The sequence below is a fragment of the Sphingomonas sanguinis NBRC 13937 genome (genome assembly GCF_001591005.1).
GTDB lineage: Bacteria > Pseudomonadota > Alphaproteobacteria > Sphingomonadales > Sphingomonadaceae > Sphingomonas > Sphingomonas sanguinis.
In genome coordinates, this window is sequence record NZ_BCTY01000025.1 from 1 (window position 1) to 52,787 (window position 52,787).

Annotated in this window: 53 protein-coding genes; 32 read left to right on the plus strand and 21 right to left on the minus strand. The window is 63.7% G+C overall.

Annotation, left to right across the window (positions count from 1 at the left end; all coding sequences use genetic code 11):
- Positions 1 to 1,876: 1,876 nt before the first annotated feature.
- The 4 genes from SSA01S_RS20080 to SSA01S_RS11280 are packed head-to-tail and all read right to left on the minus strand — an operon-like array spanning position 1,877 to position 5,265.
- The gene (locus SSA01S_RS20080) at positions 1,877 to 3,670 is read right to left on the minus strand and encodes a DEAD/DEAH box helicase (RefSeq protein WP_232479914.1); all 1,794 of its coding nucleotides are present in this window, start codon (positions 3,668 to 3,670) and stop codon (positions 1,877 to 1,879) included.
- A 4-nt stretch (positions 3,671 to 3,674) separates the two neighbouring features.
- Positions 3,675 to 4,628 (minus strand): hypothetical protein, encoded by a 954-nt coding sequence (locus SSA01S_RS11270; protein WP_043061473.1) that lies wholly within the window; start codon positions 4,626 to 4,628, stop codon positions 3,675 to 3,677.
- An 8-nt stretch (positions 4,629 to 4,636) separates the two neighbouring features.
- Entirely contained in the window at positions 4,637 to 5,026 is a 390-nt protein-coding gene (locus tag SSA01S_RS11275; protein ID WP_043061472.1) for a type II toxin-antitoxin system VapC family toxin, read from the minus strand.
- Entirely contained in the window at positions 5,023 to 5,265 is a 243-nt protein-coding gene (locus tag SSA01S_RS11280; protein WP_043061471.1) for an AbrB/MazE/SpoVT family DNA-binding domain-containing protein, read from the minus strand. Before SSA01S_RS11280 ends, SSA01S_RS11275 begins: the two co-directional genes overlap by 4 nt.
- A gap of 179 nt (positions 5,266 to 5,444) precedes the next feature.
- Between SSA01S_RS11280 and SSA01S_RS11285 the strand changes: the two genes are divergently transcribed.
- From SSA01S_RS11285 to SSA01S_RS11295, 3 genes are all read left to right on the plus strand, one after another.
- Complete coding sequence (locus tag SSA01S_RS11285; RefSeq protein ID WP_133178092.1) at positions 5,445 to 6,695, plus strand: hypothetical protein; 1,251 nt, start codon at positions 5,445 to 5,447, stop codon at positions 6,693 to 6,695.
- Entirely contained in the window at positions 6,692 to 7,738 is a 1,047-nt protein-coding gene (locus SSA01S_RS11290; RefSeq protein ID WP_043061468.1) for a site-specific integrase, read from the plus strand. Before SSA01S_RS11285 ends, SSA01S_RS11290 begins: the two co-directional genes overlap by 4 nt.
- 70 nt (positions 7,739 to 7,808) lie before the next feature.
- Positions 7,809 to 9,824, plus strand: coding sequence for an ATP-binding protein (locus SSA01S_RS11295; RefSeq protein WP_043061467.1), 2,016 nt, complete (start codon positions 7,809 to 7,811; stop codon positions 9,822 to 9,824).
- Between the two features lie 49 nt (positions 9,825 to 9,873).
- Here the strand turns inward: SSA01S_RS11295 and SSA01S_RS11300 are convergent, their stop codons facing one another.
- The 4 genes from SSA01S_RS11300 to SSA01S_RS11315 form a co-directional block, all read right to left on the minus strand.
- Positions 9,874 to 10,374, minus strand: coding sequence for a hypothetical protein (locus SSA01S_RS11300; RefSeq protein WP_061780449.1), 501 nt, complete (start codon positions 10,372 to 10,374; stop codon positions 9,874 to 9,876).
- Positions 10,367 to 11,185 (minus strand): hypothetical protein, encoded by an 819-nt coding sequence (locus SSA01S_RS11305; protein WP_156477764.1) that lies wholly within the window; start codon positions 11,183 to 11,185, stop codon positions 10,367 to 10,369. Before SSA01S_RS11305 ends, SSA01S_RS11300 begins: the two co-directional genes overlap by 8 nt.
- Positions 11,186 to 11,188: 3 nt before the next feature.
- A complete protein-coding gene (locus SSA01S_RS11310; RefSeq protein WP_043061464.1) occupies positions 11,189 to 11,368 on the minus strand; it encodes a hypothetical protein in 180 nt (59 codons plus the stop codon).
- A gap of 79 nt (positions 11,369 to 11,447) precedes the next feature.
- A complete protein-coding gene (locus SSA01S_RS11315; protein WP_043061463.1) occupies positions 11,448 to 11,840 on the minus strand; it encodes a MerR family transcriptional regulator in 393 nt (130 codons plus the stop codon).
- Between the two features lie 71 nt (positions 11,841 to 11,911).
- On the opposite strand from SSA01S_RS11315, the gene SSA01S_RS11320 reads away from it, so the two are divergent.
- The 18 genes from SSA01S_RS11320 to SSA01S_RS11405 all read left to right on the plus strand — a co-directional run bounded on the left by SSA01S_RS11320 (position 11,912) and on the right by SSA01S_RS11405 (position 30,654).
- Positions 11,912 to 12,580: a cation efflux transmembrane domain-containing protein gene (locus SSA01S_RS11320; protein WP_043061493.1), complete on the plus strand. Its 669-nt coding sequence runs from the start codon at positions 11,912 to 11,914 to the stop codon at positions 12,578 to 12,580.
- Positions 12,581 to 12,612: 32 nt separating this feature from the next.
- Positions 12,613 to 12,948 (plus strand): hypothetical protein, encoded by a 336-nt coding sequence (locus SSA01S_RS11325; protein WP_061780451.1) that lies wholly within the window; start codon positions 12,613 to 12,615, stop codon positions 12,946 to 12,948.
- Between the two features lie 57 nt (positions 12,949 to 13,005).
- Positions 13,006 to 14,283: a TolC family protein gene (locus SSA01S_RS11330; protein WP_043061461.1), complete on the plus strand. Its 1,278-nt coding sequence runs from the start codon at positions 13,006 to 13,008 to the stop codon at positions 14,281 to 14,283.
- Positions 14,283 to 15,446, plus strand: a complete 1,164-nt coding sequence (locus tag SSA01S_RS11335; protein ID WP_043061460.1) for an efflux RND transporter periplasmic adaptor subunit — start codon at positions 14,283 to 14,285, stop codon at positions 15,444 to 15,446. The genes SSA01S_RS11330 and SSA01S_RS11335 overlap by 1 nt, the downstream gene beginning before the upstream one ends.
- Positions 15,447 to 15,450: 4 nt before the next feature.
- Entirely contained in the window at positions 15,451 to 18,696 is a 3,246-nt protein-coding gene (locus SSA01S_RS11340; protein ID WP_043061459.1) for an efflux RND transporter permease subunit, read from the plus strand.
- A gap of 57 nt (positions 18,697 to 18,753) precedes the next feature.
- Positions 18,754 to 19,242, plus strand: coding sequence for an SRPBCC family protein (locus SSA01S_RS11345; protein ID WP_043061492.1), 489 nt, complete (start codon positions 18,754 to 18,756; stop codon positions 19,240 to 19,242).
- Positions 19,239 to 19,607 carry a hypothetical protein gene (locus SSA01S_RS11350; RefSeq protein WP_043061458.1) on the plus strand — a complete coding sequence of 123 codons (369 nt, stop codon included), beginning with the start codon at positions 19,239 to 19,241 and terminating at the stop codon, positions 19,605 to 19,607. The genes SSA01S_RS11345 and SSA01S_RS11350 overlap by 4 nt, the downstream gene beginning before the upstream one ends.
- 67 nt (positions 19,608 to 19,674) lie before the next feature.
- Complete coding sequence (fliE, locus tag SSA01S_RS11355) at positions 19,675 to 20,016, plus strand: flagellar hook-basal body complex protein FliE (RefSeq protein ID WP_043061491.1); 342 nt, start codon at positions 19,675 to 19,677, stop codon at positions 20,014 to 20,016.
- Positions 20,017 to 20,046: 30 nt separating this feature from the next.
- Entirely contained in the window at positions 20,047 to 20,934 is an 888-nt protein-coding gene (locus tag SSA01S_RS11360) for a bestrophin family protein (protein ID WP_043061457.1), read from the plus strand.
- Positions 20,935 to 21,149: 215 nt separating this feature from the next.
- Entirely contained in the window at positions 21,150 to 21,320 is a 171-nt protein-coding gene (locus SSA01S_RS11365; protein WP_244885667.1) for a hypothetical protein, read from the plus strand.
- Positions 21,321 to 21,520: 200 nt separating this feature from the next.
- A complete protein-coding gene (locus tag SSA01S_RS11370) occupies positions 21,521 to 24,019 on the plus strand; it encodes a heavy metal translocating P-type ATPase (RefSeq protein ID WP_061780452.1) in 2,499 nt (832 codons plus the stop codon).
- A gap of 117 nt (positions 24,020 to 24,136) precedes the next feature.
- Positions 24,137 to 24,757: a DedA family protein gene (locus tag SSA01S_RS11375; protein ID WP_043061455.1), complete on the plus strand. Its 621-nt coding sequence runs from the start codon at positions 24,137 to 24,139 to the stop codon at positions 24,755 to 24,757.
- 565 nt (positions 24,758 to 25,322) lie between these two features.
- On the plus strand, positions 25,323 to 26,009 hold the full coding sequence (locus SSA01S_RS11385) for a ZIP family metal transporter (RefSeq protein ID WP_043061453.1): 687 nt from the start codon (positions 25,323 to 25,325) through the stop codon (positions 26,007 to 26,009).
- Between the two features lie 55 nt (positions 26,010 to 26,064).
- A complete protein-coding gene (gene copM, locus SSA01S_RS11390; RefSeq protein WP_052814285.1) occupies positions 26,065 to 26,448 on the plus strand; it encodes a CopM family metallochaperone in 384 nt (127 codons plus the stop codon).
- Entirely contained in the window at positions 26,445 to 27,404 is a 960-nt protein-coding gene (locus SSA01S_RS11395; protein ID WP_043061452.1) for a cation diffusion facilitator family transporter, read from the plus strand. The genes copM and SSA01S_RS11395 overlap by 4 nt, the downstream gene beginning before the upstream one ends.
- Before the next feature lie 71 nt (positions 27,405 to 27,475).
- Positions 27,476 to 27,751 carry a TFIIB-type zinc ribbon-containing protein gene (locus SSA01S_RS20225; RefSeq protein ID WP_367890210.1) on the plus strand — a complete coding sequence of 92 codons (276 nt, stop codon included), beginning with the start codon at positions 27,476 to 27,478 and terminating at the stop codon, positions 27,749 to 27,751.
- Between the two features lie 198 nt (positions 27,752 to 27,949).
- Complete coding sequence (locus SSA01S_RS11400) at positions 27,950 to 29,041, plus strand: inositol-3-phosphate synthase (protein ID WP_043061451.1); 1,092 nt, start codon at positions 27,950 to 27,952, stop codon at positions 29,039 to 29,041.
- 41 nt (positions 29,042 to 29,082) lie between these two features.
- Complete coding sequence (locus tag SSA01S_RS11405) at positions 29,083 to 30,654, plus strand: mechanosensitive ion channel family protein (protein WP_052814284.1); 1,572 nt, start codon at positions 29,083 to 29,085, stop codon at positions 30,652 to 30,654.
- Between the two features lie 282 nt (positions 30,655 to 30,936).
- Here the strand turns inward: SSA01S_RS11405 and SSA01S_RS11410 are convergent, their stop codons facing one another.
- Together SSA01S_RS11410 and SSA01S_RS11415 are read right to left on the minus strand one after the other, a co-directional pair.
- Positions 30,937 to 31,668 (minus strand): hypothetical protein, encoded by a 732-nt coding sequence (locus SSA01S_RS11410; RefSeq protein ID WP_043061449.1) that lies wholly within the window; start codon positions 31,666 to 31,668, stop codon positions 30,937 to 30,939.
- 2 nt (positions 31,669 to 31,670) lie between these two features.
- Complete coding sequence (locus tag SSA01S_RS11415) at positions 31,671 to 32,117, minus strand: disulfide bond formation protein B (protein WP_156477765.1); 447 nt, start codon at positions 32,115 to 32,117, stop codon at positions 31,671 to 31,673.
- A gap of 1,245 nt (positions 32,118 to 33,362) precedes the next feature.
- Between SSA01S_RS11415 and SSA01S_RS19160 the strand changes: the two genes are divergently transcribed.
- The 4 genes from SSA01S_RS19160 to SSA01S_RS11430 all read left to right on the plus strand — a co-directional run bounded on the left by SSA01S_RS19160 (position 33,363) and on the right by SSA01S_RS11430 (position 37,815).
- The gene (locus SSA01S_RS19160; protein ID WP_022676113.1) at positions 33,363 to 33,608 is read left to right on the plus strand and encodes an AbrB/MazE/SpoVT family DNA-binding domain-containing protein; all 246 of its coding nucleotides are present in this window, start codon (positions 33,363 to 33,365) and stop codon (positions 33,606 to 33,608) included.
- Positions 33,605 to 33,991, plus strand: coding sequence for a type II toxin-antitoxin system VapC family toxin (locus SSA01S_RS11420; protein WP_043061448.1), 387 nt, complete (start codon positions 33,605 to 33,607; stop codon positions 33,989 to 33,991). Before SSA01S_RS19160 ends, SSA01S_RS11420 begins: the two co-directional genes overlap by 4 nt.
- A gap of 78 nt (positions 33,992 to 34,069) precedes the next feature.
- On the plus strand, positions 34,070 to 35,185 hold the full coding sequence (locus SSA01S_RS11425) for a metallophosphoesterase family protein (protein ID WP_043061447.1): 1,116 nt from the start codon (positions 34,070 to 34,072) through the stop codon (positions 35,183 to 35,185).
- Positions 35,182 to 37,815 (plus strand): AAA family ATPase, encoded by a 2,634-nt coding sequence (locus SSA01S_RS11430; RefSeq protein WP_061780453.1) that lies wholly within the window; start codon positions 35,182 to 35,184, stop codon positions 37,813 to 37,815. Before SSA01S_RS11425 ends, SSA01S_RS11430 begins: the two co-directional genes overlap by 4 nt.
- A 332-nt stretch (positions 37,816 to 38,147) precedes the next feature.
- On the opposite strand, the gene SSA01S_RS11435 is transcribed toward SSA01S_RS11430, so the two are convergent.
- Genes SSA01S_RS11435 through SSA01S_RS11445 form a run of 3 tightly spaced genes read right to left on the minus strand, consistent with a single transcriptional unit; the run spans position 38,148 to position 40,679 of the window.
- A complete protein-coding gene (locus SSA01S_RS11435; RefSeq protein WP_061780454.1) occupies positions 38,148 to 38,939 on the minus strand; it encodes an SDR family NAD(P)-dependent oxidoreductase in 792 nt (263 codons plus the stop codon).
- A gap of 48 nt (positions 38,940 to 38,987) precedes the next feature.
- Complete coding sequence (locus SSA01S_RS11440; protein WP_043061431.1) at positions 38,988 to 39,842, minus strand: SDR family oxidoreductase; 855 nt, start codon at positions 39,840 to 39,842, stop codon at positions 38,988 to 38,990.
- Between the two features lie 36 nt (positions 39,843 to 39,878).
- The gene (locus SSA01S_RS11445; protein WP_174521625.1) at positions 39,879 to 40,679 is read right to left on the minus strand and encodes a DODA-type extradiol aromatic ring-opening family dioxygenase; all 801 of its coding nucleotides are present in this window, start codon (positions 40,677 to 40,679) and stop codon (positions 39,879 to 39,881) included.
- A 130-nt stretch (positions 40,680 to 40,809) separates the two neighbouring features.
- On the opposite strand from SSA01S_RS11445, the gene SSA01S_RS11450 reads away from it, so the two are divergent.
- Positions 40,810 to 41,718, plus strand: a complete 909-nt coding sequence (locus SSA01S_RS11450) for a LysR family transcriptional regulator (RefSeq protein ID WP_043061432.1) — start codon at positions 40,810 to 40,812, stop codon at positions 41,716 to 41,718.
- A gap of 218 nt (positions 41,719 to 41,936) precedes the next feature.
- On the opposite strand, the gene SSA01S_RS11455 is transcribed toward SSA01S_RS11450, so the two are convergent.
- On the minus strand, positions 41,937 to 42,953 hold the full coding sequence (locus SSA01S_RS11455; protein ID WP_043061433.1) for a zinc-binding alcohol dehydrogenase family protein: 1,017 nt from the start codon (positions 42,951 to 42,953) through the stop codon (positions 41,937 to 41,939).
- An 84-nt stretch (positions 42,954 to 43,037) separates the two neighbouring features.
- Positions 43,038 to 43,973: a LysR family transcriptional regulator gene (locus SSA01S_RS11460; RefSeq protein WP_043061434.1), complete on the minus strand. Its 936-nt coding sequence runs from the start codon at positions 43,971 to 43,973 to the stop codon at positions 43,038 to 43,040.
- A 113-nt stretch (positions 43,974 to 44,086) separates the two neighbouring features.
- Here SSA01S_RS11460 and SSA01S_RS11465 point away from each other — a divergent pair, with 113 nt between their 5' ends.
- From SSA01S_RS11465 to SSA01S_RS11480, 5 genes are all read left to right on the plus strand, one after another.
- Positions 44,087 to 44,881, plus strand: coding sequence for a type 1 glutamine amidotransferase domain-containing protein (locus tag SSA01S_RS11465; RefSeq protein WP_061780455.1), 795 nt, complete (start codon positions 44,087 to 44,089; stop codon positions 44,879 to 44,881).
- Between the two features lie 71 nt (positions 44,882 to 44,952).
- Positions 44,953 to 45,249: a putative quinol monooxygenase gene (locus SSA01S_RS11470; protein ID WP_043061435.1), complete on the plus strand. Its 297-nt coding sequence runs from the start codon at positions 44,953 to 44,955 to the stop codon at positions 45,247 to 45,249.
- A 10-nt stretch (positions 45,250 to 45,259) separates the two neighbouring features.
- Complete coding sequence (locus SSA01S_RS19530) at positions 45,260 to 45,436, plus strand: hypothetical protein (RefSeq protein ID WP_156477766.1); 177 nt, start codon at positions 45,260 to 45,262, stop codon at positions 45,434 to 45,436.
- Between the two features lie 18 nt (positions 45,437 to 45,454).
- Entirely contained in the window at positions 45,455 to 46,195 is a 741-nt protein-coding gene (locus tag SSA01S_RS11475; protein ID WP_043061436.1) for an SDR family oxidoreductase, read from the plus strand.
- A gap of 111 nt (positions 46,196 to 46,306) precedes the next feature.
- Positions 46,307 to 46,600, plus strand: a complete 294-nt coding sequence (locus SSA01S_RS11480; protein WP_037093999.1) for a putative quinol monooxygenase — start codon at positions 46,307 to 46,309, stop codon at positions 46,598 to 46,600.
- Positions 46,601 to 46,748: 148 nt separating this feature from the next.
- On the opposite strand, the gene SSA01S_RS19165 is transcribed toward SSA01S_RS11480, so the two are convergent.
- From SSA01S_RS19165 to SSA01S_RS11490, 3 genes are all read right to left on the minus strand, one after another.
- Positions 46,749 to 47,012 (minus strand): hypothetical protein, encoded by a 264-nt coding sequence (locus SSA01S_RS19165; RefSeq protein ID WP_043061437.1) that lies wholly within the window; start codon positions 47,010 to 47,012, stop codon positions 46,749 to 46,751.
- 394 nt (positions 47,013 to 47,406) lie between these two features.
- Positions 47,407 to 48,516, minus strand: coding sequence for an S-(hydroxymethyl)glutathione dehydrogenase/class III alcohol dehydrogenase (locus tag SSA01S_RS11485; RefSeq protein ID WP_043061438.1), 1,110 nt, complete (start codon positions 48,514 to 48,516; stop codon positions 47,407 to 47,409).
- 101 nt (positions 48,517 to 48,617) lie between these two features.
- Complete coding sequence (locus SSA01S_RS11490; RefSeq protein WP_043061439.1) at positions 48,618 to 49,607, minus strand: zinc-dependent alcohol dehydrogenase family protein; 990 nt, start codon at positions 49,605 to 49,607, stop codon at positions 48,618 to 48,620.
- Positions 49,608 to 49,745: 138 nt separating this feature from the next.
- On the opposite strand from SSA01S_RS11490, the gene SSA01S_RS11495 reads away from it, so the two are divergent.
- Positions 49,746 to 50,324 carry a TetR/AcrR family transcriptional regulator gene (locus tag SSA01S_RS11495; RefSeq protein WP_241769373.1) on the plus strand — a complete coding sequence of 193 codons (579 nt, stop codon included), beginning with the start codon at positions 49,746 to 49,748 and terminating at the stop codon, positions 50,322 to 50,324.
- 592 nt (positions 50,325 to 50,916) lie between these two features.
- On the opposite strand, the gene SSA01S_RS11500 is transcribed toward SSA01S_RS11495, so the two are convergent.
- The 3 genes from SSA01S_RS11500 to SSA01S_RS19535 all read right to left on the minus strand — a co-directional run bounded on the left by SSA01S_RS11500 (position 50,917) and on the right by SSA01S_RS19535 (position 52,685).
- The gene (locus SSA01S_RS11500; protein ID WP_043061441.1) at positions 50,917 to 51,564 is read right to left on the minus strand and encodes an RES family NAD+ phosphorylase; all 648 of its coding nucleotides are present in this window, start codon (positions 51,562 to 51,564) and stop codon (positions 50,917 to 50,919) included.
- Entirely contained in the window at positions 51,561 to 52,319 is a 759-nt protein-coding gene (locus SSA01S_RS11505; protein ID WP_052814282.1) for a hypothetical protein, read from the minus strand. Before SSA01S_RS11505 ends, SSA01S_RS11500 begins: the two co-directional genes overlap by 4 nt.
- Positions 52,320 to 52,520: 201 nt before the next feature.
- Positions 52,521 to 52,685: a hypothetical protein gene (locus SSA01S_RS19535; RefSeq protein WP_156477767.1), complete on the minus strand. Its 165-nt coding sequence runs from the start codon at positions 52,683 to 52,685 to the stop codon at positions 52,521 to 52,523.
- Between the last annotated feature and the right edge of the window lie 102 nt (positions 52,686 to 52,787).

Consider the following 52,787-nt stretch of genomic DNA (forward strand, 5'->3'; position numbering starts at 1 on the left):
TAAGTTTGGCTTCTTAGGGAACGCCGCGAGGGACTACGCCGGACGAAAGCGCCGTGACACGGTGGGGTTAGCCGAACCGGTGTTGAGCGCGTAGTCGCTCCGGCGTGCTTTTCGGCTAAGTGTATGTGCCGACGGAGTGATCGCAAGCTCAAAGCCCGCTGGGTCGATCCAAACAACCTCATTATCCCGCAGTACGGGTACCACGGCATAGTGCCCGCGTTGTCCGTTGGTGCCGGTCAGCACGGCGTCAAACTGCGCAGTCGGCTTGTCCTCGGTGGCCTTCCTGGCGAGTGACCTCTGCCACTCGAGGAAGCGCTGCGGATCGATGAACGCGTCCGGTTCGGGGGCTGGTTCAGCAGATGTCAGCCAGCGATTAAAGTCGGCGCGGCGGTTCGCGCCTTCATCCCGTGTCTTCGCCAAACCCTGAGATAGACAGAAGGCGATGAATGGATCGTGCGTACCCCAGCGTAGGAGTTCCCGTGCCCAAAAGCCGAACCACGGAAGACCGGTCGTAGCCTTCCAATCACTCAAGCTAGGGATGGCTAACGGATCGGCTGCCCCCAGCGACCAAGCCTGCGCAACGACGGCTCCCAACGCCATACCAAGACGGTATTCGAGGTTGTCGGCGACGAAACGCTGCCAAGATCGCAGTTGATCGGGGGCAGGGGGTGTTACATCAGGTTCGTTGAGGCACCACCCAAGGACGTCATTCCAGCGGTCAAGCAGACGCTCATCGGTATCGGTCCGGCGGACGCGGAAACCGTAGCCGCGATCGTCCTTGATGAGATCGCCGATCCGCTCGAACACGTCGATCCGTTCTTCTGGACTAGCGGTCCCGTAGTTTACCGCCTTGCTGATTTCCGCAAGTATCGCGGTCGCTACTCCCTCGAACCGGCGACCAATCACCGGTGTGAAGCCAAATTGGTAGAGGCGAGTGCGTTCGGCACGGTCAGGGTAGAGCTGGGTGACTACGCCGGAACCGCGACGAATAAATGCTTGTTCAAGCCATGCTTCTTGGGCGGTTGCTGTTGCGCTGAACGTGCGCTCCCAAACGCTTTTCAGATGTGCCTCGATCTGCGCGCGCGACATTGCAGCAGTATCGCTTTGCTGAAGTTCCTCCACGGCCGCCAACGCCAAGCCATCAAGCTCATCCATGGCATCCGCAAGTCGGGCACGAGGGTCGGTCGCTCCAGTGCCGGCTGCTGCGCTGACGGTCGTGGGCGCCGTCGCCTCGAGCCAGTTGAGGAAGTCGTCTGGCGATACCTGCAGCAGCCGATGCGCGCGATCCCAGATCAGTTCCAGCAGCATCGCCAGGGGGCTGGGCACACTATCGGCATCACGCTCTTCTATTACAAGCGCATCACGCAGCTGGTCGTATTCCGTACTCAAGGTTGCCAGCTGACGACGCTGTATGGGGCGGCTCGCAGTGGCAGTGGTTGAAATTTGGCGGGGCAGAGCGACCAGGGTCAGTCCTTCAATCCCTCGCGATGCACCAGGTCGCCCAGCGCGTCCGGCAAGATTGCGAAACTCCGCCGTACTAAGCGGAGCGATGATCTGCTCCTCCTCGACTGGATCCCACGATGTGCGCTTCAGTGAGGTCAAAAATATGAGATCGAACGGAAGATTCACACCCTCCGTCAATGTCGCCGTCGCGACCGTTATCGGGCAAATACGCTGATCGATCATCTCCACCATCAACCGACGGAGACGCTGCGGCATCTGACCGTGGCTGGTGGCAATTCCCCGTTCCAACAGGAAAAGCTCGAAGCTATCGGCTCCACAATAGTCCTGACAAGCGGCTCGCGCCTCGTCAAAGCGCTCACCACGGCGGCCCCGGGGCGGCGTAAAATTGACGATCGCCTGCCAAGCTGGCAGCTCAAGCGCTTCTTTGTACCAGCGCATCGTTTGTTCGGGCTCTTGCGCGACCGAGATCAGGATGCGCTGATCCTCCTCTACGAGATGCAGGGCGGTCCACAAAACGCTCAACGTGTTGAAGCGATTGAGGCTGTTGCGCCACTGCGAGCGAAGCTGAGGCATCGGTGCAACGCGGAGGGGAAGATACACCGGGTCTTCCTCGCCCCGGAGGTAAAGCGGGCGGCCGTTCATGAGGTCGAGCAGGATACGACCTGATGCGTTCGTTGCGGTCTCCAGCACCCCGATAACCTGGCGGGTGCTGCGATAGCGGACGCCAACGGCCTGAGCATCCCCGCGGCCTTCGATCCAGCGCGCAACGGGCTGTGCGGCCCCCCCCTGCAACGGCGGTGAGCGCGATGCGTACGACCTCCGGCTGTCGCGCGACGATACGCGAAACCAGCGTCTCGAGCCGGATGGCCCGATTGCTATGCTCCGCGAAGCTTACGCGGGTGGACTCGTCAGCGTCGGGTACGACCTGATGGGCTTCGTCAATAATGAGGAGTTTGATGCGCGCTATGAGGATGGGCCCGAGATAGCGCATCAACGCGTCAGCCTTCTCGACCGTAGCGATAAGCACCACCGGACGGTCGGTCGTCAGCCAGGCATCCGTGATGCCCCAGTCGGCGCCACCATACAGACCCGTAATCAGGCACTCTCGACCAAGCTCCGAGGTCAGTTTCGCCTCGACCTCGTTCGCCAGCGCGCGAGAGGGAACGATATAAAGCGCCAACGGTCCGATCGCTGCGGGCTCCGCACGCAGGAGCAATTCTTTGACGATCGCCATGTTGGCCACCAACGTCTTGCCTGATCCGGTCGGCGTGCAAAGCGCGAAGGAGTCGTCGCGTAGTAGCCGTTCCAGTCCCTGCAGCTGCGATGTCCAAAGGATACCGCGCCCGCGACTGAATTGGTCACGCGCGTAATCGGTGAGCTTGGAAAGCCGCTCTGGCCGGAGCACAGCTAATGCGCGCAGGGGTTTGTAGATGGAGGCGGCAACGAAGCGATCGGCCACATCCCGGATCAGGGAAAGAACGAGCGCTGCATCGTCGCTGAAGGTCCGAGCTGCCATCTCGTCGAGCGCGCGCAACTTGGCCATTGCGCGATCCAGGCGTGGATCGTCACCGCGGCGGAGGCAGTCGGCGATGAGGCCGACAGTGCGAACTAATTCGATGGTGAAGTACCAGGTGACGCGATCGCCATCCTCGCCGGCTTCGTCGGATTCGAGGAGCGCGGTTGCGAGCAACGTTCCCTGGTCAGGCTGGGTGAGATGTGGGTGCTCGCTCCAGAAATTAGCGGCGCGCGCGATGACATCGTCGAAGTCGGCGCGCAGGAAGGCAGCGAGCAGGCTGACCCCATCCTGATCGGACGGCACCTGGGCGAGCAAGCCGGCTGCCATCGCCGGCAAACCGCCAAGTTGGTAGGCACCGGCCGCGAGCAATTCGATTGGTACGATCGTGCGCAGGCCGTCATCTGCCCGCGCCAACCACTCAAGCAGTTCGCCCGTGCGGCGATAGCAGTCGATAGCGCCAGGGCACGTCGGCCCATCCACTGTGCGGAAAATGTGCGCCGCATGAAGAAGACGGCGCGCGTCACTCAGCTGACTCTCAGACTCACGCGCCGACCAATGGATCGTGGGAACCTGCCAGGTCGTCTGCAAGCAACGCACGAAGGCGCGAGCCTGTGGGCGGGATAACGCGTTTTCGATGGCCAGCGAAGTGCGAACTTGCTCTGCGACGGCACGCCGCATCTCTTCGGACATGGCGTCAGGGCTTCCACATAGAGGTATACAGCCCGTCGATCAGCGCCTCACCGCCTTCAAGGATCAACTCGACAACCTGCAAGTCATGCGGGGCGGTGTAGTCTGCCGGCGGCTTCTTCCACGGGATCAGCACATTCAGTTTCTTGCGGGTCGCTGCGGCGTTGCCGGCGATCACAACGAGGTTCGTCCGAGCAAGCGTGGGTACGGTCGCGGTGATCGCGGCGTCCATGGACGCAATGGCGGTCGCATGATTCACGGGATCCCGCAGCTCCAGCAGGCGCTGCAGCTGACGCAAGCCCTTCGGAACGACGCTATCCCGATTCACCTCAAACCAAATGCCACGACCGTTGTGGACATTCTTGCCCGTAGTCGGATCTTTCAGGTTCTTCTCGCCATGGAGGAGGGCGGCGACGGCCGAGTTGGTAAGGGAGGCGCGCCACTTTGCTTCCCCGACGATGACCCGGACCACGTTCCCGGCCGCGTCGAGCCGTACCCCGACGAAGTCGGAACCGAAGCGACCGAATACCTGGCGCTTGCGGGATGGATCGTAGCGAAGGTCCCACAGATAGCTCTCCACATCGGCATGGAAGCGGAAAAGGAAGATCGGGACCGACCACTGATGCTCGCCGACGAGTTCCTCTGCATAGGCCTGGGTTACCAAGCCGGCGACTACTTCGCCAAATAGGCCACGCCGGGCGACGGCCGGCAGGCAGTCTGGATAGCAGGCATGGGCTCCCGCCGCCCCAGCGTCCGGGTGAAGGTCGATGCCGACCTGCTTATGAAAATGTTCGCGCGCGTCGAGATGAGCTGACTCAAAATACGGGCGAAGAGCGTCGATCAGACTCTTGTCGATTGGCTTGATCTGTTCGAGCAGGAGGTGACCGTAGCGATCTTCGATCGTCCCGTTGGCATCGAGCCACGCCTCAAGTGCGGCAGATGGGGGCGGTTCGGTGTGCACCTCACAACCTACCGGATAGTCACGATCTTCACGGCCACGTCGCCTGCTATGTCGCGCCACGCTTTGTCGGCGGTGTACGCCGCGACGCCGAGGCGTTTGGCCAAAGCGAGGCAGAAGCGATCGCCCAGCGACAACCCGGCCGATGAGGTGGCAGCGCGCAGGTTACCGGCATCCCAGGCGAGCGCATCATCCGCCGCGACGACGGTATAGGGCAGGGCCGCCAGCATCGCCCGCACGTCGTCAAGCGGCGCGCCTAGATGAACAAAGTGGCTGATGACCTCCGCCTGATTGATCGCGCACACTGAGGCATCCGCAATCACGCTGCCGACCTTGCTGGCACCGCGCTCGCCTTTCAACAGTGCGAGGATCGCCGAGACATCGAGAACGACATGGGTCATTCGCCGCTGTCCTCGCGCCGTACGGCAAGAAAGTCATCGACCGACGCGCCGGGCTGTTGTGCGTAGCGCTTGGCGATTGCTTGCGCCTTTGCCACCGCCTGCTCCACGGTGCGCAGGATAACTCCGTCCGGCGTTTCTTCGACAAGGACCGCACCGCCATCCTCAAGCCCTAGGCGCTTTCGAATGCCCACCGGCAGGCTCATACGACCATTTGGTGTGATGTTAACTTGTAGCGTCATATGGCAAAGCCCGCGTGTGGTGGCATTAGGAGTTATATATGCCACCATGATAGCGAAGAGGCGAGGGGGTAAACGCAAGCCGCCATCGATCCCGACAGCCACAATAGTTACTAGCGATAAGCCTGATTCCTGCTAGCAAGGTGGCAGGCAAAATTATGGGTCGGAACGGAGCCGAAACAGTGATCATCGACGTGCCGACGCCGGATGAATTTCACGATGCCGGCGTCAATCAGCTCTACCTGGCATGGAAGATCACCATGGACGCGCACGACGCGTGGTCCATCGGAGTTGGTGCCAGTGGGGATGCGGAGGCGACCGACGACTATTGGCGAAGTGTGCAGCCTGCACTGTCGAACGCCTACAGCCTTATCCAGCAAGCGATGGAGCTCGGCCTCAAGGGCCGGATCGCGCGCGTGTCGCCATACCTCCTCCTTGGCGATCCAGCCGACTGGAGCCCGAAGGCGGCGAAGGGGGCAACATCGTTTGGCGAGCTGCCGAGCCTCGAGGCGTCAAAGCTCGTAGCCGTGCACAACAGCGTTGCGGACCCGCCGCTGGACCCGGCGTTCAACACCTTCTGGACCGCGGTTCGCAAAGACCGCAACCGCATCATGCATTCGGCGCCGCGCGTAACCTTCACTGCGGGTGAGGTCACCCGTACCATCCTAATGGCGGCAAACGCGCTTTTTGCGGAGACATCATGGGTTGACCGGTTGTTTGCGATGGAGGGGGAGAGCAAGTTCGCCATCTTCGGCCTGGATGACCACGTCTACAGCGCCGTTGTCGGCCAGGTGGCCTGTGCCATCGAATTCCTCACACCCGCGGAGGCGATCGACCTTTTCGGCTTCAATCCCAGGCAGCATGCCTATCTCTGTCCTGCCTGCTTTGAGGCCACGCCGTACGATTATGCGGTGGATCTCCCAAAGCTAGCCCAGTTTGCCGCCAAGGTGCCCGGCGAGACCGAGCTAAGCTGCGTCGTCTGCCAGACGACGACTGACGTTAGCAGAGACGAGTGTGTGTATCCGGAATGTGTCGGTAACGTCATCGCCATGGAGCGGTGCCTGACCTGCTACCAGCTGCAGGACGAGCATCTGAAGATCGACGGCCCACCAAACGATGGCCAGGGGGATACTGTCTATGGCTACGACTTCATCTTTGGCCGGCCCCGCGAACGATCGGGGCGAACTTTTCTGAAGCACTATCAACGCGAAGACAGCGATGACGGTGCCATCGCCTTTGGGAAGCGAGCGCTGACGACACCTCACCTCGCAAGCTGGACCAGCGTCTCGATCTACGAGCACCAGTCCGGTATCTTTCCCTTTGGTGACAAGGCTCGAGTGCGCCCGCTTGGTCATTGGCTACGTCAGGAGGGCACGCTGTCATGGCACAAGGACGTGACTCTCTATGATCCTGTGCATGACGGTCCAGTATGATCGGCGATGATGCCGCGGAGCGCCGCGCGCTTCTCGCGATCGGGCCGATCGATCTGTCGCCAGCGTCAATCGATCTCGCACCGGATCTTAACCAGAGCGACCGCGCCCGGGTCGACCATTTCCTGGCGCGCGCATCGGCGGATGCGACCTTGCGTGCCTATCGGTCCGACTGGCGACTGTTCACGACCTGGTGCGACACACGCGGCTACGCCTCACTCCCGGCTTCACCCATTGTCACGGCTGCGTTCCTAAGCGAGCTTGCCAGAGACGGTAGCACCCATTCGAATGGGCGACCGTTATCCAAGTCGTCCATCGGTCGGCGGCTGGCCGCGATCGTCTTTGCCCACCGCGCCGCTGAGCTCGAACCGCCAACCGTACAAGCCGGCGCGGCCGCGCTGGATCGCGTGATGCGGGGTATCCGTAACGCCAAACGCAGCGATCGCCCGGCGAAGAAGCGGCCGGCCGACAGCGACGTGCTGCGTGACATGGTGCGCCATATCACCGGCTCCGCCCTCATCGACTACCGGGATCGCGCGCTGCTGAGCATCGGCATGATGGGGGCGTTCCGCCGCTCTGAGCTGGTCGCGATTGACATCGCCGATGTGGCCGAAGATCCACGCGGGCTGCTGGTCACGATTCCGTTTTCGAAGGGCGATCAGGAGGGCAAGGGGCAGAGCGTCGCGGTCCTCGATGGTCGTCGCATGGAGCCTGTGCGCCATTACCGCGCCTGGTTGGAGGTCGCGGGCATCACCGAGGGGCCCGTGTTCCGCCGTCTCACACCGCACGGCCGCCTCACCGAAAAGCCAGTTAGTCCGCAAACAGTGGCGCTGGTGGTCAAGGCGCGCGCAGCCGCAGCCGGCTATGATCCGGCACTTTTCTCAGGCCATTCACTGCGCGCCGGCTTCCTGACCGAGGCGGGTCGCCATGGTGCCAATTTGTTTAAGATGAAAGAGCACAGCCGCCATAAGTCGCTCGAGATGCTCAGCGAGTATGTTCGCGATCAGGAGGCGTTCCGCAATCACGCCGGCGAAGGCTTTGCGTAATGAGCAGGCGCGGAAGGGATGGGTTGGCGTTGGCGAGGATGTCGCATAGGCATAAGGGCGAGGGGACGCTGTGAAGACCGACACATCCGATGACTTCCAGTTCAGCCTGGCAGGCCGCGTGCGCAACCTTGGTTTCGCGCCCTCTCCGTTGAACGCGCTGTTCCCGTTGTTCGAGGCAATCGCCAACGCGTTCCATGCCATCGAGGCGCGCTGGGATCGTGAGGCGACGGCGAAGGGCGTCATCACGGTGACGATCCTACGCAGCAGCTCGGACGACGAAAACCCACCGGTCGCTGGCTTCCTGATTGAAGACAACGGGATCGGGTTGAACACCGACAATTGGCGCGCGTTCCGCACCGCAGATACCGCCAGCAAGATCAGCCGCGGCGGTAAGGGGGTGGGTCGCCTTTCCTGGCTGAAGGTGTTTCAGAACACGCACGTCAACAGCAGCTTCAGCGAAGGCGGCTCAACGCTGCACCGGTCGTTCGACTTCGCTGTCGCCCAGAACGACGCCAGTCCGCTGATTGGCCATGAGTTGCGGCTTGCGGGTGCGACCCCGACCATCGGCACGAAAGTGCGGCTGGAGCCTTACGTGCAATCCTACAGTGCGCATTGTCCTCGCAAGGTCGACACGATAGCCGCGCACATCATTGGTCATTTCCTGCGCAACTTCGCCAGCTATGAAGTGCCATCCTTCACGCTTGTTGATCGTGCCGAGCGGATCAGCCTGCTCGATTTTTACAGCAGCAACGTCGAGTCCGACACGCCCGAGACATTGAAAGTCGTCCTCGAGCCCGGGGAAGAACCGATCGACGTTGATATGTACCACATCCTGCTCAACAAGGGATTGCGCCTGCACGACGGCGGCAAGCACTGGAACCTGTATGTGGGCGATGGCCGCGTTGTTCGCGACGAGAAAATCGATAATCAGCTTGGGCTTGGTTACATCGGTGAAAATAGCGACTCCGTCTATATCGGCTTGGTGTCAGGCGACTACCTGAACGGCCACGTTAATCAGGAGCGCACCAACTTCACGTTCCGCGAAGATGACTATCGCAGCCTGCATCAGGCGGCGGTCGACGCTGCCAAGCGACACCTAGCGCCCTATATCGAACAGGTTCGCACCAAACAGGCCGGTATTACCTTGCGCGTCGTACGTGAGAACCCGCAGTTTCTGGCCGTCGCCAGCAATATCCCGGCTTTCGTCGAGGAGCATCTATCGCTCAACGCCAAGTCGGAGGAGGATATTTATATCGAGCTGGCGCGCCAGCGTCGACGCAAGCAACGCGAGACGAAGCGCGAGATAAAGGCACTATCCGCCGGCAATGCCAGTGAGGTCGTCGACCGGGTGCAGAAGGTTGCCAGTGCGATCAACTCGGACAAGAAAGCGTCGCTCGCCGAATATGTCGTTAAGCGGAAGGAGATCCTCGATCTCCTCGACAGTTCGCTGGCGTACGTCGATCCGGAGAAGCGAGACTACTTGCGTGAGGAGATCGTCCATGACCTCATCATACCGATCCGCTCGGATGGCGAAGCGCTCGACTATGAAGACCATAACCTATGGATTCTGGATGATCGACTAGCCTTCTATTCCTATTTGAAGTCCGACAAGCCCTTCACAACGTTTCTCACCGACAGCGACAGTACCCGCGAACCGGACGTCGCCGTTGTTTTCGATCGATCGCTGGCGTTCGACCGTGAAGGTACTGACGAACCGATTATCATTGTCGAATTCAAGCGACCCGGCCGACCCAACTACAGTCATAGCGACAACCCGGTCACGCAGGTGCTTGAATATGTAAACATCATGCGGAACGGCGGAGCGTTCAAGGATCGCACCGGCAGGTTCCGCAAACCTATTCCTCCCAGCACCAGATTTATCTGCTTCGTCGTCGCTGATTTTACGCCAAAGCTGGTCGAGGTTGTATCAATGTCGATTGCTCAGAATAAAAGTGCGGATGGCGAGGGGTACTTTGGCTTTTCGCCCATCCACAATGCCGTCGTTGAGGTTCTGCCTTACAACAAGCTGCTTCATGATGCCCGGCTGAGAAACGAGGCCTTCTTTGCCAAGCTCGGGCTGAACTAGTTACTCGGAATCACGAATTTGCGCGGATGACATAGCTGCGATTCCTATGTCAGCTAGGGAGGGCATCAGGTGGCACTACCGTCTCTGGTGGCGTATAAAGCTGGTCCCTAGTCGCGCGAACCACGTCGTTTACATATTCCGGCCATGGGCCGGCACCTGGTGGCATCGCAGCTTCTTCCTGTCGGTCCCGCAGGCGATTGCGGATCGTGCGGGCGGTGGTGCGGGTCGCCTCGTTGTCATCGTGCCAGGCGCCCCAGCGAACCCGCCAGTTAACGTATCGTGGCGCGAAAACCAGGAAGATCAAGGCCCCCACGCCGACGCCGTGTTCGCCAAGCAGCAGGATGGGAAGCGTGGCAATGGCGAATGCCTGAATCAGCGCCCAACAGGAACGATGACGGCGAAAGCCGTTCTGAACCAGCGTCGTCGGCCACCACGGACCTGCGACTGCCCATGCCGCGAGCGCGACCAACAGGCCGGTCAACACCATGCTGACGACGAAACCGATCCACAGCAGCGCCTTGGGAGCAATGAAGGTCAAGAAATCACCCATGCTGGCGCTGCGTGTCGAGGTCGCGCAGCTCGCGCAACAGATCGGTGGCCGGCGTCGAGACCACGATATCGTGGATGACCTTCTGGTCGAGGCTGATCACGTCTCCGACCGGACGTTCCGCGTAGCGAACCAGCGCAGGCTCGCTGGACGGCGTCCAACGTCGCGACGTGCCGGGCTTGAGTTCGAAAAGAAAGCGAGCAGGGGAGGCCAGGCTGATGCTCTGCGTTTGGCCATCGCTGCTCTGGCGGATGTCGGCGACCACGCCGCGATAGCCGACCCCAAGTCCGTCATGCTGGAGATCGGTCAGCACATAGGCGATCGGGCGATGACCGTGCTGCGTAGGCTTGATGATATGCGTGTAGGCCCAGCCGTGCCCGCCAAAGTCCCACCCTTCCGTAGCGACATCGAGTGCATCGTCGGCCATCAGCATGACGACTGCCAGCGTCGAGAAAATCGGTGCGCAAATGCCCCACACCAGATCACTAGCGCTCAACGCGGCTGCCTTTGGCCCACCCTGCGCGACGATCAGCAACGTGCCGATCGGATTGACCGCGGGCGTCCGGTAATCTGCGGGCAAGAAGCGGCTGACGTCGATCAGAAGCGTTTGCACCAGCCCGATAGCAAGCCCGGTCAGCAGGTGCGCGATCAGGGAAACGGCGACCCCGATCGCCAGCACGCTCAATGCGTTAACCGGCAGATCCGGGCGCGCAACGGCGTACCGGGGGGCGCGGGTATTCCAGAGCAGGATTGCGAAGAAGCCAGGAAGGAGGATTGCAACGCCTGTGACAACGGCCAGCGTCAGTGAGAACAAGGCTCAGGCCTCGACCAATTTCCGCTTACCGGTCGCCTGGTCAATGACCATCTTAGGGCGCTTGCCCGCAGCCTTCATAGCCTTGAGCTCCCGCTCGAGGCGTAACATGTCATCGTAACCGCCAAGCTGCCACGCGATCGAGGCGGTCTCTTGCTGTTCGCGAGGGGTCAGAACAGTGGCCATGTGGACAACATAGGGACGCGATCGCGCCGCGTCTATGGGGCACGGTCCTATACCAGCATCTGACGGCCTGAAGGCTTAGTCAGCCAGCGTTCGAAAGTGCGTCGATGATCCGACAATCGGCGATCGTTGTCGCGTCGCAGGTCGCTCCCCATTGCACGATCTCGGTTCTCAGCGCGGCGAGATCGGCGAGCTTGCGATCGATCTCATGGATGTGAACCGCGGCGATCGCATCGACCTCCGCGCAGGAGCCGCGCGGATCGTCTGCTAACCGCAGAAGGTCACGCACCTGGTCGAGGGTGAAGCCAAGATCGCGCGAGCGCTTGATGAACGACAGGCGATCCAGGTGGGAGCCGTTGTAAACGCGGTAGTTCCCTCCGCTGCGGATCGGCGCCCCGATCAATCCTTCCGCTTCGTAGAAGCGTACCGTCTCGACCTTCAACCCGGTCAATCTTGCTATTTCACCGATCTTCATCACAGACCCTTGACCCTCTAGTGGGATGAGGGTTCATATAGGGGGTCCGACCCAACGAATCGAGCACGATGATGGCGGACGCCTGTTGTTCAGCAAAGCGCGACACGATCGCGGAACTTGGCCGTAAGGCCGAGCAGCGACGCGCGCTGATCGTCGTCATGGTCATCAACCTATCGATGTTCGCCATCGAGTTCGGTGGTGGGCTGCTGGCCCGCTCGTCGGCGCTGATGGCGGACTCTGTCGACATGTTCGGCGATGCCGTGGTCTATGGGCTGAGCCTCTATGCACTCAATCGTGGCGCACGTTGGGAGGCGGGAGCGGCGATCGCCAAGGGCGGCCTCATCCTGGTATTCGGCATCGCCGTCCTCGTCGAAATCGCCGGTAAGATCGCCAACGGCGTGCCGCCGTCTTCGACGCTGATGCTCGGCTTCGGCGGGGCGGCGCTGGCAGCGAACCTCACGTGTCTGGCGCTGTTGTGGCGTTTCCGCGCTGCGAACGTGAACATGGCGAGCACCTTCGAGTGTTCGCGCAACGATGTCGCATCAAACATCGGAGTGCTCATCGCAGCGAGCCTCGTCCACCTCACAGGTGCCGCATGGCCCGACATCGTGGTCGGAGGCGTCATTGCGATTATCTTCCTCCGCTCCGCGTGGCGGGTGTTCGCGGATGCTATCCCCGCATGGCGTTTTGCTGACAGGTCCAGTGCCTACAATCGCCCTCATCGCGGAGAGAACGCATGACATCGGGTCGTCATGGTGATAGGCGCGTTCCCATGCTGGCCCGCGCCTGGTCCTTGCTGCTCCTCCTGCTGGCGTCGTCGCTCGTGATGACGGCGACCGTCCACGCGCGCGAAGTGCCGGGGCAGGCGACGACGATCGAATGCACAGGCGTCGTCCATGTAGATGGTGATGCCGATCAGTCGCAGGGTGATGCCGACAAGGCGATCCCGCATCATCATGGAACCTGTCACGGACAGGCTCTGAGCATTCCGCAGGCTGACGCCATCCCGGTCACCTTCAATATCGAGGGCGCTCGTCCCAAACCCGGTTTCGACGCCGTGCGGGCGCTGAGTTCCGTCGATCCGGCGTTGCGGCCGCCAAACGCCTGACGGATGCTGCCGGCCGGGATGACCCGGCCTGACGACATTCGTTAGGATTCCTCGACAATGCAGAAATTGTGCGCAGCCTTGCTGGCTGCGGCGTCGTGCGCCTCGGTGGCCCACGCGCAAGCCGGGCCGCCTGCGCCTATCACGCAGGCTGGACCGATCTATTCGCTCGACCAGGCGGTCGTCGCTGCCGGCGGCTCGGCGCCTTCGACCTCGGCCGCTACCGCTGCCATCGAAGCCGCACGTGCGGGCCGGACCGTTGCGGGATTGCGCCCCAACCCGGTCTTCCAAGGACAGATTGAGAATATAACGGGCTCCGGACCCTATCGGGGCGTGCGCGCCGCAGAGACTACGGTCGGGTTCGCCATTCCGATCGAACTGGGTGGCAAGCGCAGCGCCCGGGTCGGAGTTGCCAACGCCCAACTCTCACGCGCCGAGATCCAGGCGGCCATCATAGCCGCGGACGTGCGGTTGCAGGTGACGCAGCTCTACGTCGAAGCGGTCGCAGCCGAGCGGCGGGTGACGACGGCGCGGGATCAGGCGCGGATAGCGGGCGACGCACTCCGCGCGGCAAGTGTTCGCGTGCAGGCCGGACGGGCGTCGCCGCTCGAACAACAGCGCGCCGACGTCGCGCGGATCAACGCCGAGGCCAACGTCGAGCGTCAGCTCCGACTTTCCGACGCGGCCCGGGCGAATCTGGCGCGACGCATTGGTCAGCCGATCGATGGCCGTCTCGACGAGACGTTGCTCGATCGATTGCCCGACGCGGCGGCCTATGGGCCGGCGGCACCGGTACGAACGGTCGGAACGCTGGCGCTGGCCGCAGCCGATGCCGACTTCAGCATCGCGGATGCGGGCGTAAGGCTCGCGCGCGCCAATCGGGTGCCGGACATCAACGTCGGTCCGGCGCTGCGCAGGCTGGAAGCGACGAACGACACCGCGGCCGTCTTCACGGTCTCGATACCGATCCCGGTGTTCAACAACGGCCGCGCGGCGATCGCACAGGCGACTGCACAGCGTACCCAGGCGGACGCTCTTCGCCGGGTGACGGCGCTCGACATCGAGCAAGCCATCACTGACGCGCAGGCTCAGGCGGCGAACGCGGCGACGACTGCGCGTGCGGCGTCCGGACCGGCTTTGGCGGCCGCGCAGGAAGCGGCTCGGATCGCGCGCATCGGATATCGCGAAGGCAAGTTCGGGCAACTCGAACTGCTCGACGCCGAACGCACCCTCGCCGAGACGCGCGTCGCCGCGATCGACGCGCTCGCCAACTACCAGAATGCACGCGCGCAAGTGGAGCGGCTGACCGCCCCTGCGCCCGTTGGGGGAAACCAGTGATGAAAAGCTATTATCTCGTGGGCGCAGCGACGGCCGCCCTCCTGCTGTCGGCATGCGGCGGTGGAAGCGACGCCGGAAACGAAGCCGCTGCGAACGAGGCATCGAACAGCGCGTCGGCGAACGCCGGGGCGGAAGCACCGGCGCAGAAGGATGCCGTGACGCTCACGCGGGAGCAGATCGCCGCAGCCGGAGTCCAGATCGGCCGTCCGATCGTCGGAGGTGCGGGAACGATCGAGCTTCCTGCAATCATCGAAGGCGATCCGCAGGGCACACAGGTCGTGTCAGCTGCCATCGCCGGTCGGGTGGTCGCGCTCACGCGCAATCTCGGGCAGACCGTCGGCCGAGGTCAAACGATCGCCGTGATCGAAAGCCGGGAGGCCGCACAGATCAAGGGCGAGGTGCAGGCCGCACGTGCACGGCTGCAGCTCGCGAACTCCAATCTCGCGCGCGAACAGCGCTTGTTCTCGCAGAAGGTCTCGCCCGAGCAGGACCTGATCGCGGCGCGCACCGCAGCGACGGAGGCGCGCATCGCGCTGACCCAGGCGCAGAGCACCGTTTCGGCAGCCGGCGTCGGCGGGGCGGGACTGAACCGGCTGGGAATCGCCGCACCGATCTCGGGCCAGGTGATCGCACGGCCCGTGACCCTCGGTCAGACCGTGACGGCCGATGCCGAGCTCTATCGCATCGCCAATCTCGGCCAGGTGTCGCTGGCTTTGAACCTCAAGCCGGAGGATGCCGGCCGCGTCCGTCCCGGCAACGTCGTGACGGTCAAGGCCGCGGGCCGGCAGGCGACGGCGCGGATCACCTTCGTGTCGCCAGCGCTCGATCCCCAGACCCGCCTCGTGCCGTCGATCGCGACGCTCGACAATCGTGGTGGCACTTGGCGCGTCGGCGAACCCGTGACCGCTTCGGTCGAACTGACGGGCAGCGGCGGCAGCGGTGCGATCCGTGTGCCGACCACGGCGGTGCAGACCGACGAGGGCAAATCGGTCGTCTTCGTACGAACTCCGAACGGCTTCCAGGCGACCCAGGTGCAGCTCGGCGACGCATCCGGTGACACGGTGATCGTCCGCTCCGGCCTGACCGGCCGTGAGCAGATCGCCACCACCGGCAGCTTCACGCTCAAGGCCGAACTCGGCAAGAGCGAAGCGGTAGAGGATTGAGATCATGATCGCCCGCATCGTCACATGGGCGGTCGAGAAGCGTTGGCTCGTCCTGCTGCTCGCCGTCATCGCCGCAACCATCGGCGCCTTCTCCCTCTACCGGCTGCCGATCGACGCGGTGCCGGACATCACCAACAATCAGGTGCAGATCAACGTTCGCGCGCCAGCGCTGTCGCCCGAGCTGGTCGAGAAGCAGGTGTCGTTCCCGATCGAGACGGCGCTCGCCGGCACCCCGGGCCTCGAATACACCCGCTCGCTGAGCCGCAACGGCTTCGCCCAGATCACGGCCGTCTTCTCCGACGCGACCGACATCTACTTCGCCCGCCAGCAGGTCGGCGAACGGCTGCAGGGCGTGGCCGAGAACCTGCCCGACGGCGTGAACCCCGAAATGGGACCGATCGCGACCGGTCTGGGCGAGGTGTACATGTACACCGTCCGCCTGCAGCACCGCGCCGACGACAAGCACAAGCCCGGCGAGCCGGGCCAGCAGCCCGACGGCAGCTACATCACCCCCGAGGGCGATCGGCTGACGAGCGAGGAGGACAAGGCGACCTATCTGCGTACCGCGCAGGACTGGATCGTCACCCCGCTACTGAAGAACACGCCCGGCCTGGCTGGTGTCGACTCGATCGGAGGCTATGCCAAGCAGTTCCTGGTCGTCCCCGATGTCCAGAAGCTCGCTTCACTCGGCATCACGCTGACCGAACTGGGTAACGCTCTCGAGCGGAACAATACCAGTGTCGGAGGCGGCTTCGTCAACCGCAACGGTGAGGGACTGGCGGTAAGGTCGGACGCTCTGGTCCGCAACACCGGCGAGTTGGCCCGGACCGTCGTGGCGACCCGCAACGGTGTGCCCGTGACGCTCGATCAGGTCGCGACCGTTCGCACCGGACAGGCGATCCGGATGGGTTCCGCGTCCGAGAACGGCACCGAGGTCGTGGTGGGCACCGCGATCATGCGGATCGGTGAGAACAGCCGCTCGGTCGCGACCGCGGTCGCGGACAAGCTGAAGACGATCAACGCCTCGCTTCCGCCGGACGTGGTGGTGCAGCCGGTGCTCAACCGCACCGAGCTGGTTAACTCCACCATCCGGACGGTGGCGCGCAACCTCGGCGAAGGCGCGGTCCTCGTCATCGTCGTCCTGTTTCTCCTGCTCGGAAACTTCCGCGCGGCGCTCATCGCAGCGCTCGTCATTCCGATCACGATGACGCTAACCGGATTCGGGATGCTCAAGGCAGGCGTCTCTGCCAACCTCATGAGCCTCGGCGCGCTTGACTTCGGCCTGATCGTCGATGGTGCGGTCATCATCGTCGAGAATGCGTTGCGCAGGCTCGCGGAGCGCCAACATCACGAAGGCCGACGGCTCACCGTCAAGGAGCGGCTCGCGAGCGTGGCGGCTGCCGCGCGCGAGATGATCCGGCCTTCGGTATACGGACAGGCGATCATTATACTCGTCTACGTACCGCTGCTCACGCTCACCGGCGTCGAGGGCAAGACGTTCGTGCCGATGGCGCTCACCGTCATCATCGCGCTCGCCTTCGCGTTCGTGCTGTCGCTCACCTTCGTGCCTGCGATGATTGCCATCTGGCTGTCGAAGAAGGTCGATGAGGAGGACGGCCGCATCGTCACCTGGCTCAAGAAGCGCTATGAGCCGGGGCTCAATCGGGCCATGAGGCGTCCCACGATCACGATCGGGGCGGCCGTCGGCAGCCTCGTCCTGGCGGTCTTAGCGTTCGGAACGCTGGGGCAGGTGTTCCTGCCGCAGCTCGACGAGGGTGACCTGCTCATCCAGTCGCTGCGCATCCCGGCGACGTCGGTCCAGCAGAGCCAGGCGATGCAGGTGCCGATCGAACGCATGATGTCGAAGCAGCCCGAGGTGCAGTTCGTCTATTCGAAGACGGGCACCGCCGAGCTCGCATCGGACCCGATGCCGCCCAATGCCACGGACATGTTCGTCATCCTGAAACCGCGCGACGCCTGGCCCGACCCCAAGTTGGCGAAGGAGGATCTGGTCAAGCGCATCGAGGGCAATCTCGCGAAGTTCCCGGGCAACGCCTACGAGATCACCCAGCCGATCCAGATGCGCTTCAACGAGCTGATCGCAGGCGTTCGCGGCGACATCGCCGTCAAGGTCTTCGGCGACGATTTCTCCGCCATGAACCGGACGGCGGAGCAGGTCGCGTCAATCCTGCGCAAGACGCAAGGCGCGGCCGACGTGAAGGTCGAGCAGACGACGGGTCTCCCGATGCTCGACATCCGCGTCAACCGCGATGCGATGGCACGCCTCGGCGTCACCGCTCAGGATGTGCAGGACACCGTCACCGCCACCCTCGGTGGCCGCACCTCCGGGCAGATCTTCGAGGGAGACCGCCGCTTCCCGGTTGTCATCCGCCTCTCGGAGGCGCAGCGTTCGGATCTGGGGCTGCTGCAGCAGGTCCAGGTTCCGGTCGCCGGCGGGTCCTTCGTTCCCCTTTCCAGCGTCGCCGACATCGGAGTCGTGGACGGGCCGAACCAGATCAGCCGCGAAAACGGCAAGCGCCGGGTGGTCGTGCAGGCCAACGTGCGTGGTCGCGACGTCGGAAGCGTTGTGGCCGACGCACAGGCTGCCATCGGCAGCCAGGTGCGCCTGCCACCGGGCAGCTATCTCGAATGGGGTGGACAGTTCGAGAACCTCCAGTCGGCCAGCGCAAGGCTGAAGCTGGTCATCCCGGCCTGCTTCGTCCTGATCCTGTTCCTCCTCTATGGCGCCCTGGGATCGGTGCGTGATGCCGCGATCGTGTTCACCGGCGTGCCCTTCGCGCTGGTGGGCGGCGTGCTGCTTCTCTTCGTGCGCGGCATGGACTTCTCGATCTCCGCCGCGGTGGGCTTCATCGCGCTGTCCGGCATCGCGGTCCTCAACGGCCTCGTCATGGTCAGCTCCATCCAGGACCTGATCCGTTCGGGCATGGACCGCGCCGAGGCGGCGCATGTTGGTGCGATGCAGCGCCTGCGTCCGGTCGCCATGACGGCGCTGGTGGCATCGCTCGGCTTCGTACCGATGGCGCTCGGACATGGTGCCGGTGCCGAGGTGCAGAAGCCGTTGGCGACGGTCGTCATCGGCGGGCTGATCTCGGCGACGCTGCTGACGCTCTTCGTGCTTCCCACCCTCTACGCGCGGTTCGGGCAGAAGGCGATCGAGCTGCCGGAGCACTACAACGAAGAGCACGAAGGCGATGATCACGGTCAGACCTTCGGGAAGACCATGGCCTGACGAACGAGGAGGGCGGCACCGTCGTGCCGCCCTCCCATATCGATGATGGGGATACCCATGCCGGAGATCACGATTTCCCGAGTTTTCCATGGCCCGCCGCTGCGGATCTGGTCCGCGCTGATAGAGCCCGAGCACCGTCAAGCCTGGAGGCCGATGATCCAGCTCGACGATGCCAGCCAGGTTGGCGAAACCCAGTGCACGTTCGCCTTTCCGGGCTGGTCACGCTCCGTCCGTTCACCCGCCGAGGTCGACCACCTGGACAAGCCCCGGGCTTTCGCCTGGTCGTGCGGCATTCCTCACGTGTTCATGATCGAGGAGCGCTTCGAACTCCAGGGCGACGACGGCGGCACCACGGTGTCGCACAGCTGCGCCCTCCGGGGCCTGCTCTCGCTCCCGATCGCCGCGATGGTTCTGCGTCGTCTGCGCGTACTGATGATCGAGGCCGACGACCGACTTGCGGCCTACCTTCACTGGCGCGCCGGACAGGCGGTCCGCGGAGCCGACCGGCGCCGCATAGCGCAGCACTATCGGAGGAAGGTACGATGATTGGCATCAAGATCGTCGCGATGGTCGGCTTCGTGGTCCTGACCGGCTGCTCGAAGCCCGCGCCCAGCGACCCGCCCACCCAGCAGGAGGTTCATTCCGCCGACAGCGGGGTGTCGAGCGGGCAACTCGGCCGTCACCGCTATCGCTGCGACGACGGAAGCAGGCTGCTGATCGACTACAAGGACGATGGACTGCGGCTCGACCTGCGCGACGGGAACGATGCTCCTCCCCGGATCCTCAGCGCGCCCACGCAGAGGCTGCAATATGTCGGCGACGGCATCACGGCGACATTCTCCGGAACGCAGCTGACGATCGTCGAGGGCACGAGCCGAACCCGGACCTGCGTCCAGGAGGGCAGCAAGTGACCCGATCGTATCAACGGTGCGGTTCGGCCGGAACACGTCCGCGCAGACGTCAGCGGAGGGCGTGACGATGTCCGATCCGACCATCTCGAACGTCATGGCGATCCGCGCAGACGTGATCGCGCGCAGTCGAGCGCTTCGCGAAGCGCAGCCGAACGTCGCGCCCGGCGCGGCGCCGGGCACCCCCTCGTCCAGTTTCGCACAGACGCTCGATGGCGTCGTAGCGAAGGTCAACGAGACGCAGCAGCGGGAAGACGTCGCTACCGAGGCCTACGAGCGCGGCGAGACGAACGACATCGCGACCGTCGCGCTGATCCAGAACCGTGCAAGTGTCGCGTTCGAAGCGACGCTTCAGGTCCGCAACAAGCTTCTGTCCGCATACAAAGACATCATGAACATGCCGCTCGGCTGATGCCGAAGCATGCTGGAGCAATGAACATTTATGATTGTGGGCGCCACGCCACGATTTCGGCAGATCATGTTTGAGGTATGGAAGCCGCTGACGATCCTCTTCGTATGGGACGTTGCGGTCACCGCCTTCCACTTCATGACGCCGATCAAGGAGCCGCCGCTTCCGACTGCGTTGTTCGGCACCGCGATCGCGCTGTTCATGGGCTTTCGGACCAACGCCGCATATGCGCGCTGGTGGGAGGCGCGGACTTTATGGGGCGCGCTCATCAACGCGTCGCGATCTTTGTCGCGCGTCGCGCGGAGCCTTTCGGAAGGGAAGGACGATGCGGAGGGTCTCCACCAGGATGTGGTCCGTCGGCAGATCGCCTTCGCCCATGCGATACGATGCCAACTCCGCCGCGAACCCGCCTACGACGAGATCAGGCGGATCGCGGGCGAAACGCTTGCCGAAATGGTCGTTAAGAAGACGAACCCGGCCAATGCGATCCTGAACAGCATCTCTCTGCTGTTCGCCAGTGCCCTCGCGAACCGCAGGATCGACACCATTCAGCAGGCGATGGTCGAGCGCGTGCTGGTCGACATCGCCAACGCCCAAGGCGGTATGGAGCGGATCAAGAACACCCCGCTGCCGAATGGCTTCCGTTTCTTCCCGAACCTGTTCACCCGCCTGTTCTGCCTACTCTTGCCCATCGCGCTGGTCGAATCGCTCGGGCTCTGGACGCCGATAGGCTCGACGTTGATCGGCCTCGTCTTCCTCGCCGTGCTGAGCATCGGCGAAGATCTCACCGATCCCTTCGCCAACACCGTCCACGATGTGCCGCTCACCGCCATGTGCCGCACGATCGAGATCGATCTGCTCGAGTCCGCCGGCCTCGAGGCGCCAGCACCGCTCAAACCGGTGCATGGAGTCCTGTGGTGAGCAGCGAGCGAGCTAAACGGACGGCTGTGCCTCGTGGCAGGCTCTCCCTGCTCGCGCTCGCCGCACTGGGCCTCACGGCTTGCGGGCCAGCGCCAGACGACACGGAAGGCGTTCTTCACAACGCGGAGACGATGCCGGACTTGGTTGGGCAACGTGTCGTCTACTGCGACGACGGATCGCGCGCCGACGTCGACTACCTCCGCGATGGTCTGCGTATGGCGGTCACCTGGCTGCCGCGCGGCAGGACGGAGATCCTGCGCGCGCGGGGCACCGGTGACGAGTTCCGCAACGGCAGCACGAGGGCGGTGATCGCGGGTGGATCGATCGCCTTCACCCGCTCCGACGGCAAGGTGCGCGTCTGCCACCGCACCAAGGGGGAGAACTGAGCGATGCGCCCTCTTGCACGCACTTCGTTGTCGGCGTCCGCGGTGATCCTCGGCACGATCATCATCACCAGAAGCGGGCTGAAGCTGCGGCTGGTTTCGTGTTCTCGGCACCTCGCCGCGAGCGTCGTCTTCCTCGCCGCCGCACGCGAGATGCGACGCGATGCCCGCATACGATCGAAGATCACAGTTGGGAGGCCGTCATGAACGACAAGCTCGAACTCGACATTCCGGTGCTGCTGCCCGACCTGCCCGATGCCGCCGACGCCTGCCTGGAGCGCCTCGTCTCCACCCTGGCGACGCGCGACGGCGTCGAGAAGGCCCACGTCATCGCTGTCGACGGTGACGCCCCTGCGGCACTGTGCATCCATTTCGACGCCGCCAAGCTGCCGCTGCCGCGGCTGCGCGAGATGGTACGTGCGGCAGGCGCCGAAATCACCGAACGCTACGGCCATTCCGTTTGGGAGGTTACGGGGATCACGCACGAACGTCGGGCACGCACGATCGGCGACACGCTCTGCGCGATGCCCGGCGTTGTCCAGGCGAGCGCGACCACCAGCGGAACGATCCGCGTCGAATACGATCGGCAGCGGACCGGCGAGGACGAGATCCGTGCGACGCTTCGCAAGCTCAAGGTGGGTCTCGGCGAACGGATCGCAGCCGACGATCATGCCGGACACGATCATGGGAAGGGCGCCCGGACGAAGGAGGAGCAGCATGGCCCAGGCGACGGCCACGACCATTCGCACGCCGAGTTCCTAGGGCCCAACACCGAGTTGATCTTCGCTCTCGCCTGCGGTGCGCTGCTGGGGATAGGGTACGGCGTCGAGAAGCTGATGCCTGACGCGGCGCAATGGCTGCCGACCGCCTGCTTCGTCGCGGCCTATCTCTTCGGCGGCTTCTTCACGCTGCGCGAGGCGATCGACAACCTGCGACTCCGCAGGTTCGAGATCGACACTCTGATGCTGGTCGCCGCAGCCGGTGCCGCAGCCCTTGGCGCCTGGGCGGAAGGCGCGCTGCTGCTCTTCCTCTTCAGTCTCGGTCACGCGCTCGAGCATTATGCGATGGGTCGCGCCAAGAAGGCCATCGAGGCGCTGGCCAAGCTCGCGCCGGAGATCGCGACCGTTCGGCGGGACGGCCAGAAAAGCGAGATACCCGTCGAACAGCTGGTGATCGGCGATGTCGCGATCGTTAGGCCGAACGAACGCCTGCCTGCAGACGGCTTCATCATCAAGGGCTCCAGCGCGATCGACCAGGCTCCCGTCACCGGCGAGAGCATCCCGGTCGACAAGATCCCCGTCGCCGATGCCGCGATCGCTCGTGCCAAGCCGGACGCGGTGGGTCCGGAAAGCCGGGTGTTCGCCGGTACGATCAACGGCGGGAGCGCGATCGAGATCGAGGTGACGCGTCGCTCAAACGAGAGCGCACTCGCCAAGGTCGTGAAGATGGTCAGCGAGGCGGAAACGCAGAAATCGCCGACGCAGCGGTTCACCGATCGCTTCGAGCGGGTGTTCGTGCCTGCCGTCCTCGTGCTCGCCCTTCTACTCCTGTTCGCCTGGGTCGTCGTCGACGAGCCCTTCCGCGACAGCTTCTACCGGGCGATGGCTGTGCTGGTGGCGGCAAGCCCCTGCGCGCTGGCGATCGCGACGCCGAGTGCAGTGCTTTCCGGCGTCGCGCGAGCGGCGCGAGGCGGTGTCCTGGTCAAGGGCGGCGCGCCGCTGGAAAATCTCGGATCTTTAAAGGCGATCGCCTTCGACAAGACTGGCACGCTGACCGAAGGACGGCCACGCATCACCGATGTCGTGGTGGTCGATGCTGCCGACGAGAACGAGCTGCTGGCACTCGCCGTCGCGGTCGAGGCGCTCAGCGACCACCCGCTTGCGCAGGCGATCGTCAAGGACGGCCGTGAACGACTCGGCGCACGCGGACTACCCGAAGCCGGAGACCTCAAGAGCCTCACCGGCCGCGGCGTCACCGCAACCGTCGGAGACGAGACGGTATGGATCGGGAAGGCCGAGATGTTCGGCAAGGAAGGCATTCCGGTATTGGGTCAAGGGGCAACGAGTGCCGTCGCCGCGCTGCGCGAGAGCGGCCGGACCACGATGGTCGTGCGCAAGGGCGACCGGGATCTCGGCGCCATCGGTCTCATGGACACGCCGCGCGAGGCCGCGAGGACCGCGTTGCGCCGTCTGCACGACATGGGTGTGTCACGGATGATCATGATCTCCGGCGACCATCAGAAGGTCGCCGAGGCGATCGCCCGGGACGTCGGGATCGATGAAGCCTGGGGCGATCTGATGCCCGAGGACAAGGTGGCCGCAATCAAGAAGCTGGCAGGCGAGGACAAGGTCGCGATGGTCGGCGATGGAGTCAACGATGCACCTGCCATGGCGAGTGCGACCGTCGGGATCGCGATGGGCGCGGCCGGGTCGGACGTGGCTCTGGAAACCGCGGACGTGGCGCTGATGGCCGACGATCTGGCCCATTTGCCGTTCGCGGTGGGTCTCAGCCGTCACACCCGTGGGATCATTCGCCAGAACGTCTTCGTCAGCCTCGGCGTCGTCGGCTTCCTCGTACCGGCGACCATCCTGGGGCTCGGGATCGGACCCGCGGTAGCGGTGCACGAGGGATCGACCTTGCTGGTCGTCGTCAACGCCTTGAGGCTGCTAGCCTACCGCGATCCGACCGGTAGGGCAGGATGACGGTGGAAGCCGTGAGAACGCCCACGTCTGAAAAGGCAGTTGCGTGCAGCAGCCTGGGGATGTTGCTCGAGCATCGTCTTCGGCTGCGCCCGCGACGCTCGGGGATCTGAAATCACAATGTTCGACATCATACTGGATGTACTTTCCTCCTTCAAAGGTTTCGGCGTTTTTCTGCTGATGCTTTTGGAGAACGTCTTTCCGCCGATCCCGTCGGAGGTGATCCTGCCGCTCTGCGGCTATGTCGCCACGCGAGGTGAAATCGGCGTGCCAGCCGTCATCGTCGCCGGCACGCTCGGATCGGGTGTCGGTGCGCTCCTGTGGTACTATGCCGGTCGCTGGGTCGGCGTCGATCGCCTGAAGCGCTTCGCCGCCTCGCACGGCCGCTGGCTGACACTGACCCCAAGCGAGATCGATCGGGTCGACCGCTGGTTCGATCGGCGCGGGCGCTGGGCGGTGCTGTTCGGACGCATGATCCCGGGCATCCGCACGCTGATATCCGTGCCGGCCGGCGTCAGCGGAATGCCGCTCGTACCGTTTCTCGTTGCGACGTTCGCAGGATCCGCAATCTGGACGAGCGTCCTGGTGGTGGCCGGCTTCCGATTGGGCACCCGGTATCGGCAGGTGGCCGACCTCATCGAGCCCACCAGCAACGCCGTGATCGTTGCCGCCTTCATCTGGTACGCCTGGAGGGTCGCAACGTTCGATCCATCGAGGGGGGGCACTGATGGCCCTCAGTAATCTTCGCGCGCGTCGATCCATTCGGGTCCAGGCCTGCTCGGATCGCACCCGGATCCGTTCTTCGGCGGGCGCCTTGCGTGGCCGTGCGATCGCCCTGCCTGTCCTGCGGACCATCACAGGGCAGAAGCGTTGCCTGACCACCCGATGAAGACGCTTCAGCTTTTCGCCGCTCTTCTTCCGGCCGGCCTGTGGCTCCTGGCCGCCAACCTGCTTGTACGCACGACGCGCCTTGGCAGAACCTACAGTCTGATCTCCACCCCGCATGTGCTCGTGCTGATCCGATGGATCGGAATGTTCCATCGCATCGGATTCGCGACATGGAGGCGCCGCGGAGGGAAGTGGCACTGGTCCTCACAACCAGGGCCGATCGCATGATCGTGAGGATCCGAAGGTCGGCATACCGACCGGCATCGACCGCATCGAGGGAGCGACGATACGCTGCGAAGACGCCGAAGCGCCGCGGCGGTCGGAGCACGATCCGACTTCGGACGATTGGTGATGGAAGGCTGTCCCGACCGACCGGGCGAAGCCGATCGCGCGGACATTCGCGTTTGGGAGTACTGCCATGCTGGCACTGAGCTACACCATCATCCCGACCATCGCGGTCATTCTGGGCGCAATTGCCGCGGTCGTGCGACGTCCCGGTGCCGCCTTTACCAGCGCCATGCAGCATCTCGCGGCCGGCGTCGTGTTCGCCGCGGCGGCGACAGAGATCCTTCCGCAGGTCAAGCACGAGGCGAGCCCGACCGCGACGTTGATCGGCGGGGCCGCCGGTGTGGCGGTCATGCTCGCGCTCAAGGGCTTCGAGGAACGCTTCGAAGGTCCCGCCGCGCTGCTGGGCGCGATCGGGATCGACCTGCTCATCGATGGCCTCGTGTTGGGACTGGCATTCGTCGCCGGCGCCAAGGCGGGCATCCTGCTGACGGTCGCGCTGACGCTCGAGGTGCTGTTCCTCGGCGTGACGCTCACGACGGAACTCGGTGAGACCATGCGCTCCAGGCTGCGGGTCGTCCTGACGGTCGCAGGCCTCGCCCTTCTGCTTCCGATCGGATCGCTGGCCGCGCTGCCGGTGGCCACACTGTCACCCGTGGTGATCGCCGGCTTTCTGAGCTTCGGCCTCATGGCGCTCCTCTATCTGGTTACCGAGGAGCTGCTGGTCGAGGCGCACGAGAAGCCGGACAGCCCACTCATCAGCGCCTTCTTCTTCATCGGCTTCCTCGCGCTGCTCGCGCTCGAGGAGATCGCCGGATGAACCGCCTCGATCCCAATCGGCGCCCTGCGCCCACCCATCCGAAAGGAGAGACGACATGCCCACGATGAAGAAAATGCTGGCGGTCGCGGCCGTCGCCGCGACCGCGTCGGTGAGCGCGCAACCGGTCGCACAGACCATGCCGCACGGACGGCACCTGCGACCGGCCGCACCGACAGGTTCTCCCGCGACGCGGGCGTATCGCGCAGCCAACGCCAAGATGCACGGCGTCATGGACATCCGGTTCACCGGGGATGCCGATGTCGACTTCATGCGTGCGATGATCCCGCACCACGAGGGCGCGATCGCGATGGCGGAGGTCGAGCTGAGATACGGCCGCGATCCCGAAGTGCGGAAGCTCGCACGGGAGGTGGTCATGGCGCAGCGGGCTGAGATCTCGCGGATGCGCATCTGGCTCGCGAAGCGGGAGGCCGGCAAGTGAGCGCCGGTCACGACCACGGCGCCGGAGCGCACGATGCTGGCGCAGGGCACGATCACAGCCATGGCGCGGGCGGTCACAACCATGCGGCCGGCGCCAACGCCAAGATGCTGAGCTGGGCGCTCGCGCTGACCTTCACCTACTTCATCGCGGAGGTGATCGGCGGCTTCGTCTTCAACAGCCTGGCGCTCCTCTCGGACGCCGCTCACATGATGACCGACGTGATGGCGCTGGTGATCGCGCTGCTGGCTATCAAGCTGGGCCAGAAGCCGGCCGACGACAAGCGGACGTTCGGGTATCGTCGTTTCGAAATCCTCGCTGCGGCCTTCAATGCCGTGCTGCTGTTCGGCGTAGCGATCTACGTCTTCGTCGAGGCGATCAAGCGCTTCAGCACCCCACAGGAGGTTCAATCCTGGGGCATGCTGATCGTCGCGACGATCGGCCTCGTCGTGAACATCGTGTCGATGCGGTTGCTGATGGCGGGTAAGGAAGGCAGCTTCAACGTCAAGGGCGCCTATCTGGAGGTCTGGGCCGACATGATTGGCTCCGTCGGCGTCATCGCCGGCGCTCTCACCATCCGCTTCACGGGTTGGACCTGGGTCGACCCAATCGTAGCGGTCGGCATCGGCCTGTGGGTCCTGCCGCGTACGTGGATCCTGCTGCGCGACACCAGCAACGTCCTACTAGAAGGCGTTCCGGGCGGCCTCAAGCTCAGCGAGGTTCGCACCGCCATCGCCGGCGTGCGCGGCGTCGCCGACCTTCATGACCTGCATGTCTGGTCGATGAGCAACGACGAGGTGAACTGTACGGTCCACCTCGTACTCGATCGCGGTGCCGACGTCGATGGGACGCGCTCGGCCGTTCAAGCGCTTCTGCGAGACCGATACGAGATCGGACACAGCACGATCCAGACTGAGGTCTCGGGACGCGATTGCGCCGAACAGGGCATCCATCCTTGAGCCTCTCGGGCGAACCTCAAGGGCAGGCCATGAACGACATCCCATCGTCATCGCAGCGCCGTGACGGCGTTATGCTGGCTCCCGGATGTCAGCTCGGACTGCTGATCGCCGACCGCCGAGGGGGCGAGCTCTACTATCGCCCCCGATGCCGAGGCGTCTGGTTTGACCCGAGCAGACTCGACAAGGTCATCGCGCGAAATCCGCCTACGCTGGCATTGATGGTCCGCGGGACAGCCCGCATCCCAGCAGCGCCCGCTTCCCTGCCCGGGGGCCTGAAACCAGACCGAAGAGCACGCCCGGCATTCGCGGCGCTGGCCGCCATGAGCGAAGTCGACGAGGGGGCGTGATCGACGGCCTCTTCAACCACTGAAAAGCAAGGCGACGAAGAGCCGTCGCTTGCAAGCAGCATTCAAGCCGACGTGATCAATGGCGCCGCCAATCCAGGCGGTGTCCTGGGCATGATCAGAGCGATGTCTGCGCAGGCGTCACGCATGGATGCTCACCATCGATAAAGCCGAGCAACGGCTGCATACCGGAGTAAATTCGTGAAACTCATCAACATCGCCATCGTCGGCATCGGCAACTGCGCGAGCTCGCTCGTCCAGGGGCTGGAGCATTATCGCGGAGGCACCAACGACGCGGCCGGCCTGATGCACTGGGAAGTCGGCGGCTATGAACCCTCCGACATCAAGGTCGTCGCCGCCTGGGACGTGGATACGCGCAAGGTCGGCAAGGACGTCGCCGAGGCGATCTTCGCCAAGCCCAATTGCACCGCGGTGTTCGCCGCCACCATCCCGTCGACCGGCACGGTGGTGAAGATGGGCGCGGTGCTGGACGGCGTCGCCGACCATATGAGCCAATATAAGGACGATCGCACCTTCGTGGTCGCCAACGACACGCAGCCGACCAAGGAAGAGGTCGTCGCCGAACTGAAGCGTTCGGGCACCGACGTGCTGATGAACTACCTGCCGGTCGGCAGCCAGGAGGCGACCGAATTCTACGCCGAATGCGCGCTGGAAGCCGGCGTCGCCTTCGTCAACAACATTCCGGTCTTCATCGCCTCCAACCCCGAATGGGCGAAGCGCTTCGAGGATGCCGGCGTCGCGATCATCGGCGACGACATCAAGGCACAGCTGGGTGCGACGATCGTCCACCGCGTGCTCACCGACCTGTTCGCCAAGCGCGGCGTCAAGCTCGACCGGACGTATCAGCTCAACACCGGCGGCAACACCGACTTCCTCAACATGTCGAACCACCGCCGCCTCGAATCCAAGAAGATCTCGAAGACCGAGGCGGTCCAGTCGGTCGCGGCCGAGCGGCTCGACGACGACAACGTCCATATCGGGCCGTCGGACTACGTGCCGTGGCAGAACGACAACAAGGTATGCTTCCTGCGCATGGAAGGCCAGCTGTTCGGCGGCGTGCCGATGAACCTGGAACTGCGCCTGTCGGTCGAGGATTCGCCCAACAGCGCCGGTGTCGCGATCGACATGATCCGTTGCGCCGCGATCGCCAAGGACCGCGGCATCGCCGGCGTGATCGACCCCGCATCCGCCTATTTCTGCAAGCATCCGCGCACCCAGATGACTGACGACCTCGCCCAGATCGCGGTCGAGAACTTCATCGCAGGCGCATGAGGCCATCGATGCTTCGTACATCACGCCTACACTTGATCGGCATGGTGCTCCTCGCGGGCGCCGTGCCGGGTCGGGCACAGTCGCAGGCCGCCCCGAAAGCCGGCGCGTCCGCGTCGTCCACAAAGCCCCCGACCGACATCTATGGCCGCGACACGCCGCGAGGCACCGTCTCGGGTCTTCTTTCCGCAATGGCCGAGCGCGATTACAGCCGGGCCGGCCGCTACTTCGAAGCCAAGGCGGACGTTCGCCGTCTGACGGAGGAGCTTCAGTCCGTATTGGATCAGAGCGGTGCGATCGATCCGTTCGTTTCGCTGTCCAACGACCCGCAGGGAAATCTGGAGGACGGTCTCGGGTCCAACATCGAACGGGTAGGAAGCCTCTCGAGAACGGGTGACGTACCCATACTCCTTACCCGTGGCGGAACGGCAACGGCCGGCAACGTCTGGCGTGTGGCGCTGAAGACCAGCATCGCCGCACGGCGGCTGCACGAGCATAGGAACACCGGCAAAGGCGGGCAACCGATCGAAATCGGGGGCGCGGCGGTCGGGGACTGGTCGACCCTGCTCGGCCTCGCGTCGCTCGTCTTCCTTGGCTTCTACGTGGTCAGCGCCGGGATCCTCTTCGTGATGAGGCGCACGATCCACGATCACGAAAGGAGCAGGACCTATCGTGTGGCTCAGGCGGCGATGCCGCCGGTAAGCCTGTTCGGGGCGACCCTGCTGTTCCAGCTATGGGCGGGATCGCTGCCGGTCTCCATCATCGCACGTCAAATCCTGCTGCGGTACCTGGGTGTTTTCGCCTGGATCGCGCTGGCGTGGTTCTTCGCCCGCATGATCGATGCGGTGGCACAGCTCAGCATCAATCGGCTCAAGGGACTGGAACGACGGCAAGCGGTGTCCGTGATCAGTCTCGTCCGTCGCGCTGCGAAGCTCGTCCTGCTGTTCATCGCGGTCGTGGCCGTCCTCGACACGTTCGGGATCGACGTCACGACGGGGGTCGCCGCATTGGGCATCGGCGGCATCGCCTTGGCTCTCGGGGCGCAGAAGACGGTCGAGAACCTGGTCGGAAGCGTGACGTTGATCGCAGACAAACCCGTGCAGGTCGGCGACTTCTGCAAGGTCGGTGACGTGGTAGGCACGGTGGAGGACGTCGGCATACGTTCCACTCGCATCCGCACCTTGGAGCGGACCGTGGTGACCATTCCAAACGGAGATTTCTCGGCGCGACAGATTGAAAACTTCGCTCGACGGGACTCCTTCCTATTCAATCCGATCATCAGGTTGGAGCACGGGATCAGGTCCGACAAGCTGCCCGCGACCCTCCACATGATGACGGAAATCCTGGAGGCGAACGAACATATCATCAAGCCGGGCGCGCGGGCGCGCCTGAAGGACATCAATCTGAGCTCCGTAGACATAGAAATCTTCTCCTACATCAGGGCGCAGGACTTCGACGAGAGCTTGATCATCCGACAGGATTTGCTCTTGAAGATCCATGCCAGCTTGGAGAAGGCTAAGGTTCCGATAGCCTACGCCACGCAGACCGTTCACCTGAAGCATGTGGATACCGACTCGGACGACGTGCCTGCGGAAGTCTCGCCGATTATAACCTGAACCTGGGACTTGCGCAGGGTGCGGGAGCGTGTTCGTCGAAGAAAGGTGCATCTAATGCGATGATGCAGGTCTTACCTGCGCTGCATCATCAGAAGCCACAGGTCCTCTCATACATGCGATGGCGTTCGATCCGGCTCATGCCAGTGGAACTATTCTTTAGCGGATTTGCATATTTCCCCTGCCGATCCGCAATTGAGGTTTGGACATGGCGGATCCTCATCAATAGCTCGTCAATCGACGGAGGCGCTGCGCGCTTCGGTTTCCCACGCGCAGCGCCTTGGCTCACGGCAACCTGACGGTCGCCAGTCCCGAGTTGCCCGTTCGGCCGTTCACGGCGTTGACGTAGATCTTCGCCTTCCCGGCTCGCGGTAGGGCGATGCGCCCACTGAACGTCCCAGGCGCCGCGGTGAACGCAAGCGGCGCGCTCGCCAGTTCGTGGCGCCCGCTCCAGATGCTCGCAGTGACGGCGTAATCGGCGGATGGCCAAGGTCCATCGGGAGTTATCGGGCAGCCGCACATCAGCTCGACCTTGGCCGTGATCAAAACCGATCGGCCCTGCGTCGATATGGTGGGCGTGATCGCGAGCCCCGGAAGCTCGACAAGCCAGCCATTGCCTGCCGTCACCGGCACGCCTGGGACGATCCAGCGCTGCGATCTCACGCTGATCCTGGATCGAGGACGACCTATGGGGCCCTCCACCTCAAGGTCAACGAGCGTCGGCTCGCCGAGATCGAGAGTGACCTTGTAGGATGCGGCATCGGCAAGCGCGATCGAAGGGCTGCGTCGAGACGCCTCCATGATCCGCTCCGTGTCGCCCGTCCCGCCCCTTGTGACGCCGCGTGCGAGCACCCTGCCCGATTTCACCTCGCGCAGCGTGATGGATGCTCCTCCCGTGTGATCGCCGACGAACTTCCCGTCCTGGCTGATTACCCGCACGACGATCTGCGTCGGCTCGGCCGCCGCGGGCGCGACCATCAAGAGCCATGCGATGCATGCCACCGTCGACTTCAGCATGATCAGGCCCTCTCCGTCCGAAGCGTCTGCCTCGCCGAGACCTCGAAGATGATCCCGAGCTGAAAGGACATGATCACGATGGCGCACGACGAGAGGATCGTCGAGTCGAACCAGATCGGATCATGAAGCTTGAACGTCCCTTTGAACATCGCGAGCCAGCCGCCATTGAAGTTCTGCATCATGCCGACGCCCAACCCGAGCGTGGCAACAGCGACTGCGGCATACCGGAGGAAGAACCGATTGCCGTACGGGAGAAGCAGAATCAGTATCCCCAGGATACCGATCGCCGAACGTTGGACTCGACAGAACGGACAGGCGTAGGTCGCCTGTGTGAGATCCAACGTCCAAGTGGCGACGCTGATCAGGATCGATACAAGCCCTGCCAGGAGCAGGAAGCGTTTGGTGCTGATGGCTGCGAGCGTTGTCTCGCTGTGACGTTGGCTGAGCATGAAGGTATGTTCCTCGCTTAGGTCGAGTCTGGTCGCGCGCCATCCGCGGACCGGAGGCGTCATGCGACCTTTCGAATCTTCCATCGGTCATGGAATTATGGTTGGAGGCGGCGGACGCAGAGGATGCCGCCTGACCGATGCCTAGCGGGTCGAGGGTGGTCCCCGTAGTGGAGGACGAAGACGTGGAGGAGCCGGCACAGTGCTTCGTACGGCGTGGAAGATCGACGTCTTGATGATGAAAGCGAGGGCGGCAGTCAGTAGGACCGGATCGACCGCCGAGCAGATCGAGGTGTCCGTGGCGGAGACCGAGCACGGTGACGCAGGGCGGATGGATTCGGAGCCGTCGCGCGTGTCCGTCGACGCACCCGGAACCTGAACGAGGGTCACCAGCGGACCAGAGCTCGTGCAAACCGCCATGACCACGTGGTTGCCCGCCCTCTGCGGCATGAAGCCGCTCGGGACGACGAGTCTTGCTGCGATCGCGAGCACCGCGAACCATATCGCCAGATGGCGCGAACATGGTTGTTGGAGCATACCCATGATGACGGGGTACATGACGTTCAACGCCGTGTCATGCAGGTTGTGGGCTTTCGACCGGAGAGTTGGTGCTTGATGCCGCGAGCGTGTTCACACCGACGACCAGCGGCGCGACACGTACGTCTCGCCCCATCCATCCGGGGAGCGGCCAAACTTTCAAATGTCCGGGATCCACAGGTAGTCCGATGGTGTGCCCTTCGCGAGGAACACGGGCCCGCCGGCACCGTGGCCGTTCGGTGCGGTAGCCCCAGCGCCCGCCTTGAAACGCATCGACGCCGCTACCGCGTGGATCGCGGCGCGAGGTTCGGCTTCCGCGACCAACGGTGTGCCACGTGACACACCGCGGGCTACTGGCGAGAAAGAAATCGATCCCGTCTTACGGGTCGACGATGATCGGGCGCTTCGGATCTATGGATCGGTGCGTATGGTCTTTTATAGCTAGCTCATCGCATGCAAAACGCACCAAAATTGAGAGTGGTACCTTTGAACCTGTAGCACACGGAAAGTGTACTGAGACCCGGTAGTGCTATACGGGTATACCCAAAACGCACCTCCTAAAAAGCGCATCTGGCAGGATCGTAGCGGTGTGACACGTAAGGACAAGCATGACATTGGAGTGGAAGATAGGCGCAAGAGCGACATTGTTGTCGTAGGCGGACGTTTTAGCTATATTGCATCGAAGTGGTGCATCGGGGCTGACGTGCTAACATGACCTTGCAAATTAATATTACCCCTAACGGGCGCATGAGTCTGCCAGCGGACGTCCGGAAGCGCCTCGGTCTGAGTGGCGGTGGTGCGGTCTACCTCGACGAAACCGAAGATGGTGTGGTCTTGCGAACAGCAAGTCAGGCAGTGGCACGTGCCCAAGCCCTGGCCAAGCAGTACACCGGCGGTAACCCTGACGCTTCTGTTGACGCTTTTCTCGCCCGACGTCGGGAAGAGAGCGGCGAATGAGCGTGGTGCTTGACGCGTCTGCGATCATCGCGATGCTCAAGGGCGAGCGCGGCGCGGCAAAAGTTGCGGCGGAAATCGGTGGCGCGCGAGTGAGCAGCGTCAACTATGCCGAGGTCGTCAGCCACTTCGTCCATGCCGGCATGCCCGAGCGCGAAGTCGATGCGATGCTTGATCCATTGCCGCTGACGGTCGTGCCGGCCGACAAGGCGCTCGCGCAGATCGCTGGGCGGTTGCGGGCGGCCACAGCCGAGGCGGGGCTCAGTCTCGGTGACCGTTTCTGCCTGGCACTCGCACGGCGCGACGGTCTGCCCGCATGGACCAGCGACCAGAATTGGAAGAAGGTCGCCGACGCCGTCGAGGTCAAGGTTGTCGCGATCCGCTGACTTCGTACGGTCAAGGGTTAGGGGAGCGGGTAGGGGGCTCGGCTCGACTGCCATGGCCCACACCGCCAGAAGGTTTCGATGCTACGCCTGATCCACACAGCAGACTGGCAACTCGGCAAGCCATACGGCCGCTTCGACAGCGATGTGCGCGCTGCCCTCAGCGAAGCCCGATTCGATGCGATTGACGCGATCGGCAAGGCGGCAGCGGAGCATGAGGTCAGGCACGTACTGGTCGCCGGCGATGTGTTCGATACCGAAGGACCAGAAGACCGTGTGATCGTGCAGGCGGTATCGCGAATGCAGCGCTATGCCTGTACCTGGTGGCTGCTGCCCGGCAACCACGACTTCGCCCGCAATAGCGGCTTGTGGGACCGTGTCCGCGCCAAGGGCGCCGCCAATGTCCGCGTCCTCGCCGAGCCGGTGCCATGCGAGTTGGAGCCCGGGCAGTGGCTGCTGCCGGCACCGCTAACCCACCGGCACAATCTCGACGATCCAACCGCGCTGTTCGACACGATGGAGACGCCAGGCGCGCGCTCGCGCATCGGTCTCGCTCACGGCTCGATCCGCGACTTCTCGTCGCGCGGCGAGGCGCAGAACCAGATCGCACCTGATCGCGCGCAGCGCTCCAACCTCGACTATCTTGCGCTCGGCGACTGGCACGGGAGCCTCAGGGTCGATGCGCGCACCTGGTACTCAGGAACGCCAGAAACCGACCGCTTCCAGCGGGATGAGCCGGGCTACGCTCTGCTCGTGACGCTTGAGGCAGGGGCGGAGCCGTCGGTATCGCCAATCCGTACTGGCAGGTTCCAGTGGCTGATGCGCTCGTGGACGGTGGCCGACGCGGAGGGCTTTGCCGCCGAGTGCGACCGGCTGCTTGCGCAGGTCGAACCATCGGCAACCCTCCTGCAGCTCTCGCTCTCGGGTATCGTCAGTTTGTCCGATCGTATCGCGATCCTTGCGCGTCTCGACAATGACCTGCGCCATCGCCTGCGCCATCTGGTGGTTACCGCCGACGATCTCGTCGGTCGGCCGAGCGAACAGGATTTGGCAGACCTGCGGGTCGAGGGAATGATAGGTACGGCCGCGGGCAAGCTGATGAGCATGATAGAGGCCGGTGGCAGCGACGGCGCCATTGCCAGGCGCGCGCTTGAGCGCCTGTTTGTGGAACATCAGCGTGGGCAGGACGCGGCATGAGCCTTCGAATCCGGCGCGTTGCGCTTTCAAACTTCCGCAAATACCGCGACCCCTTCGTGCTCGACGGGCTGACCAACGGGCTCAACGTCATCATCGAGCCCAACGAAACTGGTAAGTCGACGCTGCTGGAAGCGATGCGCGCCGCCTTCTTCATCCGGCACAACACCGCCAACCGGCTTGCGCGTAGCTATGCGCCTTACGGTGAGGCCGTCGCTCCGCAGATCGAGATCGGCTTCGAGGCGAAAGGTGAGGCGTGGGAAGTCAGCAAGCGCTTCCTGAAAAGTGCTTCGGTTGAGGTTCGGGGACCGAACGGGCGTGCGCAGGGCGAGGATGCCGAGGCGCAGCTGCAAGCACTGCTCGGTGCGCGTCGCGACACCAGCCAGGGCGGCGACGCGGCCGCCCACGGCGCACTCGGCCTGCTGTGGGTCGGGCAGGCACAGGCGCTTGAAGTGACGGCGCCGGGTGAGATCGTGCGCGACAGCGTTCGCGCTACGCTGGAAGCTGAGGTCGGCACGATCATGGGCGGTGCCGCCTACCAGCGTGTTCGTCCCCGCATCGACAGCCAGTTCGCGGAATACTGGACCAACAGCGGTCGGCCGACCGGTCGCCAGACCGCGGCACGCGACGAGCATGAGGCAGCACAACGCGCCGCGAGCGAGGCGGCCACTCGGCTTGCCGCCTTGGAACAAGGCTTCTCCGATCTCGAGGCTGCGCGAGCGCGGCTAAAGGTGCTAGACCGCGATCTTGCCGATACCACCGATGCTGAGCAGCGTCGGACGCTGGTAGGCCAGCTCGATGTGGCGCGCTCTGCCGCTCAGCTGCTCGACACACGCCGCGCAGAGCACGGCCGCCTTGTCGAACGCGTCAGGGCCCTTGAGGATCTCGCATCGCGCCTCGCAACCGCCCGCAAAGCTGTCAGCGACACGGCTACGGCGCTCAGCAAGGCACGGGATAGTCGATCCGGCTTGGTCGGGGAGCTGGCGGCCGCACAGGAAAGAGCGAGGATAGCCCGTGAGCTGCTAACCCGTGCTCGTGACACTCGGCGGACCGCTCACGCGGCACTTGATGCTGCTCGGATTCGGGCTGCGGAGCGCGAGCGCCGGGGGGCAATCGGCGAGGCACGACGGCGTTATACCGAGTTGGTTGGGCTGGAGGCCGAATACGAAGCGACGCGACAGCTCGCGACTGCGACGATCCCTGCCACCGTCATCAAGGCCCTCGAAGAACGTGAACGTGCCGTGGACAAGGCGCGGGCGGCTATGGATGCCGGTGCGACGCGGATAGAGTTCGCCGGTGATGTCAGCGGTCTGACGATCGACGGAGCTGCGGCGGAGCGTGGAGACCGCATGCTGTCTCGCGAGACGCGCATCAGACTGGGCGATGCCGAACTGATCATCCGTCCGCCGGTCGGGCTGCAAGGCGCCGAGACGGCACTCGCCAATGCGACCGATGATCTGAACTCAGCCTTGGCTGAGCACGGGGTGGAGAGTGTCGCTGCGGCTCGTGATCGTAACGAGGCGGCACGAGACGCGGTCGCCAACCTTCGCACGCTTGAAGCGCGGATCGCCGGGATCACGCCTGCCGTGACGCTGCTCGACGTCGAGGCGGGTGCTTCGGCCCTGAAACTTTTCATCGCCGGATTGCGGGAAGGCGCGGAAGGGGAGGGGAGTGGCGAAGAACCAGACGTCGAGGCGCTGACGATCGCGTCACGTGAGGCGGATATAGCGCTGGCAAAGGCTGAAGGTGTCGATGCGGTGGCATCCGAGCAGTTGCGCGAGGTGGAGGCGCGCAATGCTCCATTGATGGTTCAGGAAGCTGGCGCCGAGCGGGATGCGCTGAATGTCGCGGCCCAGCTTGCCACCCTGGAAGCCAAGTCCGAGGTGGCCTCGCTTGACGACGCTTTGCGCGATGCGCGCCAGCAGGAGGCGGCAGCGCTCGTCAACCTGCAGGATGCCGAACGCGCGGCGACTGCGCATGACGTTGTGACGATCGAACGGCAGATCGGACTGCTGGACAAGCGGGTCGAGGTGGCCCGGGCCCAGCGTACCGACCTGGAAAAGGTGATTGCCGGGCTCGAGGCGCGGATCGAGGCGGAAGGCGGCAAGGGGCTGGCCGACCGCGCCGCAGTTGCGCGTGAGGAGGCTGATGCCGCAGCTGCCAATCTGGCACGTGTGACGCAGGAAGCCGAAACGCTGAAGTTGCTTCGCGACACTTTGGAGAGCGCACGCGCCGAGACGTCACGGACGTTCGTCGGGCCTGTGGCGCGGCGTGCGCGCCGGCACATCGAACGGCTGCTGCCGGGCGCGGACCCCGGCTTTGGCGACGACCTTGGCCTGGCGTCGATTGCGCGGGGCGGATTAGCCGAGGGTTGCGGCGATCTCTCCAGGGGCACGCAGGAACAGCTGGCAGTCCTCACGCGGCTTGCCTTTGCCGACATGCTCCTCGAGCAGGGCATGCCGGTCTCGCTGATCCTGGACGACCCGCTGGTCTATTCGGACGATACCCGCCTCGATCTTATGACCGAGATTCTGACGGAGGCAGCAACGCGAATGCAGGTCATCCTGCTTACCTGTCGTGATCGCGCCTTTCGCCATCTTGGTAACCGGATTAGCCTGGCGGGAGGTCGGTAACGGAACCTAGAAATTCTGGTGGTTAGCGGACCGGCCGCTTTTGGGTAAAGCAAGGCGCATAGCTGACGTTGGCTACCGCGGCCCCCGTTCCGATTGGGATCCCATGCGAGACGGGATCCCGAAACCTTGGGGTGTCATCTCGCCCTCAACCGGACCGGCCACCAGCGGCGCATTTTTCAACAGCCCCGGTCGATTTTCTGGCGGTCTGGCTTTCCGTTTCGCCACGCTCGACAAGCAGTTCGGGAAACGGCACCCGCCTTGCCGTATGTCGTGCAACTCGCGCATTGGTAGTGCTGGCCGCCCTTCCCAATCGGGATAGGACAAACTGAAAGTCAGGCGATCGTATCCACCACACCGCCGTCAACGCGTAGCGCCGCACCGGTGGTCGCGGACGCTTGTGGAGAGGCGATGTACACGCACAGGTTGGCGACTTCCTCGACCGTGGCAGCGCGCTGGATGATCGAGGACGATCGGTGTGCCTTGACGAAATCGGCGCCGGCCTCTTCCAACGATTTGCCCGAGGCGACCGCATCCGCCAGCATCTCGGATACGCCCTCCGAGAGCGTCGGACCGGGAAGGATAGCATTCACCGTTACACCCGTACCCGCCATGCGCTTGGCGAGGCCACGCGACAGGGCGAGGTCGGCGGTCTTGGTCACGCCGTAGTGGATCATGTCCGCCGGGATGTTCAGGCCCGACTCCGAGGACAGGAACAGCACGCGACCCCAGCCCTTGTCGCGCATCCGCGGCAGATAGGCCCGGGACAGGCGTACGCCCGACAGCACATTGACCTTGAAGAAGCGTTCCCATTCCGCGTCAGGCGTCTCGAAAAAGTCCTGCGGGCCGAAGATGCCGGCATTGTTGACCAGGATGTCGACCGCCGGAAGCGCGGATACGATGGCATCGCATCCGGCTTCCGTTCCAACGTCTCCGGCTACACCGCGCACATCGGCATCCCCGACCTCACGCTTCAGCCTGGCCACCGCCTCCTGGGTGCGGCTCTCGTCGCGCCCGTTCAGGACGACGATCGCCCCGGCTGCCGCCAGCCCCTTCGCGATTGCGAAGCCGATACCGGCGGTCGAACCGGTCACGAGCGCTGTTTTGCCGGAAAGGTCGATGTTCATGCGCTATCTCCAGGGATGGCTTTTTAACCGTCGGAGGATTGCGTAACGTCAGCCCTGCGCGGCGAGTTGCGCCCGCACGGCGTCGGCCAGCGGCGTCGTCGGACGTCCGATCAGCTTCGAGAGCTGATGGCCGTCATCGAACAGCGCGCCGTTCGAGGCATCGACGTCCCACGCCGCGAGCCCTTCGGCGAAGCCCTCGGGCAGGCCGACCTGCTTCAGGATCGCAGCGTAGTCGGCCTGCGGCAGGTCGCGGTACGGGATGTCGCGACCCGTCTGGCGCGAGATCTCGGCGGCAAGGTCGGCAAGCGTCACCGCGTCGTCACCAGCCAGCTCATAGGTCTTGCCCTCATGGCCCTCGCTGGTCAGCACGACGGCTGCGGCCTCGGCATAATCGGCACGGGTCGCGAGCGACAGGCGTCCCTCGCCAGCGCTGCCGACGAACGCGCCATTCTCCAGAGCCGCCGGGATCGAGCCCGTGTAGTTCTCGGTGTACCAGCCATTACGCAGGAGGGTCGTCGGGATGCCGGAGGATGCCAGCATCGCTTCGGTCGCACGGTGCTCCTCGCCTAGGCTGATCGGCGAGCGGTCGGTGTGGAGCAGGCTGGTGTAGACGATACGCTTGATGCCCGCCTGCTTGGCGGCCTCAATGACGTTGCGGTGCTGCGGCTCGCGCTGCCCGACTTCGCTCGACGAGATCAGGAGCAGCGTGTCGACCCCGGCCAGTGCCGGAGCAAGCGTCTCGGGCTGCGCGTAATCGAACGCGCGTGCCTCGACGCCCAGATCGCTGGCCTTCTCGGGCGAGCGCACCAGCGCCACGATCGGCTCGCCGGTCGACTTGCGCTTCAGGCTTTCGATGACGAGGCGGCCAAGCTGGCCGGTCGCGCCGGTGACGGCGATGGTCATGACAATTCTCCTTCGATGACGCGTTGAGAGTTGAGATCAGTTGAAACGGAAGCCGGAGATGGCGGTCGACAGCACTTCCTCGGCATAGACCCGGGCGCCTTCGCCTTCGGCCGCGCCGGCCGCGACCATCAGGGGCAGCAGATGCTCCTCCTTGGCCGGGGGATGGGCGAACCGCGCCGAGGGCGCATCGGCCCATTGCGTAAGACGCTCGGCCCGCTGTGGGCCGTCCAGCTCCATGCTTTCGGCCAGCCACTGGTCGAACGCCTGCGAGCCGGGCGTCGAGCGCGGATCGCCATAGGCGCGCATGTTATGGAAGCTCATGCCCGAACCTAGGATCAGCACACCTTCCTCACGCAGCGGCGCAAGGGCGCGGCCCGCAGCGACATGGAGGGCCGGGTCCAGCCCGCGCTCGACGGACATCTCGATCAGCGGAATGTCCGCATCCGGAAAGGCGACCTTGAGGGGCACGAACACGCCGTGATCCAGGCCCCGCTTCGGGTCGACAGACGAGGGGATGCCCGCATCCTTGAGCAGAGCCGCGGCACGGGCGGCGAGCGCTGGTGCGCCCGGCACGTCGTAGCGCAGCTGATAGGTATGGGGCGGGAAGTTGTAATAGTCGTAGATCAGCTCGGGCCGTTCGGCGCCGGTGAAGGCGAAGCCGTCCGTCTCCCAGTGTCCCGAGACGACGAGGATGGCCTTGGGCTTCTCGGCAAGCGAGTTCGGCAGGCTGCGCAGGAACGCTTCCATACCGCTCCACACGCCGCGCGGATCGTCCATGAAGAAGCAGGGGCCGCCGCCATGCGGGATGAAGTAGGTAGGCTGGACGCTCATGGTCATACACTCCGGTGCAGGCGCCACGGAAGCCGCCTGGATCATTGTTCGATCTGTTGACCGGAATATGTGCCCGATATCGCGCAATGATAATCGTTCGCGTAGAAGGATCAGCTTCAACCACGGGTAGGAAATCATGGCTGATCGATTGACGGGTATGGACGTGTTCGTCCGGGCGATCAGGCTCGGTGGCATCTCTGCTGCCGCACGCGATCTGCACATGTCGCCGGCGATGGCGGCCAAGCACCTAGACGCCCTCGAAGCGCGGCTCGGCACCACGCTGATCCAGCGCTCGACGCGTCGGCTGTCGCTGACCGAGGCAGGCACCGACTATTTCGAAAAGGCCGAACGTATCCTGATGGAGATCGGAGAAGCCGAGGCGGAGGCATCGTCGCGGTCGATCACCGCGCAGGGACTGCTGCGCGTCAGTGCGCCCGCCACCTTCGGCGTTCTGCACCTTGCCTCACTCATCCCTGCTTTCTCCGCACGTCATCCCGAAGTGACGATCGAACTGGGCTTCAACGATCGTTACGTCGACCTGCTGGAAGAACGTTGGGATGTCGCCGTACGGATCGGGCGCCTCGCCAACAGTGCGCTTGTTGCCCGCAAGCTCGTGGCGATGCGCGTCGTGTTGTGTGCCGCACCCTCTTATTTGGCGAGGCGGGGAACGCCAACCCGCCTGGCCGATCTCGGCGATCACGATTGCCTGGGCCACACCAACGCGTCGCTTGCAGGAACGACATCGTGGGCGTTCGGCAAAGACGGGACGATCAAGGTGCCGATCTCAGGATCGATGTGTTCCGACAATGGCGAGGCCTTGGTTCGCGCTGCCATCGCGGGCCAAGGGCTGGTCTATGGGCCACGCTTTATTGCGGCAGAGGCGCTTCGCGCCGGCCAATTGAGCGAGCTTGAGCTGGACGAGCCGCCTATGATGCTGGGAGCGGCATATGCCATCACACACCCGACGCGGCGCCCCGCCGCCAAGACGCGGGCGTGGATTGACTTCTTAGCCGAAGCACTCCCCGCTCTTGGCACCGATTGGTGAGAGGCCGAGCTAGCAGACGTCCCGAGTTTTCACCCGAGGACCGCGTCTGCTATCTCAAAACATCACGGTCTTTTATGATTGTAGATATCAGTGACCCAGCGAAAGCGACGCCCACAACCGCACATGGCTGGCATCGATAACGCCGAGGCTTGGTCCTTTTCAGTTGGTGCGGCGGGGGCCGCGGGCACGGCGGACGTTGCGGGTGAGCGTGAACCGCATCACTGCCAACCCTCGATGACGATCTTGCCGCGTGCGGTAGTGCTCTCAAGCGCCTGGTGCGCACGCTTGAGGTTCGCGGCGTTGATGGGGGAGAACCGTTCGGTGAGGGTGGTGCGCACGTCGCCGGCGTCCACGAGGCTGGCGATGGTCGACAGGATCTGACCCTGCGTTTCCATATCAGCGGTCTCGAACATGGACCGGGTGAACATGAACTCCCAGTGGGTCGACACCGACTTGCGTTTGAATGGTACGACATCGAGCGTCTTGGGGTCGTCGATGAGCGCAAAACGTCCCTGCGGGGCGATCATCTCGGCGATCTGCTCGATATGCTCGTCGGTGTGCGTGGTCGAGAAGACGAAAGCCGGCGCGCCAATGCCCAAATTCGCCACTTGCCGAGCCAGCGGCTGGCGATGATCGATGACATGGTGCGCACCGAGCTCGGCCACCCAGGCCTGCGTTTCAGGGCGCGAGGCTGTCGCAATGACGATCAGCTCGGGTACCTGGCGAGCAAGCTGGATTGCCATCGAGCCTACCCCGCCGGCACCCCCGACAATCAACAGCGCATGTGCTGCACCGGCTACAGGAGTACGCACGGACAATCGCTCGAAGAGGGCCTCCCACGCAGTGATCGCCGTCAGCGGCAACGCCGCTGCCTCTGCCCAATCGAGGCTAGCCGGCTTCTTCCCGACAATGCGCTCGTCGACCAAGTGCAACTCGGCGTTGGTCCCATCGCGGCCGATGCTACCCGCGTAGAACACCTCGTCGCCCGGTTCGAAGCCGCGCACTTCAGGGCCAACCGCGCGAACGACACCGGCGGCATCCCAACCCAGGACGCGCCAATCACCGTGGATCGAACCCGAGCCAGCGCGCACCTTCGTGTCAACCGGGTTTACCGAGACAGCCTTGACCTCGACGAGGAGATCACGGCCGGTAGCGTTGGGATCGGGAAGTTCGATATCGACGAGAGCTTCTGTGCGATCGATCGTTCCGGGCTGCTGGTAGCCGATTGCGCGCATGATAAATCCTATCGTCAGAGGCTATATAGCGAATTTTGTTACCTACGGGATACGCACAAGCGACGTCGCGGTTCGACATCGTCCTCAGGCTGGCGACGGCGTGGCTGCCGCTGCCGTCTTCCCCGTGAGGTCAGTGATGACCGCGCCGATCAGCGCCCGTAGCCAGCGGTGTGCGGGATCATGCCGATAGCGGACGTGCCAAGCCATTTCCACGGGAAAGCTGCCAAGGTCGACCGGAGCCGGCAGGATCTTCAGCCGGGGGTCGTGCATCAGCCGCCTGCAGATGAGCGAGGGCAAGGTGGCGCAATAGTCGGTCACCGCCACCATCTCGGCTACCGCGAAGAAGTTTGTCACGGAGATTGCGACGTCGCGCTTCAGCTGCTGTTGCGCCAGCGCCTGGAACAGCCCGGCGCGCATCCGTCCGGGCGGCACGATGTTGACGTGCTTCATCGCCTCGAACTGCTCGCGCGTCATGGCATCGCCGACGCCCGGATGGTCGGCGCGGACGGCGCAGGCGAGCCCTTCGTCCATCAGGTGCTGGACGACGAGGTTGTCGGGCGGATCGACGATGCGGCCCAGCACGAGCGCCGTCGTGCCCGACACGACGCCTGTTTCCACAAGATCGTTGCCGTAGGGCGTCAGGCGGAGCTTGATGCCGGGCGCGACCTTCTCCAGGCGCGCCACGACAGCGGGGACCAGGACGAACTCGACATAGCCGTTCGGCGCGATGGTGAAGAGCCGTTCGGCCTGTGCGGGATCGAAGGCCTGCTGACCGAGGACCGCGTCGTCAAGCTGCGCGAGTGCCTCGGCGATCAGCGGTGAGAGTTCAAGCGCGATCGGGGTCGGCTGGATGCCGTAGCGCTCGCGGACGAACAGTTGGTCCTGAAGCATCAGTCGTAGACGCGATAGGGCATTAGACAGGGCGGGCTGTGTCATGCCCATTCGCTCGGCGGCCCGCGTGACGCTGCGCTCCTCCATCAACGCCACGAAGATCGGCAGCAGGTTCAGATCGTAGCGCACGCAGTCATCCTGTCAGACGTATATCTGACATTAGAAAGATAAACTTCTAGAATATATCAACTAGGCCCATTTCCCATCCATCGGCGACGGGCGCCGCGAACATGGAGGTTCAGATGAGCAAGGGTCAGGTTCTCGTTCTTGGATCGAACGCGACACAGCTCGGTCTGCGTGGCGGCAGTACCGCAACGGTCGGTCAGTATCTCAACGAAACGGCAGTCCCCGCGCTGGCACTGCTCGACGCCGGCTATGATATTGTTCTCGCTACGCCCAATGGGACCAAGCCGCACATCGATGCCGGTTCCGACACGAAGGACCACTTTGGCGGTGATGAGGCGGCATACCAGCGCGCCAAGGACTTCTTCGCCAGCCACCCGGCCATGAACGACGTCCGCACGCTGAAATCGGTCGTCGACGAGGGTCTGGACGGCTTCGTTGGCGTGTTCGTGCCGGGAGGTCACGCGCCCATCGTCGATCTGATGCAGGACCGCGATGCGGGCACGATCCTCCGTCACTTCCACGCGGCGGCCAAGCCGACCGCGCTCCTCTGCCACGGACCGGTGGTCGTTGTTTCTACGCTCGACGATGCTCCGGCCTTCCGCAAGGCGCTGGAGGAAGGCGATGACGCCGGGGCGGCCGACCTGGCGCGAGACTGGATCTACTCAGGCTACCGCATGACCGTCTTCTCGGCGAGCGAGGAGAAGATCGCTGAGGAGCAAGTGCTGAAGGGCGAGCTCTTCTTCGACATGGAAAAGGCGCTGCGGTCGGCCGGTGGCGACGTCTCTGTCACCGACAAGAACTTCGCTTCGAATGTCGTCGTGGACCGGGAGCTGATCACGGGTCAGAATCCGGCGTCGGACCAAGCCATGGCCGACGCTTTGATCGAAGCCCTCGATCGCGCCGCTGCGTGAGTACCAGGATGACGGGCGGGGCGCTCAGGATGCGCCCCGCTTCGGATATAACCAGGACAGGATATGGTGCCATGACCGCCAACGTGAAGATCGTCGCCGTCCTAACCGCCCGTGCGGATACCGTCGACCGCCTGCGCGCTCTGCTCGACGCCATGCTAAAGCCAAGCCGTGCCGAACCGGGCAATTTGCGCTACGATCTCTGGCAGGACCAGAGCGATCCGAACCGCTTCGTCCTCGACGAGCTGTACGCGGACGCGGATGCGGTTACCGCCCACCGCGCGACGCCCCACTTCCAAAACTACCTCTCTCAGATCGGCGATCTGGCCGAGCGCGCCACGTTTGTCCTCAACCCCGTCTCCGCGACCTAAGGGTGCTGCCATGGGCAAGCTTAAAGAATGGGTGGGGTCGGCGCTGCTGGCACAACCGTTCTACATAGAGGAGCTGCGGATGATCGGCCTGTTGGCACCTGCGCTTCGCGCGGGCCTTATCGGCCTCGTTCATCCACGCGGCTACCGCTGGCGCGGGGCCGCGACGCAGCGAAAAATCAACATCTGAAGTGAAGGAAACACAGTCATGACCAAAGGTATCGAAGGCAAGGTTGTTCTCATCACCGGCGGGAGCACCGGCATCGGCGCCGAGACCGCGCGTCTTCTCGCCGAACGCGGTGCGAAGGTCGCCATCGCCGCACGGCGCAAGGACAAGCTCGACGAGGTCGTCGCGCAGATCGCCGAGAACGGCGGAACGGCACGCGCCTATGCGCTCGACGTCACCGACAAGTCGGCGGTCCAGACCGTCGTCGCCGCGATCGTCGCCGACTTCGGCCGTCTCGACGTACTGATCAACAACGCCGGTCTGATGCCGATCCGTCCGATGGCCGAGGTCAACACCGACGAGTGGGACCAGATGATCGACGTCAATTTGAAGGGCACGCTCTACGGCATCGCCGCGGCTCTTCCCGGCTTCCTGGAGCAGGGCAGCGGCCACATCATCAACCTGAGTTCGGTCGCCGGCATCAAGGTCTTCGCCCCGGGCGGCACGGTCTATTCCGGCACCAAGTTCGCCGTCAGCGCGATCAGCGAAGGTCTTCGCCAGGAGGTGGGCGAGAAGGTCCGCGTCACGTCGATCGAGCCCGGAGCCGTCGAGAGCGACCTGAAGTTCACGACGTCGGGTACGGCTGCTGAGACGGTGCTGGACTTCTACAAGCAGGCCATCCCGGCGGCATCGGTGGCGCGTGCTATCGCGTTCGCTGTCGAACAACCTGATGACGTCGACGTCAACGCGATCGTCATCCGGCCGACCGCACAGCAGTTCTGATTTCGACGAGGAGGCGGGGCCGCGTTTGCTCCGCCTCATGGGGAACGTAGCGGCCCGCTCTTCCGTTACTCTGCCGAATAATGACTGTCGGTTTCACTTGAGGAGTCATTTATGCCCAAACTTGCCCTGTATGTACCACTGAAGGCCAAGCCCGGAAAAGAGCGTGATGTCGCCAATTTCCTGACCTCGGCATTGCCGCTCGTTCAAGCTGAGGCGGGCACTCTGACCTGGTATGCGATCGAGGAAGGTCCCGGTGCGTACGCGATCTTCGATACGTTCGACACAGAGGAGGATCGGCAAGCCCATCTCGACGGCAAGGTTGCCGCCGCACTGATGGACAAGGCAGAAGAACTTTTTTCTGAACCGCCGCAAATTCACAAGTTCACCCTGCTGGCCGCGAAATAGCCGAGCGGTCGGCACCCTAAGCTGCTGTCTGACTGCAGGGTAAGGTTCGTGTTTCTATCCGGAATGGGTGGCCCGGCCGTATCGGGAAATGAATAGATGAATATGGCAGGTCATCCGCAATAGTGGATGACCTTGTCTTCTGCACTTATCATATCTCTGAATTTAACGATAAGGCGCCGTTGATGGGTCGCGACGTGACGGCACCATTCGTTCGCGGGAGGGTGCCGAACGCGAGCGATGACTTGCCCGAGCCCGATATGCCGGTGAACACCACGAAGGCGTCGCGCGGTACATCGACGTCAATATTTTTGAGGTTATTCTGGCGCGCGCCGCGAACCTGCACGCAAGCGGGCAGCCCCGTATGCCCATGATCGGTGGCCGGCGTCGTCGCGTGAATATCCTTGCTCTTCAATTCAGTCTTCCTGCCCTATCCGCCCGTGCGGCCCGTGGTTCATCACAGTCGGGGAACAGATGAATGCTTTTCCGACTCAATACATCCAAAGGTCAGGCTGGCCCGATATTCGGCACCTTTGAAGTATTTTTCCAGCAGTGGACAAAGGTTACGATAAAACCATTTTCCCTGTTGGGTCGCGCGACGAGGCCACACACACTCCGCTGGTAAGCGCCTGGGCTGGGCGGCCCTGGTCCGTGCCGCTATCGGCATGTAACGACCGTACTTCGGCGCTTGTTACCGCATCGCGACGCGTTGCCCATTTGCCAGAGCGCGCTTCATCATGGCCGGGGTCGGGCCATGATGACGGCCGAGTTGTCGATCCGAGCGCCTCGCGCCGCTTCGGATCGGCGGGTCAGTAGTGAATGACCGTGCGGATCGACTTGCCTTCGTGCATCAGTTCGAAGGCCTCGTTGATCTCCTCCAAACCCATCGTGTGGGTTACGAATGGGGCCAGATCGATATCGCCTCTCATCGCATCCTCGACCATGCCGGGGAGCTGTGTCCGTCCCTTGACGCCACCGAAAGCGGACCCCTTCCATACGCGGCCCGTGACGAGCTGGAATGGGCGGGTGGAGATTTCCTCGCCCGCGCCGGCAACGCCAATCACGATCGACTGACCCCAGCCACGGTGCGCTGATTCAAGCGCGGCGCGCATGACGTGGACGTTGCCGATGCACTCGAAGGTATGATCGATGCCCCAGCCCGTCATCTCGATCAGCACTTGCTGGATAGGCTTGTCATGGTCCTTGGGGTTGATGCACTCGGTAGCACCGAACTGGCGTGCCAGCTCGAACTTGGATGGATTGGTGTCGATGGCGATGATGCGACCCGCCTTCGCCTGGCGCGCACCCTGAATCGCCGCGAGGCCGATGCCGCCGAGGCCGAACACGGCGACCGAGTCTCCCGGCTGGACCTTGGCGGTATTGTGGACTGCGCCGATGCCGGTCGTGACGCCGCAGCCGAGCAGGCAGACATGTTCGGGGTTTGCCTCGGGATTGATCTTGGCGAGCGAGACTTCGGCGACGACAGTATATTCACTGAAGGTTGAACAGCCCATGTAATGATAGAGGGGCTGACCATTGTAAGAAAAGCGCGTGGTCCCATCGGGCATCAAGCCCTTGCCTTGCGTTTCGCGGACAGCGACGCACAGGTTGGTCTTGCCCGACAGGCAGAAGTCGCACTTGCCGCATTCGGCGGTGTAGAGCGGAATCACGTGATCGCCCGGTCCGACGCTGGTGACGCCTTCTCCGACCTCGACAACGATGCCCGCGCCCTCGTGGCCCAGAACCACCGGGAAAACACCCTCCGGATCACTCCCCGCCAGCGTGTACGCGTCGGTGTGGCACACACCGGTGTGCGTCACCCGTATGAGGACTTCGCCTTTCCGGGGTGGGGCGACATCGATCTCGACGATTTCGAGTGGCTTGCCCGCCTCGAAGGCTACAGCGGCGCGAGATTTCATGTTGGGATACCCTCGTTGAGTTAAACCGATTGCTGGTGCGAGGCCGTCGCGTCAGCGCAAATTCGTGGGGGAGCGATCGCTCACTCCCCCCGGTATGCAGGTCAGACCGTAACGACGACCTTGCCGACCTGGTCGTTCGATTCGAGGAAGCGGTGAGCGTCCTGGATCGCGTCGAGCGGGAAAGTGCGCGCGATCCGCGGCTTGAGCGCGCCCGATTCCAGACCCGCCACGATGAACGCCTTGGCGCGATCGAGGGCGGCATCGTCCGAGACGATCTCGCTGTAGAGATACCCCTTGAGCGTGAGACTCTTGCCCAGCACGGAGAACAACGGGAACGGCGTCGGTTCGCCGCTGAGCGCGCCATATTCGAGCAGGATGCCGCCGCGTGCCATGCTCTCGGTCAGCGGCTCGAACGACGGGCCTCCGACCGGATCGAGCACCACGCGCGCACCCTGACCATCGGTTATCTCCATCACCCTCGCTACCAGATCCTCTTCCCCGGTCGCGACGACATGATGTGCACCGGCATCGATCAGGGCCTGGCGCTTGGCGCCGGTACGCGTCGTCGCGATTACCGTCGCGCCGACCATCCGCGCAATCTGGAAGGCAGCAAGGCCGACGCTGCTGGAGGCAGCAGTGACGATGACGAAATCGCCCTCGCCGAGTTTCGCCTGCTCCACCAGCGCACCCCAGGCGGTGACATACTGCATCCACACGGCCGCCGCTTCCTCGAACGTCAGCGCCACCGGATGCTTGACGACGAGGCGGGCGGGCACGTTGGCGACCTCGCCATAAGTGCCCCAGCGCGCGATATCGAGCGGGGGGATGACGCTGACGGCTTCGCCTTCCGCAAACCCGGTCACGTCCGCGCCGACCGTAACGACAGTGCCGGCAGCCTCATAGCCAAGGCGGCTCGGGAACTCGGCTTCCTGAAGGTAGGCATGGTTGCGGAACATCACCTCGGCGCGGTTTATGCCTATCGCCTTCACCGCGATCTGCACTTCGTCGGCCGCGGGCGCGGGGACTGCCACATCTTCAATCCTGAGGACGCTGGCGTCGCCATATTCGTGGATGCGGACGATGCGGCTCATTGTAAAATCCTTGATTATTGAATGATCGTTCTGTAAGGAGACGGACCACCCGTTTCAAGATATTATTTATCGATCGTTCCATATCGTGCACGAAAGATGACAGAGACGAAAGCCCGTCGCCGCGCAGGTCGCCCTCGTGTGTTCGACACTGACGCTGCGCTCGACAAGGCGGTGCGGCTGTTCTGGCAGCGCGGCTACGAGGCGACATCGATGGCCGATCTGGTGGCGGAGACTGGCGTCGCCGCTGCCAGTCTCTATGCAGCGTTTGACAACAAGGCGGGGCTGTTTGCGGCGGTGATCGAGCGCTACGCCGCGACGTTCAGCGTCCACCTCTATTCACCCATCAACGATCCGGCGTTGTCCACCTACGAGGCCGTCAAAGGCCTGCTGGAACGAGCGGCGTCATCATTCTCGGAACCTGGAACGCCGGCCGGCTGCTTCATGTATTCGGCAGCGGCAGCCGTTTCGCCGGCGTCCGCCGCCATCGAATGCCTGCTGCGCGACAAGCGTATCGCGGCGGAGGCTCTCCTGATCGAGCGTCTGCAACGCGGCGCCGCGCAGGGCGAGCTTGCGGCCAACACCGATCCGGCCGTGCTAGGCAAATTCATCAATACGGTCATGGAAGGCATGTCCGTTCAGGCGCGCGACGGCGCTACGATCAACGAACTGCTCTCCATCGCCAAAATGGCACTCGATCGATGGCCGGCCGCGATATGATCGTTACATGGTGGTCATCTGCCAATCCGCCTCCCGCGACCGAACAGTCGAACTCATCTCATTGGACGAAAGCACATGAAACACGTGACATTGCTCGGCGGGGAAGTGGTTCCTTCAATGGGTCAAGGCACCTGGAAGATGGGTGAACGTGCTGAGCGGCGATCCGATGAGATCGCCGAGCTACGCGCCGGTGTCGAGCTAGAGCCGCCTCGACGATCCGCTCGAACGTCGCCAAGGCGTCTTCGGCGAGGTCTCGCAGGATCACAGATCGGTCTGCTTCTACCCTCTCGGAAGGATTCGTCGCCACTGGTTCGCCCCCTCAATGCATTCTTAGAAGCAAGTTGAGCTCAGACGGTGGTTGATCGCAAGAACTTACGTGTCGCGCGCGCCTTGATGTGTGCCCACAGGCCAATCCGATTTTAAGGTCGCCACCTTGGTGACGGACACGAGGCCTTGAGGCCGGAACGCGACGGCCCGTGCTCCTGATCTTGGCAGCCGGCGCTACGCGTCGATTAGGAGATACATATACCACGATACCCCACCTGCGGGAGCGTCAGCACGGCGTTATTTTACCGCAAATTTCGCTCCCATCTTACGCGACAAGGGTCACGCCGGAGCGATCGGCAAGCGCCTTGAAGCGCATGGCGAGCCCCGGATCACCATCGATGCCAGACGTGCTGACCACGCTTAGCGCACCAGGCGGCACGCGATCGCCGAACAACATCATCGCCTGCGACGAGGGATAGGGGCGAGACTCCCAGACCATCCCATGCGTGGCGGCGTCTTTGCGATGCAGTGCCGCAGACCAGCGCCGCGTGTCCGGAAATTCGCGCGCGGGCGTGTCGATCAGCTGGGTACGGGCGACGCCCAGCTTCATCAGATCGGGCGCGAGAAAGGAGCGAAGCACCAGCGGGCTGGCGACCCGGAGTACCGAGCAGCGAACATCGGCAAGCCTGCTCAGCGCAAAGGTCTTGAAGGTCTGCGTGGAATCGAGATCGTGGAAGATCGTATCGTACACCGCAGCCTCAAACCCGTCTGCGGCATAGGCCGTCGGCACCCGCTTGCGCACCGGGCCGATCGGCGCGAAGCGCGAAGCGCCGAAACCCGGATTGAACGCGTCTCCGGCAAGCTTCTCGGCGTGAATGCGCCAAAGCACCGTCCCCACCGGTAGGTCGGTAACGTGGGTCGGGAAGGCGGTCGGCGGTTTCGCAACGATGCCTGTCGGAGCGAGGGCCGTCACCCGCTGATCTCATCACCTTCGTGGGCTGCCGCCTCGAGAACGGCTGCTGGTTCGTCGAACCGCTCAATGGGTGCGGGACCACCAAGCCATGAGTTGGACGATACGAACCAGAAAGCAACTTGCCATGGCGTGCGGTTCGCGGGGAGGGCCGCGAGAACCTGCCGGATTAGCGGAAGGGGTTTGCCGTCGGCATCGAACTGGAACGCGGGAAAGCGATCCTGCCCCTGATAGGGGACGGCGAAGACACGGGCCTGCGCCTTCCAGCGCGCGGCCGTCTGGTGGCGGTTCTTGGCTTCGTGCCCGGCGCGCGCGGCAACCTCGACCGAGGTAAGCGTCTCGACCTCCTGAAGGAAGCGCTGCCGGATCGCGGTGTTATCGGCCGCGACCGCAGTGTGAAATTCCGCCATCGGGTCATGCGTGTCGGCCAACACATCGAGGAGCTGCTCGATCTTGCGCTCGAGGTGTCGGGTGCGAATGTCGGGCAGCAGCTTGTCGACGATGGCGTAGAGCGCCTGCCGATCCGGATCAGTTGCAATACCGGCTTCAGCTAGCTGCTCCAGCGCGTGATCGACGGCGGTGCGATATTGTGCGGAGAAGCCCTCAACCGTGGGCGCTATATATAAGGTTTCGTCGACCGTAGGCGCCGGCTCGGATCCACGCTGTTTGGCTGGCTTGTTGCGTGCGGTCTCGACCAAGCTGGCGAACACCAGATTGGCAAAGGCACCCGGATCAACGGCGTTGGCGAGGGTCGCCATGAGCAGCTCCTACGGTTAGTCTAGCTAACATATAAGCGATCTAACCGGCTTCGTCACCCTCATTGTATTTTCCGGTAACCCCTCTTCCTGGAAAAAGAGAGTGGCCGGGCAGGGCGCGTGTTGGTTCTCCTGAAACGGGACGCTGGATATCGCACTGCTTCGGATGAGCCGGTCAGCCGCCTAATTGCGGGTACGGCCCGCCTATGACTGGCCATCACTGGAATGGCTGCTCGCTAGCACGCCGAAATGGGTCCAGGCGATGTTGATCCAGAACTGCAAGGACTGGTTGGCGCCGCTGCGCGCTCGTGGCCAATGCACCATCGGCAAATGGGACTGGACGTTGCCGACATTCTGGCGCAGTTTCATGCGTGGCTCGCCGAGCCGAAGCACGCCAGCGCGAGCGGGTGTCGCTGATCGGGTGAGTGCCGGTAGAGCGGCCTAAGTGCTTCCGCCGCAGAGCAGATTTGT

Excerpts from the sequence above, each read along its gene's own strand:
- SSA01S_RS20080 (WP_232479914.1), bottom strand. The coding sequence starts at position 3,670 with ATGTCCGAAGAGATGCGGCGTGCCGTCGCAGAGCAAGTTCGCACTTCG.
- SSA01S_RS11275 (WP_043061472.1), bottom strand. The coding sequence starts at position 5,026 with ATGACCCATGTCGTTCTCGATGTCTCGGCGATCCTCGCACTGTTGAAA.
- SSA01S_RS11280 (WP_043061471.1), bottom strand. The coding sequence starts at position 5,265 with ATGACGCTACAAGTTAACATCACACCAAATGGTCGTATGAGCCTGCCG.
- SSA01S_RS11290 (WP_043061468.1), top strand. The coding sequence starts at position 6,692 with ATGATCGGCGATGATGCCGCGGAGCGCCGCGCGCTTCTCGCGATCGGG.
- SSA01S_RS11300 (WP_061780449.1), bottom strand. The coding sequence starts at position 10,374 with ATGGGTGATTTCTTGACCTTCATTGCTCCCAAGGCGCTGCTGTGGATC.
- SSA01S_RS11310 (WP_043061464.1), bottom strand. The coding sequence starts at position 11,368 with ATGGCCACTGTTCTGACCCCTCGCGAACAGCAAGAGACCGCCTCGATC.
- SSA01S_RS11315 (WP_043061463.1), bottom strand. The coding sequence starts at position 11,840 with ATGAAGATCGGTGAAATAGCAAGATTGACCGGGTTGAAGGTCGAGACG.
- SSA01S_RS11320 (WP_043061493.1), top strand. The coding sequence starts at position 11,912 with ATGGCGGACGCCTGTTGTTCAGCAAAGCGCGACACGATCGCGGAACTT.
- SSA01S_RS11325 (WP_061780451.1), top strand. The coding sequence starts at position 12,613 with ATGCTGGCCCGCGCCTGGTCCTTGCTGCTCCTCCTGCTGGCGTCGTCG.
- SSA01S_RS11330 (WP_043061461.1), top strand. The coding sequence starts at position 13,006 with ATGCAGAAATTGTGCGCAGCCTTGCTGGCTGCGGCGTCGTGCGCCTCG.
- SSA01S_RS11335 (WP_043061460.1), top strand. The coding sequence starts at position 14,283 with ATGAAAAGCTATTATCTCGTGGGCGCAGCGACGGCCGCCCTCCTGCTG.
- SSA01S_RS11340 (WP_043061459.1), top strand. The coding sequence starts at position 15,451 with ATGATCGCCCGCATCGTCACATGGGCGGTCGAGAAGCGTTGGCTCGTC.
- SSA01S_RS11345 (WP_043061492.1), top strand. The coding sequence starts at position 18,754 with ATGCCGGAGATCACGATTTCCCGAGTTTTCCATGGCCCGCCGCTGCGG.
- SSA01S_RS11350 (WP_043061458.1), top strand. The coding sequence starts at position 19,239 with ATGATTGGCATCAAGATCGTCGCGATGGTCGGCTTCGTGGTCCTGACC.
- fliE (WP_043061491.1), top strand. The coding sequence starts at position 19,675 with ATGTCCGATCCGACCATCTCGAACGTCATGGCGATCCGCGCAGACGTG.
- SSA01S_RS11360 (WP_043061457.1), top strand. The coding sequence starts at position 20,047 with ATGATTGTGGGCGCCACGCCACGATTTCGGCAGATCATGTTTGAGGTA.
- SSA01S_RS11365 (WP_244885667.1), top strand. The coding sequence starts at position 21,150 with ATGGCGGTCACCTGGCTGCCGCGCGGCAGGACGGAGATCCTGCGCGCG.
- SSA01S_RS11370 (WP_061780452.1), top strand. The coding sequence starts at position 21,521 with ATGAACGACAAGCTCGAACTCGACATTCCGGTGCTGCTGCCCGACCTG.
- SSA01S_RS11375 (WP_043061455.1), top strand. The coding sequence starts at position 24,137 with ATGTTCGACATCATACTGGATGTACTTTCCTCCTTCAAAGGTTTCGGC.
- SSA01S_RS11385 (WP_043061453.1), top strand. The coding sequence starts at position 25,323 with ATGCTGGCACTGAGCTACACCATCATCCCGACCATCGCGGTCATTCTG.
- copM (WP_052814285.1), top strand. The coding sequence starts at position 26,065 with ATGCCCACGATGAAGAAAATGCTGGCGGTCGCGGCCGTCGCCGCGACC.
- SSA01S_RS20225 (WP_367890210.1), top strand. The coding sequence starts at position 27,476 with ATGCTGGCTCCCGGATGTCAGCTCGGACTGCTGATCGCCGACCGCCGA.
- SSA01S_RS11405 (WP_052814284.1), top strand. The coding sequence starts at position 29,083 with ATGGTGCTCCTCGCGGGCGCCGTGCCGGGTCGGGCACAGTCGCAGGCC.
- SSA01S_RS11410 (WP_043061449.1), bottom strand. The coding sequence starts at position 31,668 with ATGCTGAAGTCGACGGTGGCATGCATCGCATGGCTCTTGATGGTCGCG.
- SSA01S_RS11415 (WP_156477765.1), bottom strand. The coding sequence starts at position 32,117 with ATGCTCAGCCAACGTCACAGCGAGACAACGCTCGCAGCCATCAGCACC.
- SSA01S_RS19160 (WP_022676113.1), top strand. The coding sequence starts at position 33,363 with ATGACCTTGCAAATTAATATTACCCCTAACGGGCGCATGAGTCTGCCA.
- SSA01S_RS11420 (WP_043061448.1), top strand. The coding sequence starts at position 33,605 with ATGAGCGTGGTGCTTGACGCGTCTGCGATCATCGCGATGCTCAAGGGC.
- SSA01S_RS11425 (WP_043061447.1), top strand. The coding sequence starts at position 34,070 with ATGCTACGCCTGATCCACACAGCAGACTGGCAACTCGGCAAGCCATAC.
- SSA01S_RS11430 (WP_061780453.1), top strand. The coding sequence starts at position 35,182 with ATGAGCCTTCGAATCCGGCGCGTTGCGCTTTCAAACTTCCGCAAATAC.
- SSA01S_RS11435 (WP_061780454.1), bottom strand. The coding sequence starts at position 38,939 with ATGAACATCGACCTTTCCGGCAAAACAGCGCTCGTGACCGGTTCGACC.
- SSA01S_RS11440 (WP_043061431.1), bottom strand. The coding sequence starts at position 39,842 with ATGACCATCGCCGTCACCGGCGCGACCGGCCAGCTTGGCCGCCTCGTC.
- SSA01S_RS11445 (WP_174521625.1), bottom strand. The coding sequence starts at position 40,679 with ATGACCATGAGCGTCCAGCCTACCTACTTCATCCCGCATGGCGGCGGC.
- SSA01S_RS11450 (WP_043061432.1), top strand. The coding sequence starts at position 40,810 with ATGGCTGATCGATTGACGGGTATGGACGTGTTCGTCCGGGCGATCAGG.
- SSA01S_RS11455 (WP_043061433.1), bottom strand. The coding sequence starts at position 42,953 with ATGCGCGCAATCGGCTACCAGCAGCCCGGAACGATCGATCGCACAGAA.
- SSA01S_RS11465 (WP_061780455.1), top strand. The coding sequence starts at position 44,087 with ATGAGCAAGGGTCAGGTTCTCGTTCTTGGATCGAACGCGACACAGCTC.
- SSA01S_RS11470 (WP_043061435.1), top strand. The coding sequence starts at position 44,953 with ATGACCGCCAACGTGAAGATCGTCGCCGTCCTAACCGCCCGTGCGGAT.
- SSA01S_RS19530 (WP_156477766.1), top strand. The coding sequence starts at position 45,260 with ATGGGCAAGCTTAAAGAATGGGTGGGGTCGGCGCTGCTGGCACAACCG.
- SSA01S_RS11475 (WP_043061436.1), top strand. The coding sequence starts at position 45,455 with ATGACCAAAGGTATCGAAGGCAAGGTTGTTCTCATCACCGGCGGGAGC.
- SSA01S_RS11480 (WP_037093999.1), top strand. The coding sequence starts at position 46,307 with ATGCCCAAACTTGCCCTGTATGTACCACTGAAGGCCAAGCCCGGAAAA.
- SSA01S_RS11485 (WP_043061438.1), bottom strand. The coding sequence starts at position 48,516 with ATGAAATCTCGCGCCGCTGTAGCCTTCGAGGCGGGCAAGCCACTCGAA.
- SSA01S_RS11490 (WP_043061439.1), bottom strand. The coding sequence starts at position 49,607 with ATGAGCCGCATCGTCCGCATCCACGAATATGGCGACGCCAGCGTCCTC.
- SSA01S_RS11505 (WP_052814282.1), bottom strand. The coding sequence starts at position 52,319 with ATGGCGACCCTCGCCAACGCCGTTGATCCGGGTGCCTTTGCCAATCTG.
- SSA01S_RS19535 (WP_156477767.1), bottom strand. The coding sequence starts at position 52,685 with ATGAAACTGCGCCAGAATGTCGGCAACGTCCAGTCCCATTTGCCGATG.